Here is a 46,392-nt window from a genome sequence, read left to right as displayed (position 1 = left end):
ACCGCTTTAATTTAGTATTTCAAAAATTCATCCGCGTGTTTTGTTCAGTTGACTATCCCTTAGTCATCTTTCTCGACGATTTACAATGGGCTGATGCCGCTACATTGAAATTGCTACAAGTAATGATAGCAGATGAACAAACGAACTATCTGTTTCTAATTGGTGCTTATCGAGACAACGAAATTAACCCATCTCATCCTTTAATAATGACTTTGGATGAGCTGCAAAATCAAGGTGCAAGAATCGAGCGAATTACTTTAGCTCCCTTACACCTTCACCAAATAAGTAACTTAATTACTGACACCGTGCGTAAAGACCAAAAATCAGCGCTCCCCCTAGCCGATTTAGTGCTCAGTAAAACTCAAGGTAATCCTTTTTTTGTCAATCAGTTTCTCAAAACTCTCTATCAAGAAAACCTGCTGAAATTCAATTTTCACGAAAGAAACTGGGATTGGGATATTTCCGAAATTGAATCAGTAGGTATTACTGATAACGTCATTGAATTGATGCTTGGTAAATTGAAAAAATTGCCAGAATCAACTCAGAAAGTTTTGCGTTTAGCTGCTTGCGTGGGTAATAGTTTTGACTTAAACACTCTGGCAATTATTAATGAGAAATCGTGGCTAGCCACCTTTCAAGAACTCTTGCCAGCCATCCAAGAGGGATTAATCTTAACTACTTCTGAGTTAGGTGCTACCGAATCAGAAATAATTAACTCAGACTTGGTAATTACTACTTATAAATTTTTGCACGACCGCGTGCAGCAGTCAGGTTACGCTTTGATAGACTCCAAGCTGCAAACAGCAATTCACCTACAAATTGGTCGTCTGTTACTGGCAAATATTTCTCCTGAGCGCCGAGCCGAAAGAATTTTTGAAATTGCCGATCATTTGAATTCGGGTCGGCATTTAATCATTGATGCTCACGAGAAAATTGAACTAGCTATTTTAAATTTAACAGCCGCTCGCAAAGCCAAAGATGCAACGGCTTATGCTGCTGCCAGAGATTACTTAAAATTCGGTCGAGAAATTTTACCGGGCGATATTTGGCAAGACTCCTACGAACTAGCTTTTACGTTTCATAAAGAGCTGGCAGAAGCCGAATATTTAAACGGCAATTTTGAAGAATCAGAAGCTTTAATAGAACTGGCATTTGCCCGGGCAAAATCTGATCTAGAAAAGGCAGAAATTTACAATATTTTGATCGTCCAGTACACTCTGCTGAGTAAATATGAAGCAGCAGTTCAATCTGGACTCAAAGCCCTTCACTTGCTGGGCATAGACTTGGCTGAAGATAATTTAAGCGAGGCGGTTAATGCGGAAATGGCGACAGCTCAAGCTAACTTGGCAAACCAAGAAATTGCTTCATTAATTAATGCAGACAAGATGAAAGACCCGGCTCAACTAATGGCCATGCAATTATTGGGCAACATGGGGCCGCTAACGTTCTTTTCATCTCAAGAACTGTGGAAGTTGACTGTGATCAAAGCGATTAACCTTTCTCTCAAGTACGGTTTTGTTGCGGGAGGGTCTTATTGCTATTCATGTTATGGAATTATCCTGAATTCAATTGTAGGGGATTACCAATCGGCTTATGAGTTTGGCAGACTCGCTCTTACTCTGAGCGAAAATTCAAATAACTTGTCTCAAAACTGCCAAGATAGTGTGATATTTGCCAATTACTTAAACTGCTGGGTGAGACCGCTAAAAACTACGGCTGAAATTAATAACGAATGTTATAAAGTTGGCTTGCAATCGGGCAATTTGCAATGGACGGGTTATAACCGGATGTTTCAAACCATTACCTATTTCTTCCAGGGCATGAATTTGAATAACCTCCTGGAAGATATTGACAAGTCGCTTCATTTCTGCTATCAAACTAAAAATTTATGGGCAATTGATATTATTATTGCTAATAAGACAGCAATTTTAAATTTGATGGGGGAAGATGATGAAATTAGCGATAAACAGCATTTAGAAAATTTTCACGACCGTAAAAGTATGGCAGCGCTGTGCGAGTTTTATGTTTTAAAAGCGCAGACTTTCTATCTTTACGAACAGTATAGTGAGGCGCTAGAAGCATCGGAACGCGCGGCAGAGCTGCTAGATTATTTGATGGGTCATATTTCTAGTGCTCACCATCATTTTTACCGTTGTCTGATTTTAACGGCTCTGTATTCAGAGGTTTCTGAATCGGAGCGAAAAGATTACTGGCAGCAATTAGAAGCTAATCAGAAACAAATCAAAATTTGGGCGGATAACTGCTCGGAAAGTTTTGCACATAAATTCTGGCTGGTGGCAGCAGAAATGGCGAGAATTTCAGGTCGAGATTTAGAGGCGATGGATTTGTACGATCGCGCTTATTCTCAGGCTAGAGAGGGTGATTTTATTCAGAATGAAGCGCTGGCGGCGGAACTGGCTGCTAAGTTCTGGTTGGGGAAAGATAAAGAAGAATTTGCACAAATCTACTTGACTAAAGCCCACTATGGCTACCAATATTGGGGTGCTAAACGTAAAGTTGAGAAGTTAGAGGAAAAGTATCCCCAATTAATAGCGAGAACTTCAGGGAAGACAACTACTCAAACAAAAGTTAACCGCACAACGACTGCGACTACTAGCAACAATTTGGGTGAGACGCTAGATTTAGCTACGGTGATGAAAGCTTCTCAAGCGATTTCGGGTGAAATAGTTTTGAGTAGGTTGCTGGAAAGATTGATGAAAATTGCGATCGAGAATGCGGGGGCGCAAAAAGGTTTTTTGATTTTAGAAAAAGCGGGACACTGGGCCCTTGAGGCGGAAGGTTCGGTGCAGGAGGATGAAGTTAGTGTGCTGCAATCGCTTCCTCTGAATCCAACAACAGCTTCTGGGGGAACTCCTTTGCTGGCTTGTGCGATCGCCAATTATGTGATTCGCACTCAGGAAAATGTGGTGTTAAATAATGCGGCCCAAGAGGGACAATTTACTCGAGATCCTTATATTGCAGCTACTCAACCGAAGTCTATTCTTTGCACTCCTCTGCTGCACCAAGGTAAGCTGACTGGCCTTCTTTATTTGGAAAATAACCTGACTGAAGGGGCTTTTACTACCGATCGCCTAGAATTGTTAAAACTTTTATCTTCCCAAATTGCTATTTCTATTGAGAATGCTCAACTTTACGAGCAATTAGGCGAATACTCGCGAACGCTGGAATGTAAGGTTATAGAAAGAACGCAAGAATTGCAACAGGAAATGGCTGTCAGAATGCAGACAGAAAGAGCCTTGGGCAAGTCTGAAGAAAAGTTTTCTAAAGCCTTTCGTTCCAGTCCTAACCCGATCGCGATCGCCAGATTTGCAGATGGACGCTACATCGAAGTGAACGACAGTTTCCTCAGCACTTTTAGTTACTCTCGCGAACAGGTAATTGGTTTTACAGCAATTGAGTTGAATTTTTGGGTTAATTTAGAAGAATGTGACAGATACAAGCAGCTCTTGCAAGAATCAGGAGTGCTTCGGAATCAGGAATTTGATTTTTGTACTTCATCAGGCGAGGTGAGGAAGATGCTGGTATCAGCAGATATTATTGAGCTGGGTGGAGAAGCGTGTATTCTCTTAGTCATTAACGACATTACCGATCGTCAAAGGGTAGAAGAAGCGCTAAAAGAAAGCGAGGCTAAATACCGTGACTTAGTTGAAACATCGCAGGATATGATTTGGTCAGTTGATGTTGAAGGGCGTTATACCTTCGTCAACGCTGCCGTCCAACAGATTTTTGGCTACAGCCCTGAAGAAATGATAGGGCGAAAATTCAGTGAGTTTCAGATACCTGAACAACTTCCCAAAGATAACGAGATATTCCAACGTATGCTGAATGGAGAGTCCGTATTTCAGTATGAAACCATACAATTAGCTAAAGATAGTAGACCTATCAATCTCCGGTTTAATTCACTTGTAGTGCGGGATTCCGAGGGAAATATTCTAGGAATAACTGGCACAGCAAGCGATATTACGGAAAGTAAAAAAGCAGAGGCGGCCTTACAAAAAGCCAAAGAAGTTGCAGATGCGGCTAACAAGGCTAAAAGCGAATTTTTATCAAAAATGAGTCACGAATTACGAACTCCCCTCAATGCAATTCTCGGCTTTACCCAAGTGCTGGCGCGCGACTCATCCCTTTCTCACATACAGCAGGGACAGATCGGCATCATTAGCCGTTCTGGCGAGCATTTGCTGACGCTGATTAATGACGTGCTGGAAATGTCTAAAATCGAGGCAGGTCGGATTACCTTAAATCCTACTAGCTTTGACCTGTATCATTTGCTCCATTCTCTCGAAGAAATGCTCAAACTCAAAGCTGATTCTAAAGGTTTACAGCTCAGTTGGCACATCAACTCTAACATTCCTCAGTATGTAAAAACTGACGAAAATAAATTGCGTCAAGTCTTGATTAATCTGTTAGGAAATGCGATTAAGTTTACTACGAATGGAAGTGTAACGCTTCGGGTTGCAGCAATTAGTGCGAAACAAAAGTCCCCCATAGACAACGAACCACGGACTATTACGTTTGAAGTGGAAGACACTGGTTACGGCATTGCTCCTACTGAGCTAGATTCTCTATTTAAGGCTTTTGTGCAGACTGACGCAGGTCGGAAATCTCAAGAAGGAACAGGCTTGGGTTTACCCATCAGCCGACAATTCGTACAACTGATGGGAGGAGACATTACCGTCAACAGTACCTTGAATCGAGGAACAATTTTTAGTTTTGATATCCAAATTAGCTCCCCTGAGATGGCTGAAGTTCAACCTCGACAATCAAGAAGGCGGGTAATTGGTTTACAACCCAACCAACCCTCATATCGCATCTTGGTGGTTGATGATAAATGGGAGAGCCGTTTGCTATTGGTTCATCTTCTCGAACCGCTTGGCTTGGAGGTGCGCGAAGCAGTAAATGGTCAAGAAGCTATTAGAATCTGGGAAACTTGGAAACCTCACCTAATTTGGATGGATATGCAAATGCCTGTGATAGACGGGTATGAGGCCACCAGACAAATTAAAGCCAAGATTCAAGATGAGGCTACCGCGATTGTTGCGTTGAGTGCTAGCGCTTTTGAGGAAGAGCGAGCCATTGTTTTATCATCAGGCTGTGACGATTTTGTGAGCAAGCCTTTCCAAGAAGAAGTTATTTTTGCCAAAATGGCTGAACATTTAAGAGTACAGTATATTTATGAAGATTTACCGAACTTTACATTATCTCAGCTTGAGGGTCAAGACTTGAGTGTAAAAGAAGGGGAAAAAACTGAAATTTTAAGGACAACTTTGGCGACAATGCCTACGGAGTGGGTGATACAGTTACATCATGGATCTATCGATGCAGATGCTGACCTGATTTTAAGTTTAGTCGCCACAATCCCTGAATCCAATACTTCTTCTGCGGAGATTATCACCGATTGGATTCATAATTTTAGATATGATAAAATTACTGACTTAACAGAAAAATTTATCCCATGAACACCCAGAAATTAGAATCTTATGTTGCCAATATTTTAGTGGTTGACGATACCCCAGACAACCTGCGTCTTTTATCCACTATGCTAAGCGACAAAGGATATAAAGTTCGGGGGGTAATAAACGGGGAAATGGCATTAAAAGCAGCGCGTTCAACCCCGCCCGATTTGATTTTGCTGGACATCACGATGCCCCAGATGAACGGCTACGAAGTTTGCCAACATTTAAAAGCGGATGGCAGAACTTCGGGTATTCCAGTTATTTTCTTGAGCGCCTTAGATCAAGTATTGGATAAAGTCACAGCATTTGCTGTTGGAGGAGTAGACTACATCACCAAGCCATTTGATTTAGAAGAAGTTTTAGCTCGTGTCGAAAATCAACTAACTATTCAGCGGTTGCAAAAAAAAATGCACGAGCAAAATGCGCGATTGCAGGATTCCGAGGCTAAAGAGCGGCAGAAATCCCAACAACTAGAGCTGGCTCTACAACAGTTACAAAATGCACAAGCTCAACTAATCCAAAGCGAGAAAATGTCAAGTTTAGGGAATGTCGTAGCAGGGGTAGCTCACGAAATTAACAACCCGATTAGCTTCATTAAAGGGAACCTCTCGCCCGTAAGGGAGTACACTGAAGATTTGCTGAGGCTGGTGCAACTCTACGAACAAGATTTTCCTAATCCCACAGCCGCTATCCAGGAACAACTGGAGGCAATCGATTTCACTTTTCTCAGGAATGACTTGCCGAAGTTAATTGCTTCTATGAGCATAGGAGCTGACCGAATCGAAGAAATAGTGCAATCGCTGCGGAATTTTTCCCGACTCGATGAAGCTGAGTTAAAAGCGGTGGATATCCATGAAGGACTTGAGAGTACGCTGATGATTTTGCAGCATAGGCTGAAAGATGAAGCAGATCAAACGATAATTAAAGTGGTAAAAGAGTATGAGGCTTTGCCACAGATAGAATGCTACGCGGGGCAAATGAATCAGGTTTTTATGAATGTTCTGACTAATGCGATTGAAGCGTTGCAATCCCCAAAACGTTGGGCAAATGATGTAGATGATAGCAGCCCAATTCCTACTATTACTATTTGCACGAAGTTACTCTCAGACTTTCAAGTGGGTATTTATATTACTGATAATGGGCCGGGCATAACCGAAGATATTCAACAACGCATATTTGAGCCATTTTTTACAACGAAGAAAGTGGGTACAGGAAAGGGTTTGGGATTATCGATTAGCTATACTATTGTAGTGGACGACCACGGCGGGCAGCTCCGTTGTTTTTCGATACCGGATCACGGGGCGACATTAGCCATCGAAATTCCGATTCACCAATCTCAAAAAGGTTTTTATAAAGAAGATTGGGTCGGGTTATAAGCCACACTAAACTCTAAATATTCAAAAATGGGGTCAAATAAATGGTAAAGCGTGTTAATTTATGAGTTACTTTATTTGCAAGTTTTACACAAGTTTCTATTAATCACAAGTTGATACTCTTAGCCACAGAGTCCGAAATATTTTCCGGCAACGCTCCTTAAATTGCCAAAGGTCACCGACTTGTTTTTTTCCGTAGCTTATACACGCACTCTCAATCCCAAAATAATAATGATGAATTTCCACCCTCATTTTTTTTCGGCAAAAACCCTAGCAATTGTTTGTGCAATTGCTGCGTTTGTTGTCCTTGCTAGCAAAGTCTTTGCCACAACAATCGATTATGCACCGCCATTTAAAGAAATCAGCTTTTACAGTACGACGATATCTGCTAATAAGGATTTAGCTGACATTTATTATCCTAAACCATCTGATCTTAATTCGGGTAATTACTCTTTCCCGATTGTACTTTTATTGCAAGGTGCGCTTGTAGATAAATCATTTTATTCAGATTACGCTAGCCAGGTAGCGCGGTACGGCTTTGTGGTAGTCGTTCCGAACCATTTGCGCCCTTCGCCATTCAATCCCAGTTCACCCCCTAATTTGGCGTCGGAAACTTCGCAAATTGCGGCGGTTTTGTCGCAAATGGCGCTCGAAAACACTAACCCCACATCTCCTATTGCGTCTGTTATCGATACGCAGCACCTTGGTTTATTGGGTCATTCTTTTGGTGGTGCAGTGGGGTTATCGGTGATTGCTAATAAATGCCTCCCAGAATTGTATTTGTGTCAAGAGCCATTTACACGCCCGAAAGAACTATTAGCGGGTGCATTTTTTGGCGCTAACTTGCGGAATCCCATTGCTAATGAATTTGTACCCATCGCTAATGATGGCATTGCAGTGGCGTTGATTCAAGGCGATATCGATGGTGTCGGCCTGCCCGATCGATCTCAAAGCACCTTTGACCAAATTCAAACACCACCCAAAGCTTTGATTACTGTTATGGGTGCAAATCACTTCGGCATTACCGATGTTAATAACCCCGCTGGTGCGAACCCCGATCGCACTTCTGCTACCTTAGAGCGAGCCGTGGGTATTGAAACGATCGCCCGTTGGAGCGCGCTATTTTTGCGGGCCAATATGCTTAAAGATCGAGCTGCATTTGATTATATTTACTCTCAAGGTGACGCCCTCGATCCGAATGTCGGTGTTACCACCGTGGCAGTTCCACAACCATCTTCTAAGTAGCTCCACCTCAAAAAACGTAAGATAGATTAAAGCTAATATAGCAATCCTAAATCAGTTGTAAACTTTTTAGGCCACCCCAACTTTCCCCTTATCAAGGGGAGGGATTAAGAATTTCACTTAGGATTGCTATAGCTCTCTAAATAATAAGCTTTGAAATCCCGTTTTACTTTACCTATAATTTTTAGTTTAAAAGCGGTAATTTTCTTCCTTTTAATCATTTTTGAGCAATTTTTTTGAATTTTTTTGAATTTTTTTTTTAACTCGATGCCTACGTCCTGAGCTTTTTCGTTACTCACAGGCTTTGGTTCCTTTAAGTTGGCTTTCATGCGATAGTGTACTTGCTTGTGTAATGTTTGATATTTGACTGAGACTTGATAGTTTTCTTCTACCCATTGACCAATTTCTTTATAAGTCTTAAAATCACAAGACTCTTCACTTAATTTTTCTGAGATTCCGGCTATTACCGCTGAAGGAATTACTCGGGGTCTACCAGTTGCTTGCCGTATTTCTAACATTTCTGATAGACCGCCAGCAATATATTGTTTTAACCATCTATGTACAGTAATTCTATGTACACCTAAACGTTCAGCTACATCTGTAAGGCTTTGACTAGCTCCAGTTTTTAACCAATAAAGTGCCTGAATTTTTTGTTTATTAGGTAGAGTTCGCTGCTCTGACAGAATTATTTTTAACTCGTCGGCTGTTAAATCAATTCTTTCTTGGTAGTTAACTTTCATAAAGTATTACTCAAACTTTGTTCTTCATTGTAGTATTTCTTATGAGGGAATGATTTCATTAACTAAATTTCCCTTTTCAGTAACGTCAGCCTGCCGCTTAAAGACTAGCAACGTAATATCATCAAACACTTTCTGCTTACCGATATGTTGCCGCACATCTGCAATCACCGCATCCTTAACTCCTGCTGCTGACTTGTGCCAATTTTGACTAATTACTTGACACAATTGCTTCAGTCCATACTGCTTTTTGCCGATGTTATAGGCTTCTGGAATGCCATCAGTATAAAGCACCACGCCATCTCCAGGTTCTAGCTCAATCAGGATGTGACTGATGAAGTCTGCTATATCATCATCTAAAGCGATCGGGAAGCCTAACTCCATCGTATCGATGCGCTCAACATCTCCATTTTTTCGCACAACTAGCGTTTCTTCATGCTGACCGCTGATGCTAATGAGTCCTTCGGAGTAGCTCAAAATCGCCAGCGTCAGACTTTTCTCAGAATTCATGCGCTGTACGTTTTTGTAGAGGGTACGGTTGAGTACATCCAAGAATCGAACGGGGTCTAGTTCACGAATCTCTTGCAGGGTGCGAACTGAGGTTTGCGCCATCAGCATCAGAATGCCGCTTTCCAGGCCATGTCCGGTGACATCACCGATCGCCAGTGTGACAACACCATCGATCTGTAGCACGTCGTAGTAGTCACCTCCTACTTCATCAGCGGGTTCCATGTATCCGGCGATATCTAGTCCGTCAATTTCCAGTTCCTCAGGGTTGGGCAAAATCATTTGCTGGATCTGACGCGCCACATTTAATTCTGCACCTAAGCGGAGGTTGTCTACTTTGAGTTTTTCGTTGAGGGTAATGATTTCCTGATTAGCATTAGCGAGTTCTGCTGTTCGTTCTTTAACTTTGTCTTCGAGGGTTTCAAAGGATTCTTGGATTTGCCTCGCCATGCTATTGAAGGATCGTGCCAGCAGACCGATTTCGTCTCGCGATCGCATCTTCACACGCATATCTAAGTGACCCGCAGTAAACTGGGCAACCGCTTGGGTGAGGTAAATCACAGGCTTTGTTAATAGTTGTGCGATCGCCAAAGCGAGGATAGTTACAATTGTGGCGATGATTGCTAATAAAAGAAGTGCATCACGTATTTGTTTTTCTACAGGTGCTAGGGCAACGGCAATCGGCTGTGCGAAAAGAACTGACCAAGGTTTATATTTCAGGCGGGCGATCGCTAAGAGGCTCAACTCATTATTACCCGTAGCTGCCAATCGTGTGGTTAGATAAGGCTGTTTAGTGTCTAATGCTTGCTTGAGGTCGGGCAAATTGATTGCAAGTTCTTTCGTTAGAGTCTTAGGCAAACGCCCTTCGCGTTGCAGTTGTGCTACAACATTGGGTGACAAAGGCACAATCGATTTGAAAAGGAGTTCAGGTGTAGTGCTATGTGCCAGATGGATATAGTATTCATCTAAAAGAACTCCTAACGATTTCGCACCTGCGTGTTCAGTTTCCCGAGTCACCAACTGCTGGACAGATGTGGCATTGTATGTCACCCGCAATACACCCAATATATTTCCCTTAGCATCGCGAACAGGACTGCTAAAGAAGAGCGTCACGAGCTTGGGAATTGTCGGCGATTGCCTAATACTAGAAACAAAAGATAGTTGAGTTTTGAGCGGTTCTTGGAAGTAATCTTGACCGGATTCATCTCGTCCAACATCCGGTGTATTCGTATCGAGTACATTCCGTCCCTCTAAGTTGAGCAAGGCATAGGAGATAATATTAAGCATATCTTTGCGACTGAGCCGGGTTAAGGTTTCAGTCGCTAACATCTCTTGCGGACTACCATTTCGCCGTTCTGGAGGTAGGCTCAGATAGGCAGACAAACCTGGTAAAATCGCTTCTACGCGCACGGCATTGAGATTTGCATCGATAAACCCGTCTATTCTGTTAGCGGTTTCGTTAGCCGCCGCAGATAGGGATTGTCGTGCGTTGTCGGTCAATGCCTTTTGAGTTGTCTGCTTGTTGATAAATGCTAACAACAGCAACGGAATTAGAGCAACGAGGAGAAATGACACGATTAACTTTGTACGAATGCTGTTGAAAAACGATCGCTTCATGGTTTCAGGCTAGGAGGGGGGGTTAAGAAAGAAGAATTGAACAAGGTTTCTAGATTGGGAATGCGCGTCACATTGCCAGCGCGAATAAAAAAGTCCGCATATTTCTTTGCATTTTTGTAGATATAAGTAGGACTGTCTGATTGAAAGAACTTTTGATTTTCTGCAAGGTCAGTGAGGTCTATTCCCTCGAAAGAGATTGTATTGCTGGGAATATTCAACGCTTTGCTCACGATCGCGTTTCCTTCGGAAATATTGGCTTCCCAATAAGACAAGGCTTGAAGCCAGCCTCGCACAAAGGCGCGAATATCTTCGGGGCGATCGCGTATCACCTCACCCCGAAACGCGACCACATCCAAAATTAAGCCTGGGGTTTGCTTGCTTGTAAACAGGATATGTGCGCCTAATTTTAATGCTTCAGAAAGATACGGTTCCCAAATGTGTCCTGCTTGGATAGCATTGTTTTGTATGCGCTGGGGAACTTCTAAAGCCTCGGTTTTAACCAGGCTAACATCATCGCTCGTCAGCTTAGAGATTTTCAACATCTCACTAACGAAGACTTCGCTAAAGCCGCCTAGATTTGCACCAAGCTTTTTTCCTTTCAAGTTAAGAATTGTTTTAATGTTTGATTGCGCGACTACCACATCAGCACCTGTCGATTCATCCACAACCATCACAGCTTGCATATCGGGATTTGTGGCACTCAAAATGATAAAATCTCCCAAGGTTAATCCGATCCCATCATACTTCCCAGCACTGAAATCTGCTTGTTGCAATTGTAAGTAGTCTACATAGTTCAGTTCCACGTCTATCCCTTGCGCTTTGAAGAATCCTTTCTCTTGAGCAATGATGACAGGTGCATGGCCAATAAAAGGCACACAAGTTACGTTCAGGGAAGGACGTTTTACTTTTAGAGGTTCCGGAGAATGACAAGCAAACAGCAGCCAGCAGGTAATAATAATAAAGATGCTGTTGAAAAATGAGCGCTTCATGGTTTCAGGCTAGGAGGGGGGGTTAAGAAAGAAGAATTGAACAAGGTTTCTAGATTGGGAAGGCGCGTCACATTGCCAGCGCGAATAAAAAAGTCCGCATATTTCTTGGCGTTTTTGTAGATATAATTAGGACTGTCTGATTGAAAGAAGTTTTGATTTTCTGGAAAGTCAGTGAGGTCTATTCCCTCGAAAGAGATTGTATTGCTGGGAATATTCAACGCTTTGCTCGCGATCTCGTTTCCTTCCGGAATATTTGTTTCCCAATAAGACAAGGCTTGAAGCCAGCCTCGCACAAAGGCGCGAATATCTTCGGGGCGATCGCGTATCACCTCACCCCGAAACGCGACCAAATCCAAAATTAAGCCTGGGGTTTGTTTGCTGGTAAACAGGATATGTGCGCCTAATTTTAATGATTCAGAAAGATAGGGTTCCCAAGTGTGCCCTGCTTGGATAGCCTTGTTTTGTAGGCGATCTGGAACTTCTAAAGCATCGACTTTAACCAGCCTAACATCATCGCTCGTCAGCTTAGAGGTTTTCAACATCTCAGTAACGAAGACTTCGCTAAAGCCGCCTAGATTTGCACCAAGCTTTTTTCCTTTCAAGTTAAGAATTGTTTTAATATCCGATTCCGCGACTACCACATCTGCACCTGTCGATTCATCCACAACCATCACAGCTTGTATATCAGGATTTGTGGCACTCAAGATAATCAAATTGCCCAAGGGCAATCCGATGCCATCATACTTCCCTGCACTGAAATCCGCTTGTTGCATTGAGTAGTCTACATTGCTCAGTTCCACGTCTATCCCTTGCGCTTTGAAGAATCCTTTCTCTTGAGCAATGATGACAGGTATATAGCCAATAAAAGGGACACAACTTACTTTCAGGGGAGGACGTTTTACTTTTAGAGATTCCGGAGAATGACAAGCAAACAGCAGGCAGCAGGTAATAATAAACAGGCTGTTGAAAAACGAGCGCTTCATGGTTTCAGACGAGGAGGGGGGGTTAAGAAAGAAGAATTGAACAAGGTTTCTAGATTGGGAAGGCGCGTCACATTGCCAGCGCGAATAAAAAAGTCCGCATATTTCTTGGCGGTTTTGTAGATATAATTAGGACTGTCTGATTGAAAGAACTTTTGATTTTCTGCAAGGTCAGTGAGGTCTATTCCCTCGAAAGAGCTTGTCTTGATGGGCATATTCAACGCTTTGCTCAGGATCTCGTTTCCTTCGGGAATATTTGCTTCCCAATATGACAAGCCTTGAAGCCAGCCTCGCACAAAGGCGCGAATATCTTCGGGACGATCGCGTATCGCCTCACCCCGAAACGCGACCAAATCCAAAATTAAGCCTGGGGTTTGTTTGCTTGTAAACAGTATATGCGCCCCTAATTTTAATGCTTCAGAAAGATGCGGTTCCCAAGTGTGCCCGGCTTGGATAGCATTGTTTTGTAAGCGATTGGGAACTTCTAAAGGCTCGACTTTAACCAGGCTAACATCATCGCTCGTCAGTTTAGAGGCTTTCAACATCTCAGTAACGAAAACCTCGCTAAAGCTGCCTAGATTTGCACCAAGCTTTTTTCCTTTCAAATTAGGGATTGTTTTAATGTCGGATTGGGCGACTACCACGTCTGCACCTGTCGATTCATCCAACACCATCACAGCTTGCATATCAGGATTTGTGGCACTCAATATCACCAAATCGCCCAAGGTCAATCCGATGCCATCATACTTCCCTGCACTGAAATCCGCGTCTTGGAATTGTGAGTAGTTTACATAGCTGAGTTCCACGTCTACCCCTTGCATTTTGAAGAATCCTTTCTCTTGAGCAATGATCAGAGGTGTATAGCCAACAAAAGGAACACAAGATACTTTTAGGGGAGGGGGTTTTACTTTTAGAGGTTCCGGGGAATGACAAGCAAACAGCAACCAGCCGATAATAATAAAGATACAGATGAAATTGAGTAGTTTAGACATACTCTCTAAAGCATTCCTGGTGTAGAAAAGGCGATTTATATTTTCTTGAGTCCGATCGACCTAAGTGCATCGTCCGCAATCGCCGCTAAACCTGTTCCGGTGGCGATATCTAGAACAAGCTTGCCCGATCGCACTTTTGCCACTTCTACTAACCGAGTTGCAGCTTGTTTGTGAAATTCATTCTCGTAGTCGGGGCCGTTGTTGAAGTCATTGAGAATCTGCCGTTTGTAGGCAATTAGCGAGTCAGTCATGCCGAATTACTGGTTTAACTTTCTACATTGTGACAGTTATGGTCGATCGCGACTCTCGTCGCAGGTGACATCAGCCGGCAATCTCTACAATGCCCGCAGATGTATGCAAAACCGCTACTGAGTATCAACTCTCCGGCAACAAACACCCGCCCAACTGGGATCGCGAAGCTGTAATCCGCTACAATCTGTGTTTGGTAAAGAATTTTTACAAGTTCACAGCCCATTACAGCCTTTGCGGCTTGTACTACCCAACCTGCCTGAAAATATGGATTTTGCTACTCTTGCTGCCCAGCTAAATGCTGGAACTATCTTGCCAGAGGGAATTGTCATCATCACCCTCTTGGTGGTTCTCGTCGGCGATTTAATCGTAGGCCGCAGTTCCTCGGGTTGGACTCCCTACGCTGCCGTTGCGGGTTTGCTGGCCGCCGTCGCTGCCTTGTGTTTGCAGTGGGACAACGTTGATACCATCTCGTTTCTAGGCGGTTTTAACAGCGATGCCTTGAGTTTAGTGTTTCGTGGCATTATCGCTTTGAGTGCGGCTGTCACTATTTTGATATCCGTCCGCTATGTACTGCAAACAGGTACTGCTTTAGCGGAATTTATCGGCATTTTGCTGACCGCTACTTTGGGGGGAATGTTCCTCAGCGGCGCTGATGAATTGGTGATGATTTTTATTTCGTTGGAAACTCTGAGTATCTCGTCTTATTTGCTGACGGGTTACACAAAACGCGACCCGCGTTCCAATGAAGCTGCTTTGAAATATTTGTTAATTGGGTCGTCTTCTTCGGCGGTGTTTCTCTACGGGCTTTCCCTGCTGTACGGGTTGTCTGGCGGCGAAACTAAGCTGAGTACGATCGCGGCTAACCTTTCTACTGTGAATGAAGGTCAATCTCTCGGTTTGGTGATTGCTTTGGTTTTTGCGATCGCCGGAATCGCCTTCAAAATCTCTGCGGTTCCATTCCACCAATGGACTCCTGACGTTTACGAAGGTTCTCCTACACCCGTTGTTGCCTTCCTTTCTGTCGGTTCCAAAGCAGCAGGTTTTGCCCTAGCAATCCGCTTGTTAACAAGTGCTTTCCCCGCACTTACCGAACAGTGGCACTTCGTATTCACCGCCTTAGCCATTCTCAGCATGGTGTTGGGAAATGTGGTTGCCCTCGCCCAGACTAGCATGAAGCGGCTTTTGGCTTATTCGTCGATCGCCCAAGCCGGTTTTGTGATGCTGGGTTTGATTGCAGGAACAGAAGCCGGTTACTCCAGCATGATATTTTATCTGTTGGTTTACCTGTTTATGAACTTGGGTGCTTTTGCCTGCATCATCCTGTTCTCGCTGCGGACTGGAACCGACCAAATTAGCGAATACTCTGGTTTGTACCAAAAAGACCCGCTGTTAACTTTAGCCTTAAGTATTTGCCTGCTTTCTCTCGGTGGAATTCCCCCCCTGGCTGGATTTTTCGGCAAAATCTATCTGTTCTGGGCTGGCTGGCAAGCAGGACTTTACGGCTTAGTTATTCTGGGATTAATTACCAGCGTAGTTTCGATTTACTACTACATCCGCGTTGTCAAGATGATGGTAGTAAAAGAACCTCAAGAAATGTCAGACGCGGTAAAAAATTATCCCGAAGTTCGTTGGAACCTTCAGGGAATGCGGCCTTTGCAAGTCAGCGTTGTACTCACATTGGTTGCGACAACATTGGCGGGAATTTTGTCGAACCCTTTGTTTAATTTGGCTAATGATGCTATTACCAAAACTCCCATGTTGCAGTCGGCATTGAGTCAGGTGCAACCTGTGGCTGCTGCCAAAGTTGAATCGAATTTGGTGTCTCGCCGGGATTAAGTTTTTCGGGTTTTGAAATAGTGGAAAACGCCTGACTCTTTGAAGTTGGGCGTTTCTTTTTTGTTGTGATATACTGTTAATTATGATTTTTAACCGCAGATGTAGGCAGATTAACGCAGATTAACGCAGATAAAAGTTAGTACAGAGGCCACAATGTTAGTACAAAGTAAGGCAAAGTTTTCTACTCCAGATGAGTACCGGGAGTTAGAGGAAAATGCTGAGTTTAGAAATGAATACCGCGATGGAGAAATTGTAAAAATTACGGGTGGCAGTATTAATCACAGCCAGATAATCGGTAATATTTATGCGTTCTTAAAATCTGCTTTGCGGGGAAAGAATGCCAGACCATTTATGAGCGATTTGCGGTTGTGGATTCCTCGGTATCGACGCGGGACTTATCCAGATATAATGGTAGTTGAAGGAGAATTAGTTTGCACAGAGGGACGGAAAGATGAAATACTCAATCCTGTGCTGATTGTGGAAGTGCTTTCTAAGTCTACCAAGGATTTTGATCGAGAGGATAAGTTTCGGTTTTATCGATCTATCCCTGAATTCCGTGAATATGTGTTAGTCAATCAATCTGAGTTTTTAGTCGCACAATATATTAAAACCGAATCTAATGAATGGTTGTTTCGGGAATATGAGGGAGAATCAGCAATAGTTTCCTTCGCTTCAGTGGAAGTGCAAATGTCGATGCTCGATATTTATGAGCTGGTTGTATTTGAAACCCAGAAAACGGAAGTACAAGAAGAAAATTAATGCTATTCGGGGAGGCGAATATCAAGATGTCCAACTTGTGAATCAAATTTATTCCGTAGTAATCGAGATTGTTACCAAGAAGTCGGGGATTTGGTTGTTTGCACCTGAGTTTCAAAAGTTAAATTAAAATTAAAATTAGATGAATGTAATTTGGTTACTGTTAAAGGCTTCTTGGTTAAATGTTTCCATCGCCATACTCACAGGCTTAATCAGCGGCGGTTGCAGCGCTATGTTAATTTCCCTAATTAATCGGGCAATTAGCGACAATTCAAATGGTAATTTAGTCTGGTATTTTGCGGGATTAGCAATCTTGGCTCTTTTGAGCGGCTTTGTATCCCAATTTTTGTTAATCTACCTTTCTCAAGAAGCGGTTTATAATTTGCGTCTGAGTTTGAGCCGTGGCATTTTGTCTACTCCTTTGCGGAACTTGGAAGAGTTGGGCGCTAACCGCTTGCTGGCAACTCTGACTGATGATGTGGGAACGCTTTCTAATACTATATTTTTGATTCCTTTTCTTTGTGTTGATATCGCCGTTGTCGTGGGCTGCTTAACTTATTTAAGCACGATTTCGGGTACGGTTTTTGTTGTTGTATTTGTTTTTTTGGTGCTGATGATTGGCACGGTGCAGTTGTTGCTCAGCAAAATGCGGAAATTCTTCGATTTAGCCAGAGAAGAACAAGATACATTATTTAAGCATTTTCGCAGTATTACGGATGGGATTAAGGAACTTAAACTGCATTCGTTGCGCCGCCAAGAGTTTTTTACGGAACAATTGCAGGTGAGTGCTGATGCTTCCCGCGATTATAACGTGACTGCTTTGAATACTGGCGCAGTTGCGATTGGAGTCGGTCAGTTGCTGTTTTTTATGCTGATGGGTTTGCTGCTGTTTGCTTTGCCGAAATTTGTGCCAGTTTCTACACCGGTTTTGTCAGCTTACATACTGACAAGTACCTATTTAATGTCTCCGTTTCAGAATATTTTGCAAAGGTTGCCTGCGATTTTTCGTGCTAATACTTCTGTGGAAAAGATAGAGAGAATGGGATTGGCTTTGGCGAGTCAAGCTGAGATAAGTTCAACGGTTAAACCGTTTCAAACTGCTGAGTGGGAGACGCTGGATTTAAATGGAGTAATTCACAGCTATCCGGGAGAAAAAGAAGACAGCAATTTTATTTTGGGCGAGCTTAATTTGAAGTTTCATCCGGGTCAATTGGTGTTTATAATTGGCGGTAACGGCAGCGGTAAGTCAACTCTCGCTAAGCTAATCACTGGTTTGTACATTCCTGAATCGGGAAAAATTCTCTTAGATGGCCAGCCAATTACTGATGAAAATCGAGAGTGGTACAGGCAGCATTTTTCTGCGATTTATTCGGATTTCTATCTGTTTGAAAAGCTTTTGGGGATGACTAATCACGATTTGGACAAGCAGGCTTCTGAATATTTGCGAGAGTTTCATTTAGACAATAAAGTTCAGGTGAAAGATGGAGTTTTGTCAACTACCGCTTTGTCTCAGGGACAGCGAAAGCGCCTGGCTTTGCTGACGGCGTATTTGGAAGATAGACCGATTTATTTGTTTGATGAATGGGCTTCGGATCAAGACCCGTTTTTCCGGGATATTTTTTACAAGCAGTTGCTACCGGAGTTGAAGCAACGGGGGAAAACGGTGTTTGTGATTAGTCACGATGACCGCTATTTTGATTTAGCCGATCGCGCAATTAAACTAGATTACGGTAAAGTAGAGTATGACCGATAAAATGGATAACTACCGAATTGTCGAAACTTTGACCGAAAGCCAGGTTTCCGACTTGATGGATTTGTACAAAAACGAGTTTTGGAGCGACAAGCGGACGCGGGAAGATGTGGTGAAAATGCTGGCGGCGACTGATGTTATCATTGGTTTTGTCGATGAGAGCGATCGACTAATTGGCATTACCCGCATCATTACCGATTTCGTATATAGAGCCATGATTTTTGATGTGATTATCAAGCCGACACACAGAAAGATGGGACTGGGTGCGAAGTTGATGGATGCAGTTTTAACTCATCCCAAACTGCAAGCTGTCGAGCATTTTTATCTTAATTGTTTGCCGAACATGATGCCGTTTTACGAGCGTTGGGGTTTCTCGGATGATGTGGGCGAACTAAAGTTTTTGCGGCGCACAACAGGCTAAACTCAGCCCTTTAAAAGCCCCAATTTTTCTCTAATTGCGTCTTCTTTGAAACCTACTAAAACAGCCGTTCCATCTTTCACGAAAAGAGGACGTTTCAGCAGCATCGCATCCTTAGCAAAAGCCTCCACCCACTGTTCGCTCGTCCAATTATTCTTGTCGTCGCCCAAAGCGCGGTAAGATTGACCGGAAGTATTTCGCATGGGTTGAAAACCTAAAGCAGCTACCCAGCTTTGAATTGTTTCGCGGGTCGGTGGCTGTTCTTTGGTGTTAATGAACTCGTAATTAACCTGGCTATCTTTGAGCCACTGGAAAGCTTTTTTGCAGGTGCCGCAGTTCGGGATTCCGTAAACTTGAATTGACATAATAATGCGTGTTGACTGTTGACTGTTGACTGCTGACTCTTGGCTAATAACAACTAACAACTGACAACTAACTAATGACTACTGACTAATCTAGCTTGTTGAACCCATTTTTGCACGCGATCGACTGAAGGAGTCAAGTCATTGCGCTGCATTGTCGCTACGTGCAGCCTTAAAACTTGTTGGTGCAATCTCTCCACGGGCATTTGAGCTAATTGAGCCGGAGAAGCAACGCCCGCGTGCAGTAACAGCCCGCAATACTGACACCCTACACTTGGAATTCGAGCCAAATTTGCCATCGCTACCCATTTATTAACATATTGAATGTTAATCTGTAATTGATTGGCTAGCAACACTTTCCCCGCCTGCGTTTTCGTCATGCGAATTAGTTGTCCGGTTGTGGTGATGCTGCACTCTTCCAGTTGAGATTGGTTTTCCTTGCTCAATCCCGGTAAGTGTGCGATCGGCCAATCGCGTACTTGCGCTGAAGTTTGAGGAGCTTTGTGAGAAATTTTCATGTTTTTGCAGTTAATTTTACTTATACTTTAAAGTCTAAAAGATCAAACCGTCAATATAGGCGATCGCTCACGTCACCCAATCAACAAAAACCAGACCAAGGAATTTGACTAATTGCGGGTGTTGTGACATTTCTGCTAATTGCCTGGAAAATAGCACTTTCAGCCTGTTTTTCCTGCCTGTGGATCAGGCTTACTGCTTAACCCAATCATCCCCGCGATGACGGCAAAGACTATAAAAAAGACAGCCTATAAATGCTAGCAAAAAAGAAATTCCCGATGAGAATTATCTCAAAAATGACTGCCAAGTTTGCAGTCATGATTTTAGTGCTTTAATGCTGAGAATGCAAAAACTTGTGGCTGACTGCAAACCCAACTCAAAATTATAGGTTTTTACCCATGACAATTACACAAGGTTATGATTTGTTAACTAATACTCTACACCAACGACGGCAAAAACTGGCCAGTTTAATTAATTTTCCGGTAATTTTATGGTCGGGGCGCAGCATTCCTCGCAATTATCCGGCACTTACTTATCCCTTTCGTGCCAGCAGTCACTTTCTATATTTTGCTGGTTTGCCCTTAGAAAATGCTGCCATTCGCTTAGAATCGGGCAAATTAGAACTGTTCTTAGATGACACACCTGCTAGCAGCACTCTTTGGCACGGAGAAATGCCGAAAAGAGCAGCAATTGCCGAACTAATTGGGGCTGATGGTGCTTTCCCAATGGCCGAATTGAAAGCACGATCCTCTTCGAGGGCTCCGCTAACAACAAATGCAGCAACGATCGCCGTTCAGGATTCTTGGACTCAGTTGCAACAGTCTCAAATTCTCGATCGCCCTCTGGCACCGCCCAACTCGCCAACCGGAATCGACCTAGAATTAACTCAGGCGATCGTATCTCTGCGCCTGAGCCACGATGCAGGCAGTTTGGCCGAATTGCGTCAAGCTGCGGCTGTCACTGTAGAAGCTCACAAAGCAGGAATGGCCGCAACTCGAAATGCTCAAATTGAAGCAGGGGTGCGCGCTGCAATGGAAAGTGTCATCATCTCCAATAATATGACCTATGCGTATCCTAGTATCGTTACTGTGCATGGAGAAGTGCTGCACAGCGAACATTATCACAATTCCCTACAAACCGGAGATTTGTTGTTAGCAGATGTCGGTGCGGAAACATCAACGGGATGGGCGGCTGATGTGACTCGCACTTGGCCTGTTTCTGGCAAGTTTTCTCCGACTCAAAGAGCGATTTATGATGTAGTTTTGGCAGCGCACGATGCTTGTATTGATTACATTAGTCCGGGGGTGGAATATCAAGACATTCATCTGTTAGCTGCTCGGATTATGGCGGAAGGATTGGTTGATTTGGGCATCTTGCGGGGCAATGTTGAAGATTTGGTAGAAATGGATGCTCACGCGCTATTTTTTGTACACGGAATCGGACATTTAATCGGTTTGGATGTTCACGATATGGAAGATTTAGGAGATTTAGCTGGCTATGAAGAAGGAAGAACGAGAAGCAGTCGGTTTGGGTTGGGATTTTTGCGCTTGAATCGAGTTTTGCGTCCCGGAATGCTGGTATCGATAGAACCGGGATTTTATCAAGTGCCGGCTATCTTAAATAACCCAGAAAACCGCGCCAAATATGAAGATTTTGTTAAGTGGGAGGAGTTGGAAAAATTTGCCGATGTGCGGGGGATACGCATAGAAGATGATATACTTGTCATCGATGAGGGTAGAGAAGTATTGACTGAGAAATTACCCACAAAAGCTCTGCAGATTGAGGAGCTAGTTGCGGTAAATACGTAAGTAGAGCCGAGTTCGATCGCACATACGCAGTTCCATCCGGGGTGAAAAAAAATAAATAAAGATGAATAAAGGTTGGCAAAAAAGTCTTTTGATATCAGTTAAAAAAGTGCTCTCGCAAGTCAGAAAACTCGCAGCACTAATACTTCCACGCATTGTTCGTAAACCTGTATCCTCGCCGCCGCCGATGCAAGCTGCACCTTTGCCCAGCAACGAAGAAGAGAGGCTAGAAGCACTTCATCGCTACGACATTCTAGATACAGAGGCAGAAGCAGCTTTTGACGATCTAACAGCTTTAGCCTCGTATATTTGCGGCACTCCTATTGCTTTAGTAAGTTTGATAGATTCTAACAGACAGTGGTTTAAATCAAAAACCGGTCTGGAAGTGCCCGAAACTCCGAGAGAGTCAGCTTTTTGCGCCCACGCTATTTTAAATCCCAACGAATTGCTAGTTGTACCCAATGCTCTAGATGACGATCGCTTTGCCGCCAATCCGCTAGTAACTTCCAATCCAAATATTCGGTTTTATGCTGGCGCACCGCTAGTAACTCCTGACGGTTATCCGATTGGCACTTTGTGCGCGATAGATACAATCCCTCGTAATCTCGCCCCAGAACAGCTAGAAGCGCTGCGGACTTTAGGACGGCAAATTATCAACCACATGGAGTTGCGAATCAATCTGACTAAATTAAAGCGGGCACAGCTCAGGAACAAACAAGTAGAAGAAAAACTCCGTTCTACCGACGAGCAAATTGTCAATTTTTTAGAAGGAATGAGCGATGCTTTTTTTGCTTTCGACACCCAGTGGCGATTTACTTACGTCAATTACAAAGGATCACAATTTTTGAAGCGCTCGCAGGAAGAACTTTATGGTAAAAATTTTTGGGAAGAGTTTCCCGAATTCGCAAATTCTGATTTTTATAAAGAGTATCATGAAGCTGTAGCTAAACAAATTGGAGTGGCTTTTGAAAAATATTATCGCCCCTTAAAAGTGTGGTTGGAAGTCCGGGTTTTTCCTTCTCACGACGGCATTTCTGTGTTTTTTCATGATATAACTAAGCGCAGGCAGATGGAATCTGCACTCAGGAAAGAACAGAAAAAAACTGAAAGTTTACTGCTAAATATTTTGCCAGAACCGATCGTCCACAGGTTGAAGCATAAACCGGGGGTGATTGCTGACAAGTTTGAAAAAGCAACAATTCTTTTTGCTGACTTGGTGAATTTTACCCAAATTTCTACTACCATGTCCGCAACTAAATTAGTATACTTACTGAATGAAATTTTCTCAATTTTTGACCAACTGAGTGAGAAGCACGGCTTAGAAAAAATCAAGACGATCGGGGATGCTTACATGGTAGCAGCCGGTATTCCCATTGAACGTCCAGACCACGCACAGGCGATCGCCGAAATGGCGCTGGATATGCTAGCAGCAATTAAGGAATTAAATGTGAAGCTAGATACGAAATTTGACCTCCGCATCGGGATTAATAGCGGGCCGGTGGTAGCGGGGGTAATCGGCACTAAAAAATTTATTTACGACTTGTGGGGAAATGCAGTGAATACAGCCAGCCGCATGGAATCTCACGGCATAACAGGTCGCATTCAAGTCAGCCACTATACTTATAAGTTGCTGCAGGATAAATATGAATTTGAAGATCGCGGCGAGATCGAGATTAAAGGTCAAGGGGAAATGCAAAGTTATTTGCTGACGGGCAGAAAAATAGCAAGCGAGCTCAAAATCTCAGAGTAAATAAAACTAAGACTTGAAAGTACCTGATTGTTGAGGGAAACTCCGGAGGCTGCGATTAATCGCCAATAAGGCGCGATCGTCCTGTGGCAGAACGGCTGCTGCAGATCAACCAAATAAGATTATGCTATAGACAGAGATATCGGAGCAATCCTAGGCGCGGTACTCGACGTTATAAAAATACTAAGTTGAAGTCGTCGGAGCCTTTAATAATGGTTCAATTTCATATTCAAACAGATAGCGATATTCCAGCATCCACCCAACTATTCAATCAAATCAGGTTTGCGATCGCCTCGCGACAATTTCCGCCCGGACACCGCTTGCCCAGCACCAGACAGCTAGCCATGCAGACGGGTTTGCACCGCAACACCATCAGCAAAGTATACCGCCAGCTCGAAAATACCGGACTCGTAGAAGCCCAAGCAGGATCGGGCATTTACGTCCGCGCTCAAGGCAACGAAGTTGTAGGCAACAAACACAAATCTCCGATCCTCGAAGAATATCCCCTTGCCAACAAAATAGTGCAAGGAAGTATCGATAAACTGCTGGAACAGGGCTGTACGCTCAACCAAGCGAGGGAATTATTTTTGGCCGAAATTGACTGGCGGCTCAGGTGCAGCGCCCGAGTGGTCGTCACAGCCCCCACAGAAGACATCGGCGTGGGTGAACTGATGGCGAAAGAACTCGAACAAGCTCTTCGCATTCCCATACAGTTAGTGCCGATGGAACAGCTAGGTACTTTTTTGGATCAAATCTCTTCGGGAACTGTGATCACGAGTCGATATTTTATCGGAGAAGCAGAATCGATTTCGGCACCGCGTTCGGTGCGAGTTATTCCTGTAGACATCTACGACTACAGCCAGGAAATCCAGTTAGTGGGGGGTTTGCCGAAAGACAGTTATTTGGGTCTCGTTAGCCTGAGTCCGGGAATGCTACGATCGACCGAAGTCATCATCCACAGCATCCGGGGAGAGGATTTGCTGGTGATGACGGCCTTGGTGTCAGACGAGTACAAGATTAACTCGATCGTGCGATCGGCCAGAACAATTTTTTGCGACCAACCGAGTTTTGCTACAGTTAAAGCTGCCATCAATGCGGCTAGAGAAGATATTATTCGTCCTCCGCAACTGATATGCTCCGAAAATTACATCGGCTCTAAGTCGATTAATTTGCTCAAGCGCGAGTTGGGCTTGGGATAACGAAGGAAGAAGGAAGAAGGAAGAAGGAAGAAGGAAGAATGCAGAGGGAAGAAGGAAGAAGGAAGAAAAACAATTCAACTTTTTTAAGTTACCAATCCCAATGCCCAATGCCCAATGCCCCAATCCCAATGCCCAATGCCCAATGCCCAATGCCCAATTACCGATTACCAATTACCCATTAGAATTATCCATGACAATTGAAATCCAACCTTCAATTAATGTTAAAACGGCGATCGAAAGCCGCCGGGCCGCGCGCAGCTTCAAACCCGATCCGATTCCCCCAGCAATATTGGCTGAGATTTTGCGGTTGGGAGTGCGATCGCCCTCTGGTTACAACTTGCAGCCTTGGCGGTTTATCCTACTTCAAGACTCAGCCAGCAAAGAAAAATTAAAAGCTTGCGCCTTTGATCAGCGCCAAGTGGTAGAAGCCCCAGTAGTATTAATCTGTTGTGGCGATCGACGCGCCGCCAGGCCCGAAAACACCGAAGCTGTCATCGAATTGGGCAAAGCCACAGGGGCAATGAATGACAATTTAGCCGGTTATATGCGACAAGCAATCCCGCAATTGTTCGAGAACCGTCCCTGCTTCGACTCCCTAGAAGCTTGGACAAACAGACATACAATGCTCGCAGTAGCCCACTTAATGATTGCAGCTAAAAGTTTTGGGGTAGACAGTTGTCCGATGGAAGGTTTTGTCAGCGCTAAGGTGAAAGAAGTTTTTCAAATTCCCGAAGAAGTAGATGTTTGCTGTTTGCTGCCACTTGGTTATGCAGCAGAACCTTTCAAACAATATGGCGGACGTTTTGACGTGACTCAAGTTTATTACAGCGAAAGTTATGGACAGGCTTTGCAAGCTGAGATTTGAGAGTTAAGATTTTGTTGCAACTTGAATTTTAAGAGTTAAGATTTGGAATGAATTGGTGCCCTAGTTCAAAAAAATCAAAAATCCCGACAGTTCGGCAATCTAAAATCAAAAATCCCAAATCTAAAATCGAAAGTGGTGATATCAGAGAGAGGAAAAAATATGACAGCAGCAACGCGACAAAGCAACGCACAAATTCTCGAAGTAAAATTGCAGCAACACTTGCAAGCAGCCGGCTTTAAAAACTTACCGCTTTATATTAGTTGTGATTTTCGAGATGAATCTTTAACGGTTGTGGGAGAACACCCGCGCAGTTTAGTTCTCAAAGCCAAACCGACTTTTGCGGTGCTAGAAGCAGCAATTCTTGAAATAGAACCCGAATCTATTCAACAGATTGGACTTTGCCTAAAAATTACCGGGCAAAAACAGCCTTATGCTTTCCATTCTTTTACCATGCACCAGCCTGTTTTGTCAAGACCAAAAACAGTGCAGTTGTTCAAAAAAACCGAGAATACCCCCGCAGAAGAAACAGGGATAGTCTTAACAGAAAATGTTGCTCAGACGGCGGATGTAGAGGAGGAGATACCGTTAGAAACGGATGGGAAAGATGCGTGGGATGAAGAATATTTCCCCAATTTGTCGGAGAGTTCCAGCAATTCCGAGCCGATCGCCTTTAAGGTAGCTGCAATCCCGGCAGATATTGCAGACAATCCCTTCAATCCGCTGGATATGGAAGCGGTAGCAGTTGCCCAAAAACCCAAGCATTCACCGTTTGCGATGCTGGCTGCAGCAGGAATGGTGAGCATGGCGGCGCTAATTTTGGCAGGCGGTTATTATATGCTGAGCCGCCCCTGTGTCATCGGAGAATGTACTGCATTAGCTAATGCCAAACAGTTGAGCGATAATTCGACGAAGACGCTGAAAACCTCAAAAGTTGCCAACAGCCCCCAAGAAGCGCAGCGACAGTTAAAACAGGCGATTGCCCTTTTAGAACCGATTCCCTCCTGGTCAATTCATCGCGGTGAAGCTCAAAGCGCTCTGGAAACCTACCGTTCGCAAAATCAGAATTTAAACTCTGCGATCGATGCAGCGCGCCTCGCACAGTCAGCAGCCCAGAAAACCCAAAATCCGCCTTATTCTGCCGAGAACGGGCAGGAAGCGCAAGCTCTGTGGCAAAGTGCGATCGCCGAACTCGGAGAAATTCCCACAGACAGCCCAGTTTATCCGTTTGCTCAGAGAAAGACAAAAGAATACGCGAAGAATTTAGCAACTGGAAATAGGCAGTTAAGTACAGAGAAAAAAGCCGAAAAAACGCTGCTCGCGGCCAAAAGTAGAGCCCAAATAGCAGAAGCTCGCGAAGCAGTAGCTCAGACAGCCGAGACTTGGGATCAAGTGCAATCAGGTTGGGAAGAATCCCTCGACATCCTATCAGAAATTCCCACGAGCACGACATCTTACCAACAAGCTAAACTGTTAGTTCCTAAATACGAAACCAAACTTTCAGAAGCTCGCGAGCGCAAAAATGTCGAAGGAATTTCGGAAAATGCGTATACTCAAGCTGTGACTTTAGCAGCGGAAGCTCAAATTTTTGAGGGCAAAAACGCCTGGTTTAAAGCATCAGAATCCTGGCGAAGAGCTTTGAGTTACGCGGAGCAAGTGCCGGCGGCAACTGCCTATTCTCAGAAAGCCCAACCGCTGATCGCTTCCTACAAAACTTCATTGCAGCAAGCAGAAGTAAGGTTACAGGAAGAAAGGAACCTGCAAAAAGCCCGCACCGATTTAGATAGAACTTGTAAAGGCAACCCCAAGATTTGCGACTATACTGTTAGCAAAGATTTGATTGCGGTACAGATGACTCCTAATTACGTGCAGAAACTGCAACAAACTTTCATTCAAGCAAACAACAACAATGCTGTGAAGTCTCGCCAAGCTGTAGAAAAGCACGTTCAAACGTTGCAAAAAGCTTTGGAGGCGATCGCCGAAAACGCCAAAATCCCGATGCAGGTGTACGATGGCGAAGGCAAGCGGATTGGGAGTCACGAACCGAAGTAAGCTGTTACGGCATTTAATTTTAGTTTTTGGGGCGGGCTAGAAGCAACGCCCCACTCATTGTTTCAAGAAACAGGATAGTTAAAATTAGATCCGCGCCAACAACTTAGAATATCCGAACACACACTACAATTTCGGCAATCAAACTGTATAAAATAATATTAGCAATCAAATGCTAGAAAAGGTCAAACTTCATAACTTCAAAAGTCATCAAGATACAGAACTTAATTTTGATAATTCACGCCTACACGCACTCGTAGGACAAAACAGTTCTGGTAAAACATCAGTGTTGCAAGCATTGCATTATCTCAGTAGGCTTGCTAATTCATCATTTGCCAATATTTTTCAGTATGAAAGAGCGCCTCAATTTATTACAACAATTGGGCACAATAATATGTCTGTTACTGCAAGTGGTTATTGGGGATACAATCCTCGGGCTGATTGGGAAGCTTCCTATAGCTGGACACAAAGCGTTAACCCTCCTTGGTCTCCGATAGCATCATGGAAAGTGGAGCGAGAACCTGGAAAGGTGCAAGGATGGTCAAGTTCACTAAGCGATGCTAAATATCCACTTCCTAAATCTTTGAGACACTCAGTTCATCTTAAGCTAGTAGCTACTAATCTTGCAAAAGCAGCTTACAGCGATGCAATTACCCCGCGAGTAGAGTTCGATGGTTCAGGGTTAGCACCTACCTTAGACTATCTTCGTGACGAAGCTCCAGATGAATTTCAATCTTTACAAGAAATGTTGAAACGGATTGTACCAGGTGTACGCGAGGTAGGGGTAAGGCGAGCTAAGGTTATGGTCAATCGCCAACGCTTAATCGAAGTCGATGGCAAATCTATCTCCTACGAAGAAAGTCAGGAAATGGCAGGGCAAGAAGTTGTCCTAGATATGAATACTGGTAAGCGTATTCCAGCCCATGCCATTAGCGAAGGAACAATGCTCGCTCTCGGATTATTAACTGTTTTGATGAATCCCAATCAACCTAATTTAGTGTTACTAGATGATGTTGAACAGGGACTCCATCCCAAAGCGCAACGAGAATTAATCGCTGTTTTCAAGGAAATTCTTCAAGACAACAGCAATCTGCAAATTATTTTTTCTACCCATTCTCCTTACATTGTGGATGAACTTCTTCCGTCTCAAGTCCACGTATTAAGTAACAACAATTCAGGTGTGACTCGTTGCAAACGATTGGATGAACATCCTGATGTCGAATGGGCAAAACAAACTTTAACCACGGGAGAATTCTGGGATGCGGAGGGAGAAGATTGGGTGGTTGCAGGAGAAATAAATGATTGAGTTTGTGGTGATTGTGGAAAGTAGCGCAGATGCACGAACCGCTACTAAATTAGCCGATCGCCTTTTAGTGGATAAAATTGATTGGTTAGACTCTGGACAGCTTCAATATTTATTTCGTTGGAGTGGCTTACAAGAAAATACAGAACATTCCTGTTGGCAAGATATTAATCAAATTATAGATAATTTGCAACAAAGCTTAGGATTCCGTCCACCAAGGTATTTAGGTCATGGTAAAGATGGAGCATTAAAAGCTGATGGTGCAGCAGCTATAAAAATTCTGAATTTAGTAAGATTTATTCAAAAAACACGACAGATTAAAGCAGTTCTCCTGATCCGGGATTTAGATAATCAACCTGAACGAAGAGAAGGTATTGAGCAAGCACGTTCTGAACACATTAATCGACAACCTAAATTAGAAATTATTATTGGTACAGCCAACAGAATGCGGGAAGCCTGGGTATTGAATGGGTTTATTCCATCTACTCAAGAGGAAGAACGAATTTTTCAAGAGATAACGACACAATTGAGGTTTAATCCTTGCGAGGAGTCACACAAATTACGCTCTAACTCATGGAAAGAACCCGATCGCATTAGAAATCCTAAAGTTGTTGTGGAAAAGCTAACAGGTGGCCAAATGGAACGCGAACAACAGTGCTGGGAAGAGACGAGTCTGGAACTTCTACGAAAAAACGGTGTTCATACAGGCTTAACAGCCTATATTCATGAAATCGAGGAACGATTAATTCCAATCATTGGATCTGCTGAGTAAGATCAGCCCGATATTCCCTAAACCTGCCCCGACCGGATCTTGGGGTCGATAAAATCACGGGCGGGGCGGGTTTATGATATTTATCATTTGTATGGGAGACATTGGTGAACCAGCCCCTACGGTAATCATAATCAATTTACATCTACAATTACCAATTCCCAATTACCATTTGATCAATTGTGCATCTTGATTAAAAAACTTCCGGGACAATCCCTCAGTCAACAGCAGAGTTGCGATTACAGTTGCCAGCGCTAACACAAACATAATCAAAATCTGGTAAGATGCTGCATCGAGAGGACTGACACCGCTCAGCATTTGACCTGTCATCATCCCCGGTAAAGTTACTATTCCTACGACCGTCATTGTATTTAAGAGCGGGATTAATCCCGCTTTTATCGCATCTTTGCGGTACTGTTTTACTGCTTGCTGCGGAGTGGAACCTAAACTTAAATGGGTTTCTATTTCTAACTGGCTGCTATTAACTGTACTGACAAGTCTTTCGCCGGCGATCGCCCCGGAGTTCATAGCATTGCCCAAAATCATCCCCGCTAAAGGAATCAGGTATTGCGGTTCGTACCAAGGGTCAGGTTGCAAAATTAGCAAGTTTGTATAGGCGAGAGTCAAGGCCGTACTGATAAAAATTGAGCCCCAAACTAAGGGCAGTAAGTTCTTGATTTTTTTGCTGATGCGGTTGCTGGCAACCATGCTAGCAGTTGTCAGCATGATTGCTAAAACTGCTAAAACCAGCCAAGGATTTTTTCCCTCGGGGTCAAATACGACTGCGAGCACGTATCCGACTAAGATTAGCTGGATCAGAGTGCGCCCCGCCGCGATCGCGATCGCCCCCTCCAGCCCCAATCCCTGCCACGCCGAAAGCCCGATCGCGATCGCCACCATCCCCAAAGCCCAACCCAAATCTGTAAAATCTAGCAGAATTAACACCGGCCTACCCTTTCGATAATGTGATTGTTTGCCTGTCCAAATATAAGATATTTGAATAAACGTTTCTCGGAAACAGTTTTGCTGCAAGAATTTGCTTTGATAATGGTTGAAATTTATGGTGTGAAGAGTGAATAATGTTCCCCCCCTCGACTTAACCCGCCAATACGCGCAGATTGGCGACGAGATAACCGCTGCGGTGCAAAAAGTGCTTGCCTCTGGCGGCTACGTAGGCGGCCCAGCCGTGAAGAGTTTTGAACGAGAGTTCGCCGACTACATCGGCGTTTCCGAGTGCGTTGGCTGCAACTCCGGCACGGATGCCCTGATTTTGGCCTTGCGAGCTCTCAAAATTGGCCCTGGCGATGAAGTGATTACCACTCCTTTTACCTTTTTTGCTTCGGCTGAGACAATTAGCGCCGTCGGCGCGACTCCAGTATTTGTCGATATTGACAGCGAGACTTTTAATCTGGATGTCGAGCTCCTCGAAGCGGCAATTACCGACAAAACCAAGGCAATTATGCCCGTCCACATCTTTGGCCAACCGGTAGACATGACTCGGTTGATGGAAATTGCGACTCGGCACAATTTAGCCGTAATTGAAGATTGCGCCCAATCTGTCGGGGCCCAATGGCAATCTCGAAAAGTCGGCAGCATTGGTCATGTCGGCTGCTTCAGTTTTTATCCGACCAAAAATTTAGGTGCTTGCGGTGACGGTGGCGCGGTGACGACAAATGATCCAGCCCTCGCAGCTTCGATGCGAGTGCTCAAAGAACACGGACAGTCTTCTAGATATTTCTACGAAGAAATCGGGTACAACAGCCGTTTAGATGCCCTGCAAGCGGTGATTCTCAGCATTAAATTGCGGTATCTCGACAGTTGGAACGTGCAGCGCCAGGAGAAAGCGGCACTTTACACCGAATTTCTCTCCCGCGTGCCCGGAGTTGCCGTCCCCAAAGAGTTGCCGGAAGCAAAAGGAGTTTGGAATCAATACACGATCCGGCTGACAAGTCCAGAAGAGGCGCAAAATCCCTCTGGCAATTTTCGAGATTGGATGCGGGCTCAGTTGCAGGAAGCTGGCATCGGTTCGATGGTTTACTATCCGTTACCTTTGCACCTGCAACCTGTTTACAAATCTTTGGCTTATCAAGCAGGTCAGTTGCCCAAGGCTGAGCAAGTTTGTCGCGAAGTCTTGTCTTTGCCGATGTTCCCGGAACTGTCGAGGGATCAACAAGAGCGGACGATTTATGGTCTGAAAGATTGCTTGGCAAAGGCCGATCGCATCCGGTAGCTGTGGCGCGATGGCATAAGCGAGGGAAATGCAGGAGGAGAAAAGAATTGCAGGGTTGCAGTGGTGTGAGAATGTGCAGCGGTCCGGGAGAACCGTTAAGTATTTTGACCGATCACTTGTACTTTTATGTACTATATTTAATGAAAAGAAACAAATTTAGGCTAGCAATCCGCCTCGAACGGGTGCATTTTCCGCTCGCCTAAACCTTGGAATGCGATCGGTCAATGATGAAGAAGGAAGAAGGAAGAGGGAAGAGGGAAGAACGAAGAAGGAAGAACGAAGAAGGAAGAACGAAGAATAAATAATATTTGAACTTTCGACTTCCAATCCCCGATGCCCGATGCCTGATACCTAATGCCCGATGCCCGATGGCAGATGCCCAATTCTCAATTTAACCTGTAATTTTCAGAAGATAAGAGGAAAATAAACGAGTGCCTCAGTATCAATTCACTCAGGCTAGACGCTACGATCCACAAGCGATCGCTCAGTATTACCGCAACCGTCCTTGGAAAGCAATTTGGCGCGCAATTACCGTTATTTGGTCTTTTGCAGGCTTCGTTCTGGGGATGCTGTGGGACAGTTGGCAGCACGAAGTCGCAGCACACCAGCCGGAACGAGCCACCCACCTGCGACAAATACTCACTCGCTTGGGCCCGACTTTCATTAAAGTCGGCCAAGCCCTTTCTACCAGACCGGATTTGATCCGCAAAGACTTTCTCGAAGAATTGATCAAACTTCAGGATCAATTGCCGCCATTTGACTCGGTGCGCGCTTTCGAGATTATTGAAGCGCAACTGGATCGCAAAATTAGCGAAACCTACAGCGAAATCTCCCCCGAACCTGTCGCCGCGGCAAGTCTCGGTCAAGTCTACCGAGCTCGCCTCCTCACCGGGGAAGCAGTAGCAGTCAAGGTTCAGCGACCGAATTTGCTGCCCGTCTTGAGCCTTGACCTTTACTTAATGCGCTGGGCGGCTGGATGGTTGGGCCCGTTGCTGCCGCTGAATCTCGGTCACGACCTCTGTTTAATAGTCGATGAATTCGGTATCAAATTGTTCGAGGAAATTGATTATATCAATGAAGGACGCAACGCCGAGAAATTTGCTACAAATTTTGCAGACGACCCGACAGTAAAAGTTCCGAGTATTTACTGGCGTTATACTTCAAATTGCGTTCTGACTCTCGAATGGATTGACGGCATCAAGCTGACAGATATGGAAAGTGTTAAAGCCGCAGGTTTGGATACCGATAGTTTAATTGAGGTCGGAGTCCGCAGCGGTTTGCGGCAGTTGCTCGAACACGGATTTTTTCATGCTGACCCCCATCCGGGAAATCTGTTTGCCTTAGCGGACGGCCGTATGGCTTACATTGATTTTGGGATGATGGATCAGATGGAAGAAACAACTAAAGAAACTTTGGTTGATTCTGTCGTTCACTTAATCAACAAAGATTACTTAGAGTTAGCTAAGGATTTTGTCAAACTTGGCTTTTTGACACCAGAGACAGATATTATGCCGATCGTCCCGGCGCTGGAATCTGTACTGGGTGATATCGTCGGCGAAAAGGTGTCAGATTTTAACTTCAAGACGATTACAGACCAGTTTTCGGAGTTGATGTACGATTATCCTTTCCGGGTGCCTGCGAAATTTGCCTTAATTATTCGCTCTCTGGTGACAGAAGAAGGTTTGGCCCTGACGCTGAATCCCAATTTCAAGATAGTCGAGGTGGCGTATCCTTATGTAGCGCGGCGTTTGTTGAACGGAGAATCTCCGGCTCTGCGGCGGCGTCTGATTGAGGTATTATTCAAAGATGGCAAATTCCAGTGGAACAGGTTAGAGGACATGATCGCGATCGCCCGATCCGATCGCAGTTTCGACCTGCTACCCACAGCACAACTAGGCTTGCAATTTTTGCTGTCCGAGGAAGGGTCGTTTTTGAGACGCCAGCTAATGTTAGCTTTGATTGAGGACGATCGAATCCACACCGAAGAAGTTCGCAGCCTGTGGAACTTAGTCAAGGAAGATTTGCAGCCCGGTCGCCTTTTCAACGTTGCTCTAGGCGCTTTGACGGAGTTTTCCACAGCAGGAGCAGCGGCGCTAACTCGGTTTTAATTAGAAGGAAGAAGGAAGAGGGAAGAAGGAAGAAGGAAGAGGGAAGAAGAAAGAAAAATAATTCTACTTTTGCCGATTCCCACTTCCCAATTCTCAATTACCTACTCCCAATTCCCAATTACCCAAATTACCCAAATTAAGGAATTATTCGTGTATTATTTTCCAGAACCTCCCTATTTTTTAATGTCGGCTGGATTACTAGCAGGTATGGCCTCCGGCGTAGCATTTGAAGCAACTCTCAAACAATCCGTACAACAGTGGTCTAAAAATCGTTCTACTCGCACCTTGGCTAACCTGCCAAGGTTGCAATTGGTCATACCTTTTCTGGGAATGGCTGGCGGTATTTGCGTATTTTTAGCTTCTGGAATGGAGATTTTTGGCTTCCCAAAACTACTTTCTTATGCCCTAGCTTTGCCACTGACGCTACTCACGGGCTGGCTAGTTTGGACTCAGTTGGGTAAGCTTTTGATCGAGTTAGAACGCGGAGGTTCCCAAGCGCTGGATTTAGATTCTTTTGAACAATGAAAGTTAACTATCAACCTCTTTTGATCCGAAGGAAGGGGGTTGATAGTTCTCTAAGATTATCCTATTTGATGGTTTTTGAACCGGAGAGAACGCAGAGAACGCAGAGGAAGAGAAAGAAGAAGAGGACAACTTATGCAATAATTGGTGTAAAAATTTTTAAATCTAAAATCTAAAATCTAAAATCTAAAATCGAATGAGTATTTTAATTGTTACGGGTGCGGCGGGATTTATTGGCTCTAACTTAGTAGAAACTCTTTTAAATCGAGGCGAGACGGTTATCGGTATTGATGAGTTCAACGATTATTACGACCCGGCTCTCAAGCGCAAGAATATTGCACGATTTGAAAAGTATCCGGGTTTTGAATTGGTGGAAGGCGATATTTTGTCTCTAAATTGGCGAGGTCTTTTATCCGATGCTAAGGTAATATTTCATCAGGCGGCGCAAGCCGGAGTTCGTGCTAGCTGGGGCGACGGTTTTCGCAGCTATACCGAACGCAATATTAACAGCACCCAAGTATTGTTAGAAGCTGCAAAAGATGCGCCAAGATTGCAAAAGTTTGTCTATGCTTCTTCTTCTTCAATTTATGGAAATGCTGAAGCTTTCCCGACGAGTGAAAATGCTTGTCCGCAGCCGGTTTCTCCCTACGGAATTACGAAATTAGCCGGTGAACGTTTGTGTGGACTTTATTACCATAATTTTGGCGTTCCAACTACTTCGCTGCGCTATTTTACCGTTTACGGGCCGAGACAGCGCCCCGATATGGCTTTTCACAAGTTTTTTAAGTCGATTTTGTTTGATGAGGCGATTTCAATTTTCGGCGACGGATTGCAAACGCGGGATTTTACGTTTATCAGCGATTGCGTTGCGGCGAACTTAGCGGCGGCTGAGGTTGCGGAAGCTGCGGGGGAAGTTTTTAATATTGGTGGGGGAAGTCGGGTAGTTTTAAAAGAAGTTATTGATACAATAGAGAGAATTGTCGATCGACCTATTCGGATAGATTTTACCGAAGCTGCGAGGGGAGACGCGCGGCACACTAGCGCGGATGTGTCTAAAGCCAAGAAAATCTTAGGTTATCAGCCGCAGGTTACTTTAGAAGAAGGTTTAAGGCGCGAATGGGAGTGGATTCAGTCTGTGTACAGCTAGAGTACAGTGAGATGCTATCTATCCCAGAAATTCCGCAACTTAAATTGAACATTATTAACTTTTTTAGTGACCCAACTTTTGAGATTTCTCTGCAAGCGAACCAACAAATTTGGAGGCGCGAGTTTTGGCTGTGTTTCCGGCGAATTCAAATAGCGGTAGTGCAGAAATACGTCTCGGTAGGGAATATCAACATCTTCGCCAGCACACAATCTAGTAAACTTTGCAGCCGAAATACTCATGTAGTGCAAATAAGTCAACCGTCGTCCTTTGTCATATAGAACATAATCTATCACATCAAATTGAGAAGACCAATGATTTCCCGTTACCTGTTCGGGTTCAGCATATGCAAAGTTGTAAAAAGAGATATTGCTGCGGGCGACTAAATAGTTAAGTAAAGATTGGTCAGCGCCCCGTAAAGACATAATTTCCGCTTCTCCTGATGTTAATTTTTCTAATAATTGAGAGCAATTGTTTCGATTAAAAACCCCGGTTTTTGACGCATACCAACCCGCACAAAAAGTATGAGATTGCAGTTCGTCAATATTTAAAATTTGAGGTAATTTGGGGGAGGACAAATCAAATATATAATTGAGGTCTGATTTGTATTGAAAATCGTTTGCTACCCAATCAAAATCATCAAGCTTTTGATAAATATAATCTAGAGAACCCATTAATAGAGTGTCTGCGTCAAAATAGATAAATTTATCAAAAGGGCCGTCGAAACAACATAATTTTCGGTGCATTTCCAAACATTGAACAGGTTTCAAACCTTGAGATTGCCAAACTTTTTGAGCTTTTGCATGAGTTTTCCAAACTTGAGTCGCAAAGTCTTCCCAGAACTGGATAGAATCGGTATTTTCAAACAGGGTGACATTGTGTAGGTGGGAAATGTGCGATCGCACTTTTTTCAAGTTATCATCATAGGGAATGATGCAAACAGGAATATCTTTTGCTCCATTGACTTCGAGACTGTTCAATAAAGCGACTAAGTGGTCAAAAACAACATCGTTTGCTAGAAGATAAATGCCATCAGTCATCGGATTTTATTTAATAAGTAACCCAGGGCATATATATTGCTTTTTAGGTGCGGGCAAGATGCCCACACCACAAGAAATAAAATTTATTGATTGTGGAACAGGCATCTTGCCTGTTATTCAAAGCTTGTTTGGTGTCAAAAACACAACAAGATTTATGAATCGTGGAACAGGCATCTTGCCTGTTCTTCAAAGCTTGTTGACAATGATAGAACATATGATTTTATCCTCACCTACTGAAAGCCCGAGATATTTTTTGCACTAAATTTGGTTGTTCCTCATTGAGATAACGATAATGTTTCCAAAGTTTCCAATAAGGGCTGCCCGATTTAATCGGGATTCCAGCCCAGTGAATATATTTTAACCTTTTGCCTTTGTCATAAAGAACATAATTTATTTCTTGAAAATGATTGGAACCAGCCCAGCTTCCCGGTTCGGTTGCTGAATCTTTAACAAGATTGCAGCGCTTGGGAATCAGTTTAAGAATGATATAATTTAGTATAGGTTGGTCTGTGACATTTTGAGTAAAGTCAAAATATTCTCGATGCTGCGAACATTCTCGCAAAATTTCATACATTTGCGATTCTGTAATAGTTCCTTTTCGGGAAGCCCAAAAACCGCTGTTAAATACATCTTGAAGCTGTGAGTCTGTAAAGATATTTTGTTCTTTTACAGCAGGTGAAAATACATTTCGCAGTTTTTCGTTGAGGTGGTGGTAGTCGCAGCAAAAAAAGTCTACTTCTGATAGTTTGTTTAAGTTGTCTGCGATGTCTTCAAAGACGATGATATCGGTATCGATGTACAGAAATTCGTCTAGGGGGCCAAACCAGGCTGCGAGTTTTCGCATTTTGTTGGGGAGGGCTAAAAAGTTGCGATCGAACATTTGGCCAATTTCTCTGGTAAACTGTTCCACAAACTCCAGATTTGGGAACAGTCGCACGTCGTGGAGACGGCTGAGTGCGGCTGCGACTTGCTGATAATTGTCGTCGAAGGGAATCAGAAAAACAGGTACTTGACAATTGTACAGACGTATGCTGTTTAAAAGGGCGATCGCACTTTCGATCACCTTATCATTCGCAACAATATAAATACCGCGATTCATAAATTTATCCTCAACCTTCTCAATACCCTTTTTAACAAATTCGCCCCAGAAACCTCAGTATAAGACTTTGGCGCTTGGGCAAAAATCGGACGCTTTTCCGGTTCCCGGAGATAGCGGTAATGCAGGAACAAATCGCGATAGGGAAACTCAATATTTTCGCCCGCACAAACTCTCCGAATTAAATCCGGCGGCACACCAATATAATGAATGTAAGTAAGTCGGTTTCCCTTGTCGTACAAAATCTTATCTTGCTCTTCAAAATGTTGGGAAGTGACGCTGCACCCAGTTTTTTCGCCATCCGGGAGGCTATAAGCAAAATTATAGCTATTTATCCCCGTTTTCATCACCATATAATTGAGCAACGGCTGTTCTCCCGCACCTTCATAGAGAATTTCAGCCTCGCCCGATTGCAGTTGAGCTAACAGCCATTTCCTAGTATCTTGCTCAAACAATCCTTGCTTGCTGGCATAAAATCCAGAACAAAATATTTCCGAGTCTATCCGATTTTGCTCAAAAAATTCGAGGAGTTTTGGTGACTGAATATTGTATACTTTAGTTGGGTCGCGAAATTGAAAATCATAAACCACAAAATCCGATTCCTCTAACCTCTGAAAAACCGCATCAAGGGAATTCATCAGCAAAGTATCCGCATCCATATAGATAAACTTTTCAAACGGGCCGTCGAAAGCGCAAAAGCGCCGGTGTGCGCCGTAAAGCCGGAATTTTTTGCGGTTCAAACGCTCTGGTGCGGCTGCTTGCATGAATTTGTCCCATCGCTGAATTGATGCGCTATCTTCATAAATAAAGACGTTGGGACGGTTAACAATTTCAGCTTTGATTTGCTCTATTTTGTCGTCGAAAGGATAAATGCAGACAGGAATATTTGAGCCTAATATAACTTCAATACTGTTGAGTAAGGCAATTAGTTGGTCGTAAACTGTATCGTTGGCTAGCGTGCAAATTCCATTCATATCTATAGTCTCGCGAAGGCGGACTTTGTTTGTGTCGTTGGGGTTTCAACCGCCGAATTATCTAAAGGGTAAAAAAGAGTCATCGGGGGAAAACTAAGACGAGGGAGAAAGCGACGCCATCGCTACGCGAAAACCCCGAACACTGGACCTATCGCCCGCCGAGGAAGCGCCGCGAGAGGCAGAACGGCAACCGATACACTCACTGACCCAGCAACCGCCACGGATCACCCGGTAATCATCTTTGCCAATTTCCCAGGAACTTCCGTCAGTTGGTGCGCCGTTATAGTTTTGGTTCCACCTATCGCTGCACCACTCCGAAACATTGCCGTGCATATCGTACAATCCAAACGGATTCGGAGGAAAACTCCCTACATCTGTTGTTTCTTTGCGATAAAGTCCTCCGGGTGTATATCCGCAGGGGTCGCTTGCGTCATAGTTGGCTATTTCCGTGGTAATGTATTCCCCAAAATGAAATGCGGTTGTTGTATCGGAACGACAGGCGTATTCCCATTCTGCTTCACTCAGAAGGCGATATTTTCTCCCGCTTTTTTCCGACAGTTTGCCACAGAATTCGACGGCATCATCCCACGATACAGATTCAACAGGACGTTTTTCACCTTTGAACTTTGATGGATTGTTTCCCATTACTGCTTGCCACTGTGCTTGGGTGATAGGATATTTGGCTGCATAAAAAGCGGGTATTGTGACTTGATGCTGCGGACCTATGTAATAATATTTTCCTGTTTCGCTGCTGGGGAAACCCATCATAAATGTGCCGCCGGGAATCGATACCATTTCCAGTAGAACTTCGTTTCCTAACTCTTCGGGGAAGAAGTGAGCTGAATGACGGTGACGACTGTTTTCTTGTGGATCAAAATTTACTGTTATCACATCAAACTCAAAGGTAGGCAAATAGTTTTGTAGTTTATTTTTATTTTCTGTCATTGTGCTATTTCCTGAGATACAAACTTAGACAGCCAATTGAGCAAGTTCAATTCATGGAGAATGATTTGTCTGGCTTCGGCAATTTTCTCCCTCGCTTCATGCCAATAATCCGCAGTAGCCACAACCTCTTTAATAAATTTTACTCCTTTCTCATCCAAACTCGGCAGCCGCAGAAAACTCCCTGCCGGCAACAACTTATCTGCCGCCGAACCGCCGTAATAAATTGGCAAACACCAAGCTAACAAAGCATCCCAAAGCTTTTCGCTGACATACCAATCGTTTTCGGCATAATTTTCTATAGCTAAGTTGTAATAGTATGGTGCGACGGCGTGCCATTTATTGTTCATAGTGCCGTTCCCGCGCGCCCAAGTTGGCAAGTTTCGCCCGTAAAGGTCAAAATCCAATTCTTGTGATTGCAGCAATTTGATAAAGTTTAATCTCTGGCGGTGATTGGCGCTGCGGCTAACACCTGAAGTAATCCAAGAACAGGATTTAGTTTTCGGGGGCGCAGGCATTTCATCGAGTTCTCGAAACGAGTTAGAGTGATACCAAATTGCGGGCATATAATTGGGGTTTGGTGCGAAATCGTCTGGCCCGGAAACGTAACCGCAATAAAGTTTCGCTTGTTCGTAGTTGGCTTTGGTAATTTCAATAACTTCTGGCAATGGCGGTTCGCGGATTAGGTAAATAATCCGTTCCTTGGGGACACCGCGCAATTTGTCTTGGATGTCGTTTTCTGGGTGTTGATGCCTGTAGCGACGTATTTTATCGACCCAAGATTGCTTTTTGGGTTGTTGGGGAAAGTCGAATTGATACATCAGTAAAAAGTCTGGTTCTGGGTGGTTGGCGAGCATTTGAATGTTGCCCCATTTGCCGAAGTTGTGGGGGGTTTGTTGCCACAGCCAGTCGCTTTGACTCATGCCTGGGTAGGTGGTGATTGTGCCGATAATTTTTGGGTTCATATCTAATAATAAATCTGGTTGTTGCGTGGGGGGTGGCGGGTTTATGAGATTATTAATTTTAGGCGATGATTGTTGGTAAAACTCGCCCCGGAGGATTTTAAAATTATCGGATCAGGATTAATGAATGATTTGCGATCGCACTTGGTCATCCACATAACTCAAAATTCTCTCTATCCTATTTTCCCACGAAAACTGCTTGACAAAATCCATTGTTTCTGCATAACCTTCGCTTTTCCTCGGATATTTGGTTAAACAATCTCGAATGCTTTGCGCGAACTGGTGCGGGTTATCCGGTTCGCACCAAGTTGCTGCTATATTTCCAGATTTAAATTCCATTAAAGATGCAATCTCCGTCGCTACAATCGGAGTTCCCGATGCCATATAATCAAAGAACTTTAAAGGAGATGTGAACGTCGCGGCCTCTGTCAAACAGTGAGGGTGAGTCAAAACATCGGCTGCTTGCAGCAAGCTAGCCAATTGATTTTGAGGGAGGTAGCCGAGAAATTTAATGTTGTTAACTTGCTTGGATTTTGCTAACTGCTGGTAGCCTGTTACTTGGGATGAATCACCGCCCGCGATCGCAAATTGAACCAGTGGCAATTCCTTAGCCACATCCACCAACATATCAACACCTTTAAACGGGTAAAGTCCGCCTGCATAAACTGCTAAATACTGTCTTTCATCTTCTATTAATTGCTGTCGCCACTTCAGGGCAGCTTCTGTTTGTCTCGCGAGAAACAAATGGTTAAAACCGTTGTGCAGCGTAATTACTTTTTCCGGCGGCATCTCATTCAAAATCATGCTGTCTCGCACTGTATCGGCAACAGTTACGGAAATCTGAAACAGAGGATTGCGGACAATTTCTGATTCAAATTGCTTGTTTTCATGGTGGTGCTGTTCGTAGATAGCGGGAATACCGTTTTTAATGGCAGCTTTGACAAAGTTCCAGTCGCGGGTGTGGACAATTTTAGTGGATTTAACCAGGTGAATAGGTAAATAGTATTTTGAGACTATTGTACTCGAACTCGTCCACTTGCTGTCCAAAAGGTCTATCGGCCACGGCATCGGTAAATCTGCTACTTTTAATTGATCTTGAATATTGTAAATTTTGGCAAGTTTGTCATCGGGTTTCCTGGGTTGAAAAGGAAAAAGCAAATCAACCGGATTCAAAGCACTCCAGCCTTTACGGAGGTATACCAAAACTGCTGGATAACCGAGATTTGCTGCGGCATTTGCAGAGTGGGCAACTTGAACTAAGCTCGCTACATTGGGTTGTGGCAAGACATTTCGGGTAAAAAATACATAATATTTAGACATCGTAATTGGTAGTTGGTAATTGGTAAGGGGAGGCAGAGCCTCCACGTATGTATTCCTAGGCGGAGCCTGGGAACCAAGGTAAATCAACCCGACATGATAGGACTTATGCCTTCTTGTTCCTAAATTGTTCCTCCTTCCTTCTTCCTTCTGACTACTTTTTAACAGCCTGACGCTTAATAGTGTTTTCTATAAATTCTAAAGTAGTGAAAATATTAGCAGCCGAGTGAAATGATTCTCGGATTAACTCGTCTCTTTCTTCGGGAGAGTCTACCATTTCATCTACTAGCATTTTGAGGTAAGCTATCATGGGAGTCAGACGAGTGCGAATTTCGTAAGAACCTCTAATTAGAGCTTCATCGCGAGCGGTTTCTTCGGCAAATTGCACTGAATACAAGCGAGTGTAGTAACCTCCTTTTGCTAGCAATTCTTCGTGGGAACCCATTTCTACTACTTGTCCGCGATCGATCACGGCGATTTTGTTGGCTTTTTGGACTGTGGAGAGGCGGTGGGCGATGACTAAGGTTGTGCGATCGCAGCTCAATTTCTCGATCGCCGCTTGCACGTACCTTTCCGAAACCGTATCCAGCGAACTCGTTGCCTCATCTAAAATTAAGATTTCCGGGTTTTGCAGCAGGGCTCTAGCAATTGAAATTCTCTGGCGCTGCCCTCCCGATAAGATCACGCCCCGATCGCCAATTTGAGTCTCCAACCCATCCGGCAATAGTTGGATAAACTCGTAAGCATTCGCTCCCTTCGCTGCTTCCACAATTTCTTCCTCAGTCGCTTGGGGTCTAGCATAAGCAATATTTTCGCGCACTGAAGCATTAAATAAAAACGTATCTTGGCTAACAATACCCATCGCTTGTCTGAGGCTTTTCAGCTCAAATTCGCGCAAATCCCTGCCATCGATAGAGATATGACCTTCAGTAGGATCGTAAAATCTCGGCAGTAAATCTGCCAAAGTTGACTTGCCAGAACCCGAAGTTCCTACCAAAGCCAAAGTAGTGCCGTGAGGTAGAAATAAATCAATTCCTTGCAAAACTAAATTTTTGTGGTTAGGATAACTAAAAGATATTTTATTAAAATGAATTCCCGATCGCAAATGAGTGTAAGGCACAGAACCGTTCAGCATAAATGGCTTGTCCTCGCAGCTCAAAAAATTATTAACCACCTCTACACTAGCCGACGTATTAGCAAATTGACTGCGCCCGCTATTCAACTGTGAAATTAAAGGAATCAACCTAAAAAGTACCAATAAGTAGGTTAATAAAATTGTAGAAATAGACTCTATCTCATTGGCAAATATTGTGCGGCCTATAAATACAATCAAAATTACAACTATTAAATTAACAACTTCGTTAATTGGGGCGATCGCCGCATAATTTACCTGAGCCTGAAAATCCGCTTGTTCTCGCTTTTGAATTAAATGCTTGATCCGCTGATACTCCCTTTCCTCGTTCCCCGTTGACTTGACCAGCCGAATCCCAGTAATGGTTTCCAGCACCCTAACCGAATAATCTTTCGACATTTCAGAAAGCAGGTGGCCAAAATACTTGGAACGGTTAATAATATATTGATTTGCCCAAGCAACTAACGCCAGCAAAAGTGTAGCTGTCACCGTCAGTTTCCACGAGATAGAAAGTAGAAGACCCACAAACACCAAAACCGTGATTGACGTAGTAAACATTCCGATGGCCGTACCAACTGCACTAGCAGTCCGACCAATCTCTCCACCCAATCTATTAATTAAATCCCCGACTTTAGTTTTCGAGTAAAAATCTAAATCTACTTCTAACAACAACCGCAAGCCTGCTTCTCGCAAATCAAAAGTAAGAGATCGCGTCAGAGAAGTAGCTACTAAAGTATTGATATAACTCGCAACATTTTTTAAAAAAACTGCCAGCACAACCGCCCCGGTCATCAACATTAAACGCTGATTTTCGGGCATTCCCTCAAAGGGATACATCAAAGTTTTCATTAGAGGTGGAGCGCCGCGCAGCTCGATAGCGTGCTCTAAAAAACTTAAAAGCACTGGTACAATCAGAGTAGTGCTGATACCGTTGAATAACGCGCCAGAAAAGCCCAGCATCACAGTTAAGAAAATCCTGCCGGGATATCGTCTGGCAAATTTTAGGAGTAGCTTATTGGCAGACATGAAGCATTCCCAGCTAAACAGTACGGCATCTCAAAATATTCTTTAATAACAGCCAGCTTTTCTTCCTCCATTGAGGAGTTTTAAAATAACCTTTACATACCTGCAATTATATCTGAAAGTATCGGTTTCATTGCTTGAATACTATATCTTTTCACACATCTTTCCCGAGCTTTCATTCCTTGTAAATTAGCCGCTGTCAAATTTTGAAATATCCATTGAATTTTTTGTGAAATTTGAGCGGGAGAACTCGGATCGACTAAATAACCGGTTCCTCCTAAAATTGCTGGAATATCCCCCACTCGCGTAGACAAAACAGGCTTAGCCATTGCCATGCCATCTGTCAGCTTGAGGGGAAACTGAGCCACGGCTGTGAGAGTTTCTCGCTGAGGAACAACGACAACATGAGCCGCGGCTACAACGGACGGCATTGTCTCCACTGGAAACCTTGGCAGTTTAATAATCCAACGCCCCCATTGTTTCACAAGTTTATCATCATAATCATCATAAGGACTCCCGCCGACGATCGCTAATTTTAAATCGGGCTCATTTAACTGTTCGAGGGCCATCAAAACATCCTCCACGCCTTTATGAGGTCGCGGTGCCCCCGGAAACATCAGAACTCTATACCCGGATAAGCCGTAACGCTGTCTGCTCAATTCAGGATTGTATTTAGCAGGGTCGAACATTCCAGTATCCTTACCATTAGGCAAATATACACCACCAAAACGCTGTTTTAAAAACTCAGTATCAACGGTGACTGCATCAGCACGGTGAATGAGACTTTCCATCCACTTGAGATAGAGCGGATTATCCGGTTCTCTCAATTGACCGTTCTGTTTAAAAATATCTCGATAAAGTTGTTTGAAAGATGGACGGTATTTCCATTCATCTCCGCCGTACCAGCTCAGTTCCCAGTCGTCTATATCTAAAATTATAAATTGGCGAGTCGCCAGGTTTTTTAGCAGTGATAGCCCAAAGCTTGTAGGTTTAGGTTTGACTGCATAAATAATATCCCCATCTATTTTTTTCCAAAGTTTTTGAGCATCTATTAAAAACCCCGGATAATTTTTACCCGGTATCGCACATACTGGGATGTCTCTAGGAGGAGTAGCGTACAATTCCTTGCCAAACTGAAATCCAACAATTTCTACATCACATTTAAGCTCTATCAAGACTTGAGCTAATAAAAAAGCACGAATTGCACCTCCGCCTGACAAATCGCTCACTACTAATGAAACTTTCACTGAGTATTTTGTTTAAAACATTTGTTTAATTTTCCTGCTTAACCGAGCTTTTGTCAAGGCGATGGGGACTCACGCACTCCCGACCAAAGCAACCGGGTTTTTAACCAGCGCAAAGGGCAGCAACGAAGTATTTTGGTAAAAAAAACACAATAATGAACCCAAGACTGTTATTCCAGCCAGCAATAATTCTTCTAGGTAAATTTTCGGATATGTTGAGGCTAATTTTTTAAAATTTTGGGCTGAATTTTGTGGCTTTTGATGCAGTTAGCCCACAACCTTTAATTATTTTAAACGCCAGGGATTGTTAAGTTGATTGGGTAAAAATATTTTAGCCGTGCGATCGACTATTCTAGTAAAGAGCGATCTCGTCACGTTCTTCGCGTACTGAGGGCGGTAAGGATAAGTGCAGTGCATTACTTTAATCGGTTTGTCGATCGTATAAACATCTTTCCACTTATCCAAGTAGTTGTAAACCGGGGACAAAGTTGTCATTTTCGGTTTCACCGATTCAACAGCCGCCGCAAAAGCTCCCTGGTCTTTCAATAGTAGCACATTTTGATGGGCCACTACCATGTTAAAATATTTCTTAAAGTTTATAAACAATTCCTGAGTTTTACTGCTTTTCGTAAAAGCGATAAATCCCCCATTGTATTGAATGCTATTTGCATTTAGCGGCAACCCGACAGACTGCAAAGTTGACAGAATATCCTGCTTGACTCTTAATAAATTTGCCGCTTTAGCAATCGCAGGCTGCACATCTTCCGTCACCAACAAATCCACCCCATCAAGAAAATCAAAAACCTCATCTATTGGTGACAGCAAACAAATATCACAATCCATATAAATAGTTTTCTCAAACAGAGATTCCCCGTACAAAGCCAGCTTAGCTAGCCGCGACGCCAAAACAGGATTTTCATTAGAGGGTGCAGGTTTCAATATGACATTTCCGAACACCTGAAGTAAAGGATATAAAATTAGAGGTACTCTATCTATTAAAATAATAATTGGTTCCCGGTGAAACTTCCTGACAGACGCCAGAAAATGAACGCAATCTTGGAAAGAGTAAAGACCGGTTAATATAGTGATAAATCCCTTGATTGCTAATTTATTTGAATTC

The 46,392-nt window shown here is 43.7% G+C and carries 36 protein-coding genes (1 of these 36 cut by a window edge); 18 read left to right on the top strand and 18 right to left on the bottom strand.

Annotated features, from left to right (window positions below):
- The 3 genes from QUA42_RS02570 to QUA42_RS02560 form a co-directional block, all read left to right on the top strand.
- On the top strand, window positions 1-5,480 hold a 5,480-nt coding region (locus QUA42_RS02570; protein ID WP_333134824.1), incomplete at its 5' end, for a PAS domain S-box protein.
- Window positions 5,477-6,853: a response regulator gene (locus QUA42_RS02565; protein ID WP_333134822.1), complete on the top strand. Its 1,377-nt coding sequence runs from the start codon at window positions 5,477-5,479 to the stop codon at window positions 6,851-6,853. The genes QUA42_RS02570 and QUA42_RS02565, both read left to right, overlap by 4 nt.
- Window positions 6,854-7,081: 228 nt before the next feature.
- Window positions 7,082-8,095: a poly(ethylene terephthalate) hydrolase family protein gene (locus QUA42_RS02560; RefSeq protein ID WP_333134820.1), complete on the top strand. Its 1,014-nt coding sequence runs from the start codon at window positions 7,082-7,084 to the stop codon at window positions 8,093-8,095.
- A 113-nt stretch (window positions 8,096-8,208) separates the two neighbouring features.
- On the opposite strand, the gene QUA42_RS02555 is transcribed toward QUA42_RS02560, so the two are convergent.
- From QUA42_RS02555 to QUA42_RS02530, 6 genes are read right to left on the bottom strand one after another with little or no spacing between them, the layout of a single operon-like run.
- Window positions 8,209-8,832 carry a helix-turn-helix domain-containing protein gene (locus tag QUA42_RS02555; protein ID WP_333134818.1) on the bottom strand — a complete coding sequence of 208 codons (624 nt, stop codon included), beginning with the start codon at window positions 8,830-8,832 and terminating at the stop codon, window positions 8,209-8,211.
- A 39-nt stretch (window positions 8,833-8,871) separates the two neighbouring features.
- Window positions 8,872-10,953: a SpoIIE family protein phosphatase gene (locus tag QUA42_RS02550; RefSeq protein ID WP_333134816.1), complete on the bottom strand. Its 2,082-nt coding sequence runs from the start codon at window positions 10,951-10,953 to the stop codon at window positions 8,872-8,874.
- Complete coding sequence (locus tag QUA42_RS02545; protein WP_333134813.1) at window positions 10,950-11,942, bottom strand: ABC transporter substrate-binding protein; 993 nt, start codon at window positions 11,940-11,942, stop codon at window positions 10,950-10,952. The genes QUA42_RS02550 and QUA42_RS02545 overlap by 4 nt, the downstream gene beginning before the upstream one ends.
- Window positions 11,939-12,925, bottom strand: a complete 987-nt coding sequence (locus QUA42_RS02540; protein ID WP_333134811.1) for an ABC transporter substrate-binding protein — start codon at window positions 12,923-12,925, stop codon at window positions 11,939-11,941. The genes QUA42_RS02545 and QUA42_RS02540 overlap by 4 nt, the downstream gene beginning before the upstream one ends.
- Window positions 12,922-13,914: an ABC transporter substrate-binding protein gene (locus tag QUA42_RS02535; protein WP_333134809.1), complete on the bottom strand. Its 993-nt coding sequence runs from the start codon at window positions 13,912-13,914 to the stop codon at window positions 12,922-12,924. The genes QUA42_RS02540 and QUA42_RS02535 overlap by 4 nt, the downstream gene beginning before the upstream one ends.
- 35 nt (window positions 13,915-13,949) lie before the next feature.
- Window positions 13,950-14,165 carry a hypothetical protein gene (locus QUA42_RS02530; RefSeq protein WP_333134807.1) on the bottom strand — a complete coding sequence of 72 codons (216 nt, stop codon included), beginning with the start codon at window positions 14,163-14,165 and terminating at the stop codon, window positions 13,950-13,952.
- A 265-nt stretch (window positions 14,166-14,430) separates the two neighbouring features.
- On the opposite strand from QUA42_RS02530, the gene QUA42_RS02525 reads away from it, so the two are divergent.
- The 4 genes from QUA42_RS02525 (at window position 14,431) to QUA42_RS02510 (ending at window position 18,929) form a co-directional block, all read left to right on the top strand.
- Complete coding sequence (locus QUA42_RS02525) at window positions 14,431-16,002, top strand: NAD(P)H-quinone oxidoreductase subunit N (RefSeq protein ID WP_333134805.1); 1,572 nt, start codon at window positions 14,431-14,433, stop codon at window positions 16,000-16,002.
- A gap of 153 nt (window positions 16,003-16,155) precedes the next feature.
- Window positions 16,156-16,761, top strand: a complete 606-nt coding sequence (locus QUA42_RS02520) for a Uma2 family endonuclease (RefSeq protein ID WP_333134803.1) — start codon at window positions 16,156-16,158, stop codon at window positions 16,759-16,761.
- A gap of 139 nt (window positions 16,762-16,900) precedes the next feature.
- Entirely contained in the window at window positions 16,901-18,511 is a 1,611-nt protein-coding gene (locus tag QUA42_RS02515) for a cyclic peptide export ABC transporter (protein WP_333134801.1), read from the top strand.
- Window positions 18,501-18,929: a GNAT family N-acetyltransferase gene (locus tag QUA42_RS02510; RefSeq protein WP_333134799.1), complete on the top strand. Its 429-nt coding sequence runs from the start codon at window positions 18,501-18,503 to the stop codon at window positions 18,927-18,929. Before QUA42_RS02515 ends, QUA42_RS02510 begins: the two co-directional genes overlap by 11 nt.
- A 2-nt stretch (window positions 18,930-18,931) precedes the next feature.
- Here the strand turns inward: QUA42_RS02510 and QUA42_RS02505 are convergent, their stop codons facing one another.
- Both QUA42_RS02505 and QUA42_RS02500 read right to left on the bottom strand, forming a co-directional pair.
- Complete coding sequence (locus QUA42_RS02505; RefSeq protein WP_333134797.1) at window positions 18,932-19,291, bottom strand: Spx/MgsR family RNA polymerase-binding regulatory protein; 360 nt, start codon at window positions 19,289-19,291, stop codon at window positions 18,932-18,934.
- A gap of 71 nt (window positions 19,292-19,362) precedes the next feature.
- The gene (locus tag QUA42_RS02500) at window positions 19,363-19,806 is read right to left on the bottom strand and encodes a DUF4332 domain-containing protein (protein WP_333134795.1); all 444 of its coding nucleotides are present in this window, start codon (window positions 19,804-19,806) and stop codon (window positions 19,363-19,365) included.
- Window positions 19,807-20,202: 396 nt separating this feature from the next.
- Here QUA42_RS02500 and QUA42_RS02495 point away from each other — a divergent pair, with 396 nt between their 5' ends.
- The 7 genes from QUA42_RS02495 (at window position 20,203) to QUA42_RS02465 (ending at window position 29,541) form a co-directional block, all read left to right on the top strand.
- Window positions 20,203-21,612 carry an aminopeptidase P family protein gene (locus QUA42_RS02495; protein WP_333134793.1) on the top strand — a complete coding sequence of 470 codons (1,410 nt, stop codon included), beginning with the start codon at window positions 20,203-20,205 and terminating at the stop codon, window positions 21,610-21,612.
- A gap of 61 nt (window positions 21,613-21,673) precedes the next feature.
- Window positions 21,674-23,359: an adenylate/guanylate cyclase domain-containing protein gene (locus QUA42_RS02490; RefSeq protein WP_333134791.1), complete on the top strand. Its 1,686-nt coding sequence runs from the start codon at window positions 21,674-21,676 to the stop codon at window positions 23,357-23,359.
- Window positions 23,360-23,568: 209 nt separating this feature from the next.
- Window positions 23,569-24,555, top strand: a complete 987-nt coding sequence (locus QUA42_RS02485) for a GntR family transcriptional regulator (protein ID WP_333041052.1) — start codon at window positions 23,569-23,571, stop codon at window positions 24,553-24,555.
- A gap of 190 nt (window positions 24,556-24,745) precedes the next feature.
- Complete coding sequence (locus tag QUA42_RS02480; protein WP_333134789.1) at window positions 24,746-25,420, top strand: nitroreductase family protein; 675 nt, start codon at window positions 24,746-24,748, stop codon at window positions 25,418-25,420.
- A 159-nt stretch (window positions 25,421-25,579) separates the two neighbouring features.
- Window positions 25,580-27,469 (top strand): hypothetical protein, encoded by a 1,890-nt coding sequence (locus tag QUA42_RS02475; RefSeq protein ID WP_333134787.1) that lies wholly within the window; start codon window positions 25,580-25,582, stop codon window positions 27,467-27,469.
- Between the two features lie 169 nt (window positions 27,470-27,638).
- The gene (locus QUA42_RS02470) at window positions 27,639-28,772 is read left to right on the top strand and encodes an AAA family ATPase (RefSeq protein WP_333134786.1); all 1,134 of its coding nucleotides are present in this window, start codon (window positions 27,639-27,641) and stop codon (window positions 28,770-28,772) included.
- Complete coding sequence (locus tag QUA42_RS02465) at window positions 28,765-29,541, top strand: hypothetical protein (protein WP_333134784.1); 777 nt, start codon at window positions 28,765-28,767, stop codon at window positions 29,539-29,541. Before QUA42_RS02470 ends, QUA42_RS02465 begins: the two co-directional genes overlap by 8 nt.
- Before the next feature lie 162 nt (window positions 29,542-29,703).
- Here the strand turns inward: QUA42_RS02465 and QUA42_RS02460 are convergent, their stop codons facing one another.
- Window positions 29,704-30,483: an ABC transporter permease gene (locus tag QUA42_RS02460; protein ID WP_190742169.1), complete on the bottom strand. Its 780-nt coding sequence runs from the start codon at window positions 30,481-30,483 to the stop codon at window positions 29,704-29,706.
- Window positions 30,484-30,610: 127 nt separating this feature from the next.
- Between QUA42_RS02460 and QUA42_RS02455 the strand changes: the two genes are divergently transcribed.
- The 4 genes from QUA42_RS02455 (at window position 30,611) to QUA42_RS02440 (ending at window position 35,545) form a co-directional block, all read left to right on the top strand.
- Window positions 30,611-31,768 carry a DegT/DnrJ/EryC1/StrS family aminotransferase gene (locus QUA42_RS02455; RefSeq protein WP_333134782.1) on the top strand — a complete coding sequence of 386 codons (1,158 nt, stop codon included), beginning with the start codon at window positions 30,611-30,613 and terminating at the stop codon, window positions 31,766-31,768.
- A 431-nt stretch (window positions 31,769-32,199) separates the two neighbouring features.
- Window positions 32,200-33,876 carry an AarF/ABC1/UbiB kinase family protein gene (locus tag QUA42_RS02450; RefSeq protein WP_333134780.1) on the top strand — a complete coding sequence of 559 codons (1,677 nt, stop codon included), beginning with the start codon at window positions 32,200-32,202 and terminating at the stop codon, window positions 33,874-33,876.
- Window positions 33,877-34,026: 150 nt separating this feature from the next.
- Complete coding sequence (locus tag QUA42_RS02445; protein ID WP_333095054.1) at window positions 34,027-34,401, top strand: hypothetical protein; 375 nt, start codon at window positions 34,027-34,029, stop codon at window positions 34,399-34,401.
- Between the two features lie 193 nt (window positions 34,402-34,594).
- Complete coding sequence (locus tag QUA42_RS02440; protein ID WP_333134778.1) at window positions 34,595-35,545, top strand: NAD-dependent epimerase/dehydratase family protein; 951 nt, start codon at window positions 34,595-34,597, stop codon at window positions 35,543-35,545.
- A 14-nt stretch (window positions 35,546-35,559) separates the two neighbouring features.
- Here the strand turns inward: QUA42_RS02440 and QUA42_RS02435 are convergent, their stop codons facing one another.
- From QUA42_RS02435 to QUA42_RS02395, 9 genes are all read right to left on the bottom strand, one after another.
- Window positions 35,560-36,582, bottom strand: coding sequence for an Npun_R2821/Npun_R2822 family protein (locus QUA42_RS02435; protein ID WP_333134776.1), 1,023 nt, complete (start codon window positions 36,580-36,582; stop codon window positions 35,560-35,562).
- 226 nt (window positions 36,583-36,808) lie between these two features.
- Window positions 36,809-37,681, bottom strand: a complete 873-nt coding sequence (locus tag QUA42_RS02430; RefSeq protein WP_333134774.1) for an Npun_R2821/Npun_R2822 family protein — start codon at window positions 37,679-37,681, stop codon at window positions 36,809-36,811.
- Window positions 37,678-38,652, bottom strand: a complete 975-nt coding sequence (locus QUA42_RS02425; protein ID WP_333134772.1) for an Npun_R2821/Npun_R2822 family protein — start codon at window positions 38,650-38,652, stop codon at window positions 37,678-37,680. The genes QUA42_RS02430 and QUA42_RS02425 overlap by 4 nt, the downstream gene beginning before the upstream one ends.
- Window positions 38,653-38,745: 93 nt before the next feature.
- On the bottom strand, window positions 38,746-39,597 hold the full coding sequence (locus QUA42_RS02420) for a formylglycine-generating enzyme family protein (RefSeq protein WP_333134770.1): 852 nt from the start codon (window positions 39,595-39,597) through the stop codon (window positions 38,746-38,748).
- Window positions 39,594-40,559, bottom strand: coding sequence for a glycosyltransferase family 10 domain-containing protein (locus QUA42_RS02415; protein WP_333134768.1), 966 nt, complete (start codon window positions 40,557-40,559; stop codon window positions 39,594-39,596). The genes QUA42_RS02420 and QUA42_RS02415 overlap by 4 nt, the downstream gene beginning before the upstream one ends.
- 117 nt (window positions 40,560-40,676) lie before the next feature.
- On the bottom strand, window positions 40,677-41,876 hold the full coding sequence (locus QUA42_RS02410) for a glycosyltransferase family 4 protein (RefSeq protein ID WP_333134766.1): 1,200 nt from the start codon (window positions 41,874-41,876) through the stop codon (window positions 40,677-40,679).
- Window positions 41,877-42,027: 151 nt separating this feature from the next.
- On the bottom strand, window positions 42,028-44,031 hold the full coding sequence (locus QUA42_RS02405; protein ID WP_333134764.1) for an ABC transporter ATP-binding protein: 2,004 nt from the start codon (window positions 44,029-44,031) through the stop codon (window positions 42,028-42,030).
- Window positions 44,032-44,123: 92 nt separating this feature from the next.
- Window positions 44,124-45,275, bottom strand: coding sequence for a glycosyltransferase family 4 protein (locus QUA42_RS02400; protein WP_333134762.1), 1,152 nt, complete (start codon window positions 45,273-45,275; stop codon window positions 44,124-44,126).
- A 282-nt stretch (window positions 45,276-45,557) separates the two neighbouring features.
- Window positions 45,558-46,392 carry the 3' portion of a hypothetical protein gene (locus QUA42_RS02395; RefSeq protein WP_333134761.1) on the bottom strand. 2 nt of this gene lie beyond the right edge of the window, so 835 of the gene's 837 nt are visible here — the last part of the coding sequence; only part of the start codon is in view: it crosses the right edge, with 1 base visible at window position 46,392; the stop codon is at window positions 45,558-45,560.

The sequence above is a fragment of the Microcoleus sp. Pol11C2 genome (genome assembly GCF_036701505.1).
GTDB lineage: Bacteria > Cyanobacteriota > Cyanobacteriia > Cyanobacteriales > Microcoleaceae > Microcoleus.
The sequence above is the reverse complement of the archived record's forward strand: the minus strand, read 5'-3'. Positions and strand labels throughout refer to the sequence as shown.

Bases quoted from the DNA above. Each gene is read 5' to 3' on its own strand.
- QUA42_RS02565 (WP_333134822.1), top strand. From the start codon at position 5,477: ATGAACACCCAGAAATTAGAATCTTATGTTGCCAATATTTTAGTGGTT.
- QUA42_RS02560 (WP_333134820.1), top strand. From the start codon at position 7,082: ATGATGAATTTCCACCCTCATTTTTTTTCGGCAAAAACCCTAGCAATT.
- QUA42_RS02555 (WP_333134818.1), bottom strand. From the start codon at position 8,832: ATGAAAGTTAACTACCAAGAAAGAATTGATTTAACAGCCGACGAGTTA.
- QUA42_RS02550 (WP_333134816.1), bottom strand. From the start codon at position 10,953: ATGAAGCGATCGTTTTTCAACAGCATTCGTACAAAGTTAATCGTGTCA.
- QUA42_RS02545 (WP_333134813.1), bottom strand. From the start codon at position 11,942: ATGAAGCGCTCATTTTTCAACAGCATCTTTATTATTATTACCTGCTGG.
- QUA42_RS02540 (WP_333134811.1), bottom strand. From the start codon at position 12,925: ATGAAGCGCTCGTTTTTCAACAGCCTGTTTATTATTACCTGCTGCCTG.
- QUA42_RS02535 (WP_333134809.1), bottom strand. From the start codon at position 13,914: ATGTCTAAACTACTCAATTTCATCTGTATCTTTATTATTATCGGCTGG.
- QUA42_RS02530 (WP_333134807.1), bottom strand. From the start codon at position 14,165: ATGACTGACTCGCTAATTGCCTACAAACGGCAGATTCTCAATGACTTC.
- QUA42_RS02525 (WP_333134805.1), top strand. From the start codon at position 14,431: ATGGATTTTGCTACTCTTGCTGCCCAGCTAAATGCTGGAACTATCTTG.
- QUA42_RS02520 (WP_333134803.1), top strand. From the start codon at position 16,156: ATGTTAGTACAAAGTAAGGCAAAGTTTTCTACTCCAGATGAGTACCGG.
- QUA42_RS02515 (WP_333134801.1), top strand. From the start codon at position 16,901: ATGAATGTAATTTGGTTACTGTTAAAGGCTTCTTGGTTAAATGTTTCC.
- QUA42_RS02510 (WP_333134799.1), top strand. From the start codon at position 18,501: ATGACCGATAAAATGGATAACTACCGAATTGTCGAAACTTTGACCGAA.
- QUA42_RS02505 (WP_333134797.1), bottom strand. From the start codon at position 19,291: ATGTCAATTCAAGTTTACGGAATCCCGAACTGCGGCACCTGCAAAAAA.
- QUA42_RS02500 (WP_333134795.1), bottom strand. From the start codon at position 19,806: ATGAAAATTTCTCACAAAGCTCCTCAAACTTCAGCGCAAGTACGCGAT.
- QUA42_RS02495 (WP_333134793.1), top strand. From the start codon at position 20,203: ATGACAATTACACAAGGTTATGATTTGTTAACTAATACTCTACACCAA.
- QUA42_RS02490 (WP_333134791.1), top strand. From the start codon at position 21,674: ATGAATAAAGGTTGGCAAAAAAGTCTTTTGATATCAGTTAAAAAAGTG.
- QUA42_RS02485 (WP_333041052.1), top strand. From the start codon at position 23,569: ATGGTTCAATTTCATATTCAAACAGATAGCGATATTCCAGCATCCACC.
- QUA42_RS02480 (WP_333134789.1), top strand. From the start codon at position 24,746: ATGACAATTGAAATCCAACCTTCAATTAATGTTAAAACGGCGATCGAA.
- QUA42_RS02475 (WP_333134787.1), top strand. From the start codon at position 25,580: ATGACAGCAGCAACGCGACAAAGCAACGCACAAATTCTCGAAGTAAAA.
- QUA42_RS02470 (WP_333134786.1), top strand. From the start codon at position 27,639: ATGCTAGAAAAGGTCAAACTTCATAACTTCAAAAGTCATCAAGATACA.
- QUA42_RS02465 (WP_333134784.1), top strand. From the start codon at position 28,765: ATGATTGAGTTTGTGGTGATTGTGGAAAGTAGCGCAGATGCACGAACC.
- QUA42_RS02440 (WP_333134778.1), top strand. From the start codon at position 34,595: ATGAGTATTTTAATTGTTACGGGTGCGGCGGGATTTATTGGCTCTAAC.
- QUA42_RS02435 (WP_333134776.1), bottom strand. From the start codon at position 36,582: ATGACTGATGGCATTTATCTTCTAGCAAACGATGTTGTTTTTGACCAC.
- QUA42_RS02430 (WP_333134774.1), bottom strand. From the start codon at position 37,681: ATGAATCGCGGTATTTATATTGTTGCGAATGATAAGGTGATCGAAAGT.
- QUA42_RS02425 (WP_333134772.1), bottom strand. From the start codon at position 38,652: ATGAATGGAATTTGCACGCTAGCCAACGATACAGTTTACGACCAACTA.
- QUA42_RS02420 (WP_333134770.1), bottom strand. From the start codon at position 39,597: ATGACAGAAAATAAAAATAAACTACAAAACTATTTGCCTACCTTTGAG.
- QUA42_RS02415 (WP_333134768.1), bottom strand. From the start codon at position 40,559: ATGAACCCAAAAATTATCGGCACAATCACCACCTACCCAGGCATGAGT.
- QUA42_RS02410 (WP_333134766.1), bottom strand. From the start codon at position 41,876: ATGTCTAAATATTATGTATTTTTTACCCGAAATGTCTTGCCACAACCC.
- QUA42_RS02405 (WP_333134764.1), bottom strand. From the start codon at position 44,031: ATGTCTGCCAATAAGCTACTCCTAAAATTTGCCAGACGATATCCCGGC.